Origin of the sequence: Pseudonocardia sp. D17, assembly GCF_036984265.1 — a bacterium.
Classification (GTDB): Bacteria; Actinomycetota; Actinomycetes; order Mycobacteriales; family Pseudonocardiaceae; genus Pseudonocardia; species Pseudonocardia benzenivorans.
The window spans coordinates 1-56,396 of record NZ_BPRG01000027.1 but is presented as its reverse complement, the minus strand read 5'-3'; the positions used below and the strand labels follow the sequence as shown (position 1 = coordinate 56,396).

Sequence of the window (56,396 nt, the reverse complement as noted above, 5' to 3'; positions counted from 1 at the left end):
CGATCGCCGACCTCGACGGGGTCAGCGAGGTGTACTCGTGCGCCGGCGACGTCGACCTGATCGCGATCGTGAAGGTCGCCGCGCACGACGAGCTCGCCGACGTCATCGCGGGACGGCTCAGCAAGATCCCGGGTGTGGTCCGCACCGACACCCACATCGCGTTCCGCTCCTACTCGAGCGCGGACACCGACGCGATCTTCTCCGCCGGGCTCGACTGAGCCCGCCGCGCCGCGGCCCCGGGACGGGGCACCCGTCCCGGACCGCGCCGTCGTCAGGCCGGGCGGGGCGCCAGCCGGGTCGAGAACTCCGCCCACCGGGCCAGCAGGTCCGCGGCCGCGCCGGAGTCGATCGCCGCGGCCGCGCGCTCCAGTGCCACCGCCATCGGTGCGTGCAGGTCGGGTCCGTCGGCCGCGACCGCACCCGCGGCGACCAGCGCCCCCGCCGCGTTGAGCAGCACCGCGTCGCGGTGCGGGCCGTGCTTGCCCGCGAGCAGCGCGTGGCAGGCCGCGGCGTTGAACGCGGCGTCGCCACCTCGCAGGTCCTCGCGCGTCGCGGGCGCGACACCCAGCGCGGCCGGGTCGACCGACGTGGCCCGCACCCCGTCGGGTCCGGCCGCCCACACCGTCGACGTGGTGGCCGTGGTCAGCTCGTCGAGGCCGTCGTCGCCGCGCACCACGAACACCGACATCCCCCGCGAGGCGAACACCTCGGCCAGCACGGGCGCGAGCCGCGCGTCGGCGCAGCCCACCAGGCCCGACGGCGGCTGCGCCGGGTTGGTCAGCGGCCCCAGGACGTTCATCGCCGTCGGCACCCCGAGCTCGGCGCGCGGACCCGCGGTGTGCCGCATGGCGGGATGGAAGACCGGCGCGAAGCAGAACCCGATGCCGACCTCGGCGACGCACGCCTCGACCTGCGCGGCCGGCAGCGCGATCGCCACGCCGACCTCCTGCAGCAGGTCGGCCGCGCCGCACTTCGACGTCGCCGCCCGGTTGCCGTGCTTGACGACGGGGATGCCCGCCGCCGCGACCACCACCGCCGCCATCGTGGAGATGTTGACGGTGTGCGCCTGGTCCCCGCCGGTTCCGACGATGTCGACCGCGGGCCCGCTGACGGTGACGCGCGACGCCCTGGCCAGCATCGCCTCGGCGAGCCCGGCGATCTCGGCCGCCGTCTCCCCCTTGGCCCGCAGGCCGACGAGGAAGCCGGCGAGCTGTGCCGCCGTCGCCTCCTCCGACAGCACCCGGTCCATGATCCAGGCCGTGTCGGCGGTCTCCAGGTCGCGGCCCGCGATGAGGCTGGCCAGCAGCCGCGGCCAGCTGCGGGCCTCGCCGGTGCCGGAGCCGGACGCGGAGCCGGAGCCGGGGGCGGCGGCCACGTCAGCCACGCACGGCGACGTCCGCGGTGCGCCGCAGGACGTCGGCGACGGTCTCGGCCGCGGTCAGCGGGTCGAGGGGGTGCACGAGCACCGCGTCGGCCTGCGACCAGGTGGCCAGCCACCGGTCGTCGCGGCGGCGGACGGTCACCACGATCGGCGGGCAGTCGGTGATCTCGTTCTTGAGCTGGCGGGACAGACCCATGCCCCCGGTCGGCTGGGCCTCGCCGTCGAGGACGACGAGGTCGAGCCCGCCGGCGTCGCACGCCGCGAGCACGTCCGCGACCCCACCCACCTCGATGAAGGTGACCCGGCCGAGATCGGGGGCCGGGCGGCGGCCCACGGCCGTCACGATTCCCTCCCGTACCTCCGGGCGGTGGCTGAAGACGAGGACGTTCAGCTGGCTGAGGGGCTCGGACGCCGATCCGGCGTCGCGGGGCGCGGGGCTGGTCACGGGCGACATCGTAATGGGCGCGGTCACACCCCCTCGTGCGCGCGCGGTGGCCGGCTGCGCCGAGGCCCCGATCAGCGCCTCCACCGGCCCGGGAACCACGCCGGGCCGTTCCGCGTTGCCACCCCGGAGGACGCCGCCCGGGAAGTGACGCAGCTCCCTGGTCCCCCGACAGGCTGTAGAAGTTCGGGTGGGGTCATAATGCCCCGGTGACGACAGCCGCCCCCAACATCAGCGCGCGGATCCACTCGCTGAACCGCCCGAACCTGGTCAGCATCGGCACCATCGTCTGGCTGTCCAGCGAGCTGATGTTCTTCGCCGGGCTGTTCTCGATCTACTTCACCGCGCGGGCCCAGAACGTCGGCGAGTGGCCGCCGCCGCCCACCGAGCTGGACGTGCCGTACGCGCTCGTCGTGACCATCGTGCTGGTCGCGTCGTCGTTCACGTGCCAGTTCGGTGTCTTCGCGGCCGAGCGCGGCGACGTGTTCGGGCTGCGCCGCTGGTACCTGCTCACGTTGATCATGGGCGCGCTGTTCGTCCTCGGGCAGGCCAACGAGTACCGCACGCTGATCTTCGAGCACCACACGACGATCGCGTCCAGCGCCTACGGCACGGTCTTCTACCTCGCGACGGGCTTCCACGCCCTGCACGTCACCGGCGGGCTGGTGGCGTTCGTCTACCTGCTCATCCGCACCAAGCTCAGCAAGTTCACACCGGCCCAGGCCACCGCGGCGATCGTCGTGTCGTACTACTGGCACTTCGTCGACGTCGTCTGGGTGGGCCTGTTCGCCGTCATCTACTTCATCCGCTAGGCCTGCAGCGCAAGCGCCCCGAAAACGACGCGAGGGTTGGACGACGCCGACGATGGAACCCACGACCACCACACCACCTGAGCCGCGGTCCCGCCGCGGCCGACGACCGCACGGCAAGGTGCGGCGCCGGCTCGCCGGAGCACTCGCGCTGGGTATCGGGCTGCTGTCGGTCGGCGCCCTGTACTCGGTCGTCGAGCCGGCCCCGCAGACCGCGGTCGCGCAGGCGGCGGACGCCGCGACGATCGCGAAGGGCCAGGACCTCTACAACAACGCCTGCATCACGTGCCACGGCGCGAACCTGCAGGGCGTGCAGGACCGCGGCCCGAGCCTGGTCGGCGTGGGCGACGCCGCGGTCTACTTCCAGGTCTCCTCCGGCCGCATGCCGCTCGCCCGCCAGGAGGCGCAGGCGATGCGCAAGCCTCCGACGCAGACGTTCGACCCGCACACGCAGGAGGGCGCCGACAACCTGGCGGCCCTGGGCGCGTTCGTGCAGGCCAACGGTGGCGGTCCGCAGCTCCCCGCGGCCACCGGCGAGGCGCTGCGCGGCGACGACCCGGCCCGTGGCGGCGAGCTGTTCCGGCTCAACTGCGCCTCGTGCCACAACTTCACCGGCCGCGGTGGCGCCCTGTCCTCCGGCAAGTTCGCGCCGTCGCTCGACCCGGCCAACGAGGACCAGATCTACGCGGCCATGCTCACGGGGCCGCAGAACATGCCCAAGTTCTCCGACGCGCAGCTCTCGCCGCAGGAGAAGAAGGACATCATCGCCTACATCAAGTCCGTCAGTGACGGCAACAACGACGTGGGTGGTTCCGGGCTCGGCGGCATCGGCCCGACCTCGGAGGGCGTGATCGCCTTCGTCGTCGGCCTGGCCGCGATCGTCGGTTTCGCAATGTGGTTGGGAGCCAAGCAATGAGTGGCGCTACGACGGGTGAGGGCGGCGTCACGTCCGCCCCCACGGCGGCGGAGCTCGAGGAGATGACGCCCGAGCAGCTCGCGCGGCTCGCCGGTGACCTCGACGACGTCGACGTCCAGCACAACGCGCCCAAGTTCCCCGTTCCGGGGACGCGGGCGGAGAAGCGCGCGGAGCGCGCCGTCGCCGGCTGGTTCACGCTGTCGGCGCTCTCGGCACTGGCGTTCGTGATCGCGTTCATCTGGTGGCCGCACGAGTACGTCGCGCCAGACCAGCCCGGCTACCGGATGTACTCGCTCTACACCCCGGTCGTCGGCGTCACGTTCGGCCTCGCCGTGCTGGCGCTGGGTATCGGCGTGATCTCCTACGTCAAGAAGTTCTTCCCGAGCGAGGTCTCGGTCCAGCAGCGCCACGACGGCCCGTCCGACGAGGTCGCCCGCAGGACCGTGATGGCCCAGCTCGCGGCGGCCGGCAAGGACACCACGATCGCCCGGCGGACCGTCATCAAGCGGTCGGCCGGCGCGGCGGCGGGCCTGTTCGGCATCGGGCTTGGGATCGCGGCCATCGGCCCGCTGATCCGCAACCCGTGGAAGGACGGCCCGAACTCGCCGCTGTGGATCACGGGCTGGAAGTCGACCAACGGCGAGACGGTCTACATGCGCGCCGACACCGGCGACCTCGAGGACATCCGGCGTGTCCGGCCCGAGGACATGGAGCCGGGCTCGATGCAGACGGTGTTCCCGTACCGGCTCTCCGAGCAGCACGACGAGGAGGCGCTGCTCAAGGCGCAGAAGGCCGGCGACGCGCCCGTCATGCTGATCCGCCTGCGGCCGGGCACGAAGGTCGTCAAGCGCGCGGGCCAGGAGAACTTCAACTACGGCGACTACTACGCCTTCTCGAAGATCTGCACGCACCTGGGCTGCCCGACCTCGCTGTACGAGGCGCAGGACAACCGCATCCTCTGCCCTTGTCACCAGTCGCAGTTCCTGGCCACGGAGTACGCTCGCCCTGTGTTCGGGCCGGCCACCCGGGCGCTGCCGCAGCTGCCGATCACGGTGGACGACGAGGGCTACTTCATCGCCACGAGTGACTTCCACGAAGCCGTCGGCCCCGCATTCTGGGAGCGCAGATCATGAGTTCGATCACGACGCCCACCACCTCCTCCGGCGGACTGCAGGCCAGGGCCGGGGTGGCACTCGACGAGCTGGACCAGCGGTTCCACCCGGCGGCGGGGCTGCGCAAGCAGTTCAACAAGGTCTTCCCGACGCACTGGTCGTTCATGCTCGGTGAGATCGCGCTGTACAGCTTCATCGTGCTCCTGCTGTCGGGCACGTATCTGGCGCTGTTCTTCGACCCGTCGATGACCGAGGTCACCTACAACGGCGCGTTCGACAACCTGCGCGGCGTGCACATGTCGAAGGCGTTCGAGAGCACCGTCACGATCTCCATGGACGTGCGCGGCGGGCTGTTCGTGCGGCAGGTGCACCACTGGGCCGCGCTGCTGTTCATGGCCGCGATGCTCGTGCACATGTTCCGCACGTTCTTCACCGGTGCCTTCCGCAAGCCGCGGGAGACGAACTGGCTGATCGGCGTGCTGCTGATCCTGCTGGGCTTCTTCGAGGGCCTGACCGGCTACTCGCTCCCCGACGACCTGCTGTCGGGTACCGGCCTGCGGATCATGTCCGGCATCACGATGACGGCGCCGATCATCGGCACGTGGCTGCAGTGGCTGCTCTTCGGCGGCGAGTTCCCGGGCACCGAGATCATCCCGCGCTTCTACATCCTGCACGTGCTGCTGATCCCGGGGATCCTGCTCGCGCTCATCGCCGTGCACGTCGGCCTGGTCTGGTACCAGAAGCACACGCAGTTCCCCGGCCCCGGCCGCACCGAGCACAACGTCGTCGGCGTCCGCATCCTGCCGACGTTCGCCGCGAAGGGTGGCGCGTTCTTCGCCGTCACCGTCGGCGTCATCGGGCTGATGGCGGGCCTGTTCCAGATCAACCCGATCTGGAACTTCGGCCCCTACGACCCGTCGCACATCTCGGCGGGCTCGCAGCCCGACTGGTACGTGCTGTTCACCGAGGGCATGGCGCGCATCTTCCCGCCGTGGGAGCTGTACCTGGGGAACTACACGGTGCCCGCGGCGTTCTGGGGCACGGCGGCGTTCCTGCCGCTGCCCTTCGTCGTCGCGGCGATCTACCCCGCGATCGAGCGGCGGTTCACCAAGGACAACGCCCTGCACAACCTGCTGCAGCGCCCGCGCGACGCGCCGGTCCGCACCTCGCTGGGCGTCATGGCCATCGCCTTCTACGGCTGGCTGGTGCTCTCGGGCGTCAACGACTGGATCGCCTACTTCTTCCACGTCTCGCTCAACGCGACGACCTGGGCCGGGCGCCTCGGCCTGCTGGTGGTCCCGCCGATCGCCTACTGGGTCACCTACCGGATCTGCATCGGCCTGCAGCGGTCCGACCGCGCGGTCCTCGAGCACGGCATCGAGACCGGCATCATCAAGCGGCTGCCGCACGGCGAGTTCATCGAGGTGCACCAGCCGCTGGCCGGTGTCGACTCGCACGGGCACGCCATCCCGCTGGCCTACCAGGGCGCGGCGGTGCCCAAGCGGATGAACCAGCTGGGGTCGGCGGGTGAGGCGGTCCCCGGGTCGCTGCTCACCCCGGACCCGGTCGAGGAGACCGTCGCGCTGGCCAGGGCCCGCGCGGAGGCCCACCACGCCGAGCTCGAGGCCATCGAGCAGCGGTCGGAGGCGCCGGCACTGGCCGGTCGTCCCGACGCCGGTCGGCCGAAGGACACGACCGACTAGCTCCGGTCACCGGACAGACGACGAGGCCCCGCCCGAACGGACACGTTCGGACGGGGCCTTCGTCGTGAGCGGGCTCGGCGGCCGGGCAGGCCCCGGCGGGCCGGGCGGGGGCGGGGGCGCCCCGGCCGGGTCAGCCGAGCAGGTCCAGGACCGTCCGGACGTCCGCGCGCAACAGGTAGTCGCGCGCCTCCTCCAGGTGCTTGCGCCACAACGCCTCCGCGGCGACCGCGTCGCGTGCCTCGATGTAGTCCACGACGAGGTGGTGGGCCCGCAGGCCGCGGCGGATGGCCCGCAGGTGGGCCGGGGTCCCGGCGTCGCTGGACACGTGCGACCAGTTCGCCAGCGCGATGATGTGGTCGATCATCCCGATCAGGACCTGCAGCGTCTGGTTGCGGGTGAGTTCGGTCAGGAGCGTGTGGAACGCCATGTGGGTCCGGATGGTGCGGTCGTGGTCGTCGCGGACCGCGTCGTGCGCCGTAAGGGCCTCGCGCAGCCGCGCCACGTCCTGCTCGGTGCGGCGCTCGGCCAGCAGGGCCACGCAGGGCGGCTCGAGGACGAGCCGGGCGTCGTAGACGTCCTCCAGCGTGGTGCCGCGGTACTCGAGGATGAACCCCGCGTAGCGCGCGGCGACGTCGGCGTCGGGCACCTGGACGCGCGCGCCCCCGTGGGCGCCGCGGCGCACGCTGATGAGCGACTCCGACTCCAGGACGCGGAACGCCTCCCGCAGCGTCGGGCGCGAGACCTGGAACTGCTCCATGAGCGCGGCCTCCGACGGCAGCGCGTCGCCCGCGGCCAGCTCACCACGGATGATCTGCCGGCGCAGGTGTCCGGCGACGAGCTCGGCCATCTTGGGGACCCGCAGCTGCCGGCCGACAGGCGACCCGGCGCCGTTCCCGGCGCTGTCCTCCGCCGTCACCGAGTGACCTCCCGCAGCTCGATCCGTGGCGACCGCTCGCCGTCCCGCGGCCGTCCTCCGGCCAACCCGGAAACAGGACGACAAATAAACCTGTTGAACCGGATCGTAGACCATCGATCCGACGCCGCCGGACACGCGAAGGGCCGCCGAGGTTGATCGCGGCGGGATGCGTTGCTACGGTCAGGTCCGTGCGCCTCGACGAGTTCATCGCTCCGCGCGCTGAGGTAGTAGCCTCGCGCGTCGGCTAGCCAGGTCGCCTGCGCGCTCGTTCCGCCGCCCACCCGCGCGGCGTCCCTCGTTCCGAGACCTGGCTCGGGTTCCCGCTTCCGCGAACCCCGTCCGGAGTCCCCGATGACCCTACTCGACGACCGCCGCCCGTCCCCCGGTTTCCGCATGCACCGCCGCTACGAGATCGTCGTCTCCGGCGGTCTCACCGGCGCCCTCGCCGCAGCCGAGACGTTGCGCGACTGCGGGTTGCCCGTCCGCGACTTCTCCGTCGAGGTCCGGGAGGGGATCCCCTACAGCTCCGTGTTCGCGACGGTCTCGATGACCGACACGGAGGCCCCGGCGTTCGCCGACCGGCTGCGCGCGCACCCGTCGGTGCTGGCCGTCGACCCCTCCTGACCCCCCGGGACCGTAACGCGGTGCCGGCCACTCGACGGGCCGGACCGCGTGCGCGAGCCGAGGTCCCCGCCGGAACGTCTCGGCGGGGGCCTCGAGCACCGGACCGGGCACGCGTACCCGACCGGTCGGAGATCGGACCGCTCCGGCCGCCCGCCGCACCGGCACGCGGTGCGGGGGCGGGCGGGTCAGGCGCCCCGGCAGGCCTCGATCATGGCCGCGAGCTCTGCGACCTTGACCCGGTCGGCGCCGCCGCGGACGCCGCCGAGGCGAACCTCCTCGGCGTCGAGCCGCAGCCACGCGGTCCAGTCGACGGGCTCGATGCCGTGGGCCGCCAGGGAGGCCAGGAGGTCCTCCCGGTCGGGCGCCTTCGGGTCGGGCAGGTCGGGCAGGTCCTCCAGGAGCTTCTCGACCGTCTCGACCGCATCGCCCTTGTTGGTGCCGATGACCCCGCTGGGACCGCGCTTGATCCAGCCGGTGACATAGGCACCCGGGACGGGATGCCCGTCCTGCACGACGCGGCCGGCCTCGTTGGGCACGGTGCCGGAACGCTCGTCGAACGGCAGGCCGGGGATCGGCTCGGCCGAGTACCCGATGGCCCGCACGACGAGACCGACGTCGAGCGTCTCCTCCTCGCCGGTCCCGACGACGCGGCCGTCGACGATCTCGTTGCGCTCCACGACCAGCCCGCTCACCCGGCCCGCGGTACCCAGGATGCGGACCGGGCTGCGCAGGAACCGCAGGTGGATGCGACGCGGCCGGCCCTCCTCGATGTCGGCGGCCGCCCACTCGGTGAGCATGTCGAGGTTCTGGTGCTGGCGCCGGTCGTCGATGCCGGTGCGGTCGGGCCCCTCCCCCGCGAGCAGGTCGTCGTCGTGCACGACCACGTCGGCGTGGGCGAGCTCGCCGATCTGGCGCAGCTCGGCCGGGGTGAACTTGACGTGCTGCGGCCCGCGCCGGATCAGGATGTGCACGTCGCGCACGGCGCTCTCGCGCAGGGCGGCGAGCACGTTGTCGGGGATGTCGGTGGCGGCCATCTCGTCGGCGCTCTTGGCGAGCACCCGGGCCACGTCGAGCGCGACGTTGCCGGCCCCGACCACGGCGACCCCGGGATGGTCGAGCGGCGGCGCCGACCCGAGGTGGTCGGGGTGCCCGGAGTACCAGCTCACGACCTGCCCGGAGCCGACGCTGCCGGCCAGTTCCTCCCCGGGGATGCCGAGGCCGCGGTCGATGGAGCTGCCCGTGGCCCACACGATCGCGTGGTAGTGCTCGCGCAGCACGTCGAGCGGGAGCCCACCGTCGTCACGGCCGACGGGGACGTTGCCGAGGAAATGGACCTCTGCGGGGTCGAACGGGCGCTGCAGCACCCGGATGACCGACTTCATCTTCACGTGGTCGGGAGCGACGCCGTAGCGGACCAGCCCGTACGGCGCGGGCAGACGGTCGAGCACGTCGACGACGACGCCCGTCTCCGATGCGGAGGCGAGCAGGGCGGCCGCGGCGTAGAGGCCGGACGGGCCTGCCCCGATCACGGCGACCCTCGGCTGGGCGGATGTCATTCGATCTCCTCGCAGGCCGGGGGGACGGCCCGGCCACCGCGCTATTTCTACATGACGGGTGCCGCCGCGAACATCGATCGCGCCACTCTGCTGGGCTTCTCCGCAGGTCACGACCCTGCCGAGGCCAACCCGGCGGCGACCTCCGCGGGCCCGCACGCCCGGAAGGAACGCCGGTAGTCCGCGGGCGCCACGCCGAGGCGGCGGCGGAAGTGGTGCCGCAGCAGCGCGGCGCCGCCGAAGCCGGTGTCGCGGGCGATCTCCTCGACCGACAGGTCGGTGTCCTCGAGCAACCGCTGCGCCCGCAGGACGCGCTGCAACGTCAGCCAGCGGACGGGCGTCGTCCCGGTCTCGGCGGCGAACCGCCGGGCGAAGGTGCGCCCCGACATGCCCGCCCGGGCGGCGAGCGCGCCGACGGTGTGGTCCTGGTCGATGTTCTCCAGCATCCACTCCAGGACGGGTGCCAGGGTGTCGATGGTGCACTCCGGGACCGGCTGGTCGACGTACTGACGCTGACCGCCGTCGCGCTGCGGGGGGACGACCATCCGGCGCGCGATGCCGTTGACGACGGCGCTGCCCAGCTCGCGCCGGACCAGGTGCAGGCACGCGTCGATGCCCGCGGCGGTGCCTGCGCTGGTGACGAGGTCGCCGTCGTCGACGAACAGGACGTCCGGGTCGACCTGCGCGAGCGGGTGGCGGGCGCGCAGCTCGTCGACGGCGTTCCAGTGCACCGAGCAGCGCCGCCCGTCGAGCAGGCCCGCGGCCCCGAGGACGAAGACGCCCGAGCACACCGACAGGATCGTCGCGCCGTCGGCGTGGGCCGCGCGCAGCGCGTCGAGGACCTCGTCGGGGAACTCCCGCAGCCGGGTGGCGCCGACGGCGACGAGATCGGCGCCGCGCAGCCCGTCGAGCCCGTGGTCGGGGATGAGCCGGCCCCCCGACGTCGTCCGTAGCGCGACGCCGGCCTCGGGACCGCAGATCCGGAAGTCGAGCACGGGCAGCCCGTCGTCGGAGCGGTCGAGGCCGAAGACCTCGCAGATCACGCCGAACTCGAAGACCGCCATCTCGGGGAGGACGAGGGCGGCGACGCTGCGCAACATGACCACAGTCTATGGCCGAATCTTGTCGAAGGATGACTTCCCGCCATCTGTTGGCAGAAACTCGCTCCGCACACAATTCCTGCCATGATGCTCTCGCTGATCGTCCTGGCCCTGATCGCCCTCGTCGTCGTCGCGTCCGTGCGGGCGCACCGCGACGGCCGCCGTCGTTTCCGGCTCTACCAGTTCCGGCCCGCGGCCCCGTTCTCCGGGATCCTGCCGTCGGGCGGGCACGACCGCGACGTCGAACGGCTCGTCGCCGAGCTGCGCGCCCACGGCGACGCCCCCGCCGACATCCACCTGCGGGTGCGCTGAGCCCACCGGCGACCGGACACGACCCGACACCGCCGATGACCCGACACCGCCGATGACGGCGAACCCGCCCACCCGCCCGCGCCGGCTCGTACCGGTGCGGGCATCCGACGTCGCGCTGCAGCGAGAGCCCGTCGGACACGGTGGCCGGGATCAGCGGGCGTGGAACGCGGTGAGGCGCTCGGCCTCGTCCGCGACGTCGCGGGCGGCGGCGGACGACAGCGGGACGAACGGCTCGGTCCGCACCCGTCCGTCGTCGAACCGCCAGGCCCCCGCGACCCGGCCGTCGACGAGGAACGTCGGCGTCGAGCGGGGCATCCGGACGTGGAACACGCGGTCGCGGAACTCGGCGGGCAGGATGCCCGCGCGCGTCGCGTGGCCGAGCAGCAGCACGGCGTCGTACGTCGACAGAAAACGGACGGGCGCCTCGACGTCGGCCGCCGGGAGCGGGGCACGCGGCAGGTCGACGAGCTCCTCGCCGTTCTCGGCGCGCAGCCGGCGCAGGTCGAGCCGCGCCAGTACCGCTCGCGTGGCCCCGACGGTGAGTCCGGCGTAGCGGGCGACGTCGCTCGCCGACCCGGGGCCGAACGCCCGCAGGTAGCGCCGGACCAGCAGCTCCTCCCCCGCCGCGACGACCTCCGGCGGCTCGGGTACGGCCGCGGGAGCCGCCGTACCCAGGTGCGCCGCCGCCGGCGCGTAGACGTGCGCCCGCGGCCGCTCCCATGTCCCGGCGGGCGGGACGCGGACCAGGTCCGTCCACAGCTGGGTGCCGGGAAAGACCGCCGGGTCGATCCCCGCGTCGCGCAGCGCGGCGACCAGCGTGGGCTGTGCCGCGGGCCCGGCGGCCAGCACGTCGCGCACGACGGCCGTGGCGGCCACGAGCTGCTCCTCGCGCTGGCCCTTGTGGGTCCGCAGCCAGTCGGCGCGACGCGGCAGCCGGACCGCCGCCGTCAGCGGTGCGTAGTCGGCGCGCGAGACCATGTGGATCGTGCACCGCATCATCCAGCCCTGCACGACCCGGCCGGTCGTCAGCGCCGCGGTGAGGTCCTCGCGGGCGAAGCCCTCGACCCGTGACCACAGCCCGACGTAGGCCGACGGCGCGTGCTGGGTCTGCAGGCCGCCGAAGCGCTCGACCGCCTTCGCGGGGGTGATCAGAGCCCGTTCCAGCAGCCCCTGCCGGGCGAGCAGCGCCCGGTTGAGCTCGCCCCGGGTCAGCATGCGCTCCGCCACCCGCGCAGTCTGCCCTGCGGCGGGGGCGGCGTGCGACGGCGCAGTCAGGCGTGGGCGAGATCGGCCTCGATCGCGGCGGCGCAGGCGCGCAGCGCGGGCAGGACGTCGGCCACCACCTGCTCGGCGGTGCGGCGCGAGGCGTGCGTGCTGACGTTGACCGCCGCGACCACCGAGCCGGTCCGGTCGCGCACCGGGACCGCGATCGAGCGCAGGCCCAGGTCCAGCTCCTGGTCGACGAAGCAGAACCCGGACACCGCCGCCTCGGCGACAGCGGCCTCGACCGCCGCGGGGTCGGCGAGCGTGTGCGGGGTGAGCGACTCCGGCGGCCGGGCCGCGAGCAGGCCGGCGCGCTCGTCGGCGGGCAGTGCGGCGAGCAGCACCCGGCCCATCGACGTCGCGAAGGCGGGGAACCGGGTGCCGATCGTGATCGCCACGGTCATGATCCGCGAGGCGGCGACCCGGGCGACGTAGACGATGTCGGGCCCGTCGAGCACCGAGAGCGACGCGGACTCGTCCACCTTGCGCGACAACGCTTCCAGGTGCGGTCCCGCGACCTCGGGCAGGGTCAGCGCCGAGAGGTAGGAGTAGCCGAGCTCCAGCACGCGCGGGGTCAGCGAGAACAGCCTGCCGTCGGTGCGGACGTAGCCGAGGTCGGCCAGCGTCAGCAGGAACCGGCGGGCGGCGGCGCGGGTCAGCCCGGTGGCACGGGCGACGTCGGCCAGGGTCCGGCGCGGATGCGTGGCGTCGAACGCCCGGATCACCGCGAGGCCCCTGGCCAGCGACTGGACGTGGTCGGGCGAGAGCGCCCGATCCGGGGCGCTCACGGCCGGCGCCCCAGTACCCGGTCGACGAGGTCCCCCGCGTGGCTCGGCGTCGGGTCCGGCGAGGTCAGCGCGAGGTTGCGCGCCATGGCCCCGGGGTGGACGCCCAGCCCGACGAGCGACACCCGCAGCCGGGCGGCGGCCCCGCCGGTGGCGAGCAGCAGGTCGGTCAGCGCGGGCCACTCCGCGTGCCAGGGACCGGCTGCGCGCTGGTGCTCGTGGTCGGACGCGGCGAGCAGCGTCGCGACGAGCCCCGGGGCGCGGCGCGCCGAGGCCCGCGCGGTGATCGCCGCGATCGGGTTGCGCTTGTGCGGCATGGACGACGAGTCCCCCGGCGCGGCCTCGGCCACCTCGCCGACCTCGGTCGCCGACAGCAGCACGACGTCGGTCGCCACCTTTGCGCAGGCCCCGGCGGCCACGCCGAGCGCGGCCGCGAGCTCGCCGATCCGCGTCCGCTCGGTGTGCCACGGGACGTCCTGGCGGGGCAGGCCGAGCCGGTCGGCGAGCGCGTCGGCCACCGCCGGGCCGTGCGGGTACGACGCCGCGAGCGTCCCCGCCGACCCGCCGAACTGCACGGGCAGCGCGGCGACCACGCTCCCGAGCTGCACCCGGGCCCGGTCGAGCCCGGCGCACCACCCCGCCGCGACGAGGCCGAACGTCGTCGGCAGGGCCTGCTGGCCCAGGGTCCGCGCGATCGCCGGGGTGTCGCGATGGGCGGCGGCGAGCGCGGCGGCGGCGTCCGCGCACGCGGCGAGGTCGTCGCCGATCACGTCCGCCGCCGTCCTGACGAGCAGCACGAGCGCCGTGTCCATGACGTCCTGGCTGGTCGCCCCCGGGTGCACGGCCGGCGCGCCCGGGCCTGCCGCCGCGCGCAGCCGCCGGGCCAGCGGGATCACCGGGTTGCCGCCCTCGACGGCCTCGCCGGCGAGCACCGCGGGATCGAGGTCGGCGCGCAGCGCGGCGGCGGCCCGCTCGACGTGCGCGACGGCGGCGGCGTCGACGAGCCCGTGGGCCGCCGCGGCGTGCGAGAGTGCGACCTCGACGTCGATCAGCGCGGTGAGCCACGCGACCGCGTCGACGGTCCGCGCGACGCGGTCGGACCCGAGCAGCGGCGCCAACATCCCGATCCCGGTGTCCGGCATGCGAACGAGCGTACGCGATGCGCCCACCCGTCCCCCGCGCCGCGCCGGGTACCCACCGAGGTCAGGCCGGGACCTTGTCCAGGAAGCCCAGGACCCGCTCGATGCGGCCCTGCTCGTCGGTGACGACGACGTCGAACCCGACGACGAGCGGTTCCTCCCCCGCCGGACCCAGGCCCCAGCAGAAGCGCGCCTGCCGGTGGTGGGCGTCGACGGGTCCGACGGGGGTGAACACGAACCCGGGGAACTGGTCCTGCACCGCCGCGATCGTGGCGGCGACGGCGTCGTGGCCGGTGACGTCGACGAGCGGGTCGGTGTAGGCGGCGTCGGCGGTCCAGTGCCGCTCGAGCAGCGCGCGGCGGGCCTGCGGGTCGGTCTCGTTCCAGCAGGCGAGGTAGTCCCCGACGAGGGTGCCGGTCGTCGTGGTCGTGGCGGTCATCTCGGTCTCCTTCGTTGCGCCGCACCGGACGTCCCGGCGCCGGCATCGATCCTGCGGCGCCCGGCGGCGGCGGGTCGATGACCTCCGAGGTCATCGTCGCGGCGACCTGCGCGCACTACCGTCGGCGCCCGTGACGACCTCGACCGCGCCCGTCGGCGCGCTGCTGCGGGAGTGGCGCGAGCGCCGCCGGCTCAGCCAGCTGGAGCTGTCGAACCGGACCGCGGTCTCGACGCGGCACCTGAGCTGGATCGAGACCGGCCGCAGCCGTCCGACGGCGCAGATGATCCTGCGCCTGGCCGACGACCTCGAGGTCCCGTTGCGCGAGCGCAACGCGATGCTGCTCGCCGCCGGGTTCGCCCCCGCCTACCCCCAGCACGGGCTCGACGACCCCGAGCTCGCCGATGTCCGCGACGCCCTGCGCGCCGTCCTCGCCGCACACCTGCCGCACCCGGCGCTGCTGCTCGACCGGCACTGGGACCTCGTCGAGGCCAACGCCGCGGCCACCGCGCTGCTCGACGGCTGCGCCCCGCACCTGCTCGTCGCGCCCGTGAACGTGCTGCGCGTGAGCCTGCACCCCGACGGGCTGGCCCCGCGGATCGCGAACCTCCCGCAGTGGCGCGCGCACCTGCTGGGCCAGGTCCGGCGCCGTGCCGAGCGGACGGGCGACCCGGCGCTCGGTGCGCTGCTCGACGAGCTGACCGGCTACGGCGGCGGGACGGCCGAGGAGCCGGGGCCGGGCGCGGTCGTCGTTCCGCTGCGGCTGCGGACGGCCGACGGCGAGCTCGCCCTGTTCTCCCTCGCCGCGCACGTCACGACGGCCGCGGACGTCACCGTCGAGGAGCTGGTCGTCGAGACCTTCCACCCGGCCGACGCCGCCACCGCCGCGGCTCTGCGCCGGCTGGGCACGGGGTAGGGCGAGGACCCGCGCCCGACCGGGCGGCCGGGCGGGGCGACGATGGAGGGTGTGACCACGCGCCACGGCTCCGCACCCGAGATCGTCCTGCTCGACCTCGACGGCACCCTCGTCGACTCCGCGCCCGGCATCCTCGGGTCCCTGCACGCCGCGTTCGCCGAGCTGGGCGTCGACCCGGCCCCGGGCGCGGTGGGCCGTCACCTGCTCGGGCCGCCGCTCTACACGACGCTGCCGGCGATCGTCGGCGACGAGGAGACGGCAGCGCAGGCGCTGGTCACCTACCGCCGGCACTACGCCGACGCGGGCCTCTACGACTGCACCCCCTATCCGGGCATCGACGCGCTGCTGCGGGAGCTGTCCGCCGGCGGGGTGCGGCTGGCGCTCGCGACGAGCAAGGCCGAGGTCTTCGCCGAGGAGGTGCTGGCCCACCACGGCTGGACCGACCTGTTCGCCACGATCACCGGCGACAGCCTCGACGCGCGCCGCCCGACCAAGGCCGACGTCGTCGCCGAGGCGCTGCGCCGCCTGGGCGCCGAACCGGGGAACCACGTGATCATGGTCGGCGACCGCAGCACCGACGTCGTGGGCTCGGCGGCACACGGGATCGCCTGTCTGGGCGTCGCGTGGGGCTACGCCGAGCCCGGCGAGCTGGAGGAGGCGGGCGCCCTGGCCGTCGTCGGGGACACCACCGAGCTGGGCCACGCCCTGCGCTGAGTGTGCGCTATCCGAACAACTGCACGTCTGCCGAACGTCTGACTAGGCTGGGCGCCATGCCCCGACCCGTTGCCCGCGACCTGGTACCCGGTCCGGTGATCGCGTGATCGACAAGGTGGTCGCCACCGCGGCCGAGGCCGTCGCCGACATCCCCGACGGCGCGTCCCTGGCCGTCGGCGGCTTCGGCATGTCCGGCGTGCCGGTGACGCTCGTCGCCGCGCTGCTCGAGCAGGGCGCCACCGACCTGGAGACGGTGAGCAACAACCTGGGCGTCGACGGGTTCGGCCTGGGCACGCTGCTCGCCGCCGGCCGCATCCGGCGCACCATCGGCTCCTACGTCGGCAACAACAAGGAGTTCGCCCGGCAGTACCTGGCGGGCGAGGTCGAGGTGGAACTGACGCCGCAGGGCACGCTGGCCGAGCGGCTGCGCGCGGGAGGCGCCGGGATCCCCGCCTTCTACACCCCGGCCGGCGTCGGCACGCTCGTGGCCGACGGCGGGCTGCCGTGGCGCTACGCCCCCGACGGCAGTGTCGCGGTGCGCTCACCCGCCAAGGAGACCCGCGAGTTCGACGGGACGACCTACGTGCTCGAGCACGCGATCGTCACCGACTTCGCGCTGGTCCACGCCTGGAAGGGCGACCGGCACGGCAACCTCGTGTACCGGCGGAGCTCGCGGAACTTCAACCCGGACTGCGCCACCGCGGGGCGCATCACGATCGCCGAGGTCGAGCACCTCGTCGAGCCCGGCGAGCTCGACCCCGACGAGATCCACACGCCCGGAATCTTCGTCCAGCGCGTCGTGGACGCCGCGGGCGTGGAGAAGCAGATCGAGTTCCGGACGATGCGCCCCACCGCTCCCGACGAGGAGTCCTGATGGCCCTGACCCGCGACGAGCTGGCCGCCCGGGTGGCCCGCGAGCTGCCCGACGGCGCCTACGTCAACCTCGGCATCGGGATGCCGACGCTCGTGCCCGGGCACATCCCGGCGGGCCGCGAGGTCGTCCTGCACTCGGAGAACGGCATCCTCGGCGTGGGCCCGTACCCCACCGAGGCCGAGCTCGACGCCGACCTGATCAACGCGGGCAAGGAGACCGTGACCGTCCTGCCGGGGGCGAGCTTCTTCGGCTCGTCGACGAGCTTCGGGATGATCCGCGGCGGCCACGTCGACGTCGCGGTCCTCGGCGCGATGCAGGTCAGCGCGCGTGGCGACCTCGCGAACTGGGCCGTGCCCGGCAAGCTGGTCAAGGGCATGGGCGGCGCGATGGATCTCGTCCACGGGGCGGCGAAGGTCGTCGTGATGATGGAGCACACCGCGCGCGACGGCGCACCCAAGATCGTCGAGGAGTGCTCGCTGCCGGTCACGGGGCTGGCCTGCGTCACGCGTATCGTCACCGACCTCGCGGTCGTCGACGTCACCGACGAGGGCCTGGTGCTGGTCGAGACCTCCCCCGGCGTCACCGAGGACGAGGTCCGCGCCGCGACGGGCGCCGAGCTCCGGTGAGCGGCCCTCACCCCAGGTCGACCGGCAGCGTGCTGAGCCCGCGGATGAGCGTGCTGCGCCGGTACACGAGATCGTCGACGTCGGCCGCGAGGGTGAGGCTCGGGTAGCGGTCGAGCAGGGTCCGCAGCGCGACCTCGCCCTCGATCCGCGCGAGCTGTGCGCCCAGGCAGAAGTGCAGGCCGTGGCCGAACGCGACGTGGCCGGTGGCGTCGCGGGCGACGTCGAGCCGGTCGGCGTCGGGGAAGCGGTCCGGGTCGCGGTTGGCGGCCCCGATCCCGAGCATGACGACGGAGCCGCCCGGGATCGTCGTGCCCGCGACCTCGACGTCCTCGGTGGTGAACCGCACGGGCGCGGTCCCGACGGGCGAGTCCCAGCGCAGGAACTCCTCGACCGCGCCCTTGGTCAGCTCCGGGCGCTCGCGCAGCAGCGCGAGCTGGTCGTCGTGGGTGAGCAGGCCCAGCAGGGCGTTGCCGATGAGGTTGACGGTGGTCTCGTGGCCCGCGATGAGCAGCAGCATGCCCATCGCGACGAGCTCCTCGCCGGAGAGCCGGTCGTCGTCGTCCGCGGAGACGGCGACCAGCGCCGAGAGCAGGTCGTCACCGGGCTCGGCGGCCTTGCGTGCGGCGAGTTCACCCAGGTAGGCGCCCATCATCGCCGAGGCCTCGCCCTTGGCCTCCTGCGGGGCGTCGTCGACCATGGTGGCCGACCAGGCGCTGAACTCGTCGCGGTCCTGCGCGGGGACGCCGAGCAGCTCGCAGATGACCCGGACGGGCAGCAGGAACGCGTAGCGCGCGATGAGGTCGACGGTCCCCTCGGCGGGCAGGTCCGCGACGAGCTCGGCGGCGATCTCCTCGACCCGCGGGCGCAGCCCGGCCATCCGGCGCGCGGTGAACGACCGGCTGACCAGCTTGCGCAGCCGGGTGTGGTCCGGCGGGTCCATGAGGATCATCATCGGCGTCGACGGCGCGTCGGCCCGCTGCTCGGGCGGCAGCGTCCACCGCCAGTCCTTGGCGAACCGGGGATCGGTGAACGCGGTGCGCACGTCGTCGTAACGGGTGACGAGCCAGACCGGGCCACCGGGCAGGTCGAGCCGGCGCACGGGTGCCCTCTCGCGCAGCGCCGCGTAGGCCGGGTAGGGGTCCGACCAGAACTCGCCGTCGAACACGGCGGGCAGATCCTGGGCACCGGCGGTGGTGGTCGCGGTCATGGTCCCCATGGTGCCAGCTCTTGTGAGCATCCGCTTACAACGGTCGGGACCGCACGTCAACCGAGCCGCGTCGGGCTGAACACCCGCGGGTCCACCTCGATGTCCGCAGGGACGGGCGCGCCCGTGACGACGGCCGCGGCCAGTGCCCCGAGCGCCGGCGCCGACTCGATGCCCGACCCGCCCTGACCGGCCAGGAAGTGGAACCCCGGGTGCTCGGGGCGGGCACCGACGACCGGCAGCCGGTCGCCGACGAACGAGCGCAGCCCCGCCCAGGCCGTGCGCACCGAGCGCACCGGCACCGTCACCACCGGGGCGACGCGTTCCAGGGCGAGCGCGACGTCGACCTCGTCGGGGCGGGCGTCGCACGGCGGCGACGGCGTCTCGTCGCCGGGAGAGACGAGCAGCCCGCCGGGCTCGCTCTTGAAGTAGAAGCTCTCGCCCACCTCGATGACCATCGACCGCCGTCCGCCGGCGGGTACGGCCTCGTCGGCGACCGGGACGATCGCGGCGGTGCGGCGCAACGGGACCAGCCCGATCGGGTCGACGCCCGCGGCCTGCGCGACGACGTCGGCCCACGCCCCCGCGGCGTCGACGACGTCGGGCGCCTCGACGTGACCGTCCGGGACGTCCACCCGCCAGGTCGTCCCCCGGCGCTCGAGCGATCCCACCCGCGCCCCGGAGCGGACCTCCCCGCCCCGGCGGCGCAGCCCGCGCACGTACGCGGCGTGCAACCCCGCCGCGTCGACGTCGGCCGACGCGCTCGTCACCGCCGCCGCGCGCACCACGCCGGGCCGCAGCAGCGGACAGATGCTCTGTGCCGCATCGGGATCCACACGTTCCGGGGCGAGCGGCTCCCCTTCCCGCTCGGCCAGCAGCGCGGTGACGCCGCGTTCGCCCGCCCCGTCGAAGCCCGCCCAGACCACCGTGTTCGGGGTGAGCAGCGGCGAGGTGTCGAGCTCGGCGGCGAGCGCGGCGAACCGCGGACCGCTCGCGGCGACCAGGGCCCGGACGGGCGCCGGGCCGTGGCCGGGGATGTAGGTCGCGGCCGACCGGGCCGTCGAGTGCGTGGCCAGCGCGGACTCGCCCTCCAGCAACAGGACCCGGCGGTCCGCGGCCAGCTCGAAGGCGACGGACGCCCCCGCGATCCCGCCCCCGATCACGACGACGTCAGGTGAGCCCACGGGTCCGACGGTAATTCGGTGGCAGCCCGGTCCGCACGATGGCACCCTTCCGGTCATGCGCTTCTTCCTGTGAGCCGACCGCGGGCGACCGCCCGCCGTCGCCCTCGCCCGGGTCGGTCCCGGCGAGGCCGCCCGTCCCAGCCCGCCCGGCCGGCCGTGAGCCGTCCGTCGCTGCGTCGGCCGCTGCTCTCCAGGAGGTCCGTGTGCCTGCCCGTATCCCGTCATCCCGTTCCCTCGCGGCCACCCCCGCGGGACCCGACCACGACCAGCCCGCCCCCAACCGGGCCGCCCGCAGGGCGCGCCGCAAGGGCGGAACAGAGCCGCAGCGCGCGACACCGGATGTGCAGCACGCACATCGGGGAGCGGTGTCGACGAAGCCGGTGCATCCGCGCGCCGACTTCGCCGCGCGACGCAGCGGCTGACACCGCGGCCCGTCGCTGGTGACGGCGGGCCGCGTCGGGGGGCGTGCGCGGGACGCGGTGTGTCGCACCGCGTCCCGCGCGCGGTGCCCCGCTCCTCCCGGTGGCCGCGCCGTCCGCCGCCGCGTGGATCGACGACGCCGGACGCCGGGGCCGAGGCCGGGCCGGGACGTCGCGCCCGTCACGCGCGCTTCGCGCCGGCCCACCGCCGTGCGACGCTGGCGTCGTGCGCGACGCCGTCCCGGGAACCGGCCCGACCACGGGCGAGTGCACCGTGTGGTGGGCGGGCCCGGTCGACCCGGCGCTCCGCCACGACCTCGTCGCGCTCCTCGACGAGCACGAACGCACCCGGCTGCGCGCGTTCCGGCGCCCCGACGACGCGGGCCGCTACCTCGCCGCCCATGCGCTGACCCGGATCGTGCTCGGGGAACGCATCGCCACCCACCCCGCCGGGGTCCGCTTCGACCGCACCTGCCGCTGCGGCGCGCCCCACGGCAAGCCCCGGCTCGCGCCGGTCGGGGACGGCGGCCCCGAGTTCTCCTTCACCCACTCCGGCGACCTCGTGGGGCTCGCCGTCGCCGACGTCCCGGTCGGGCTCGACGTCGAGCACCACCGCGCGCTCTCCGACGTCGCGGGCATGGCCGAGCACGTCAGCTCCCCCGCCGAGAAGGCCCGCCCCGCGCCCGCGACGACGGGCGAGTTCCTGCGCGTCTGGACCCGCAAGGAGGCGCTGCTCAAGGCCACGGGCGACGGGCTGTCGCGGCCGATGGACTCGATCACCCTCAGTCCGCCGGGACACCCGCCCGCGGTGCTGGAGTGGACCGGCGAGGGCGCGCCTGTCGAGCCGTTCTGGCTGGTCGACCTCGCACCGCGGCTGCACCATCCGGCCGCCGTCGCGGGCGCCGGCGCCGCCGCGCCACGGATCGTCGAGCACGACGGCGACGCCGTCCTGCACGCCCGCGCGGCCCGCGCCTGACGGCCCGGCCGCGCCCCGGCCGCGTCAGACCGACAGGCGCGCCCGGCCGGCCGCGCCGGAACCGACCCGCGGGCCGAACCAGTGGCCGAGCGCGTCGTCGAGCCCGGGGCCGCCGTCCCACACGAGGTGGCCGTCGGGCCGCACCAGCCGCGGTGCAGGACCCGGACGGGCCTCGACCCGGTCGGCCCACGCCGCCGGCAGGTCGGCACCGACCAGCACCCCGCGCCCGTCGGTCGAGACGGGTTCCTCGGCCCGCCCGAGCACGCCGGGGTACGCGACGGCGAGCCCCGACAGCTCGAGCGCAACGGCCCGTCGGGCCTGCGGGACCGCGAGCAGCCCGGTCACGATCTCCCGGACGGCGATCGCGTCCGGGTCGGGGATGCCCAGCACCCCCTGGGCCCGCGTGCTCACCAGCACCCGGGCGGCGACGGGATGGCGCTCGTCGTGGTAGCTGTCGAGCAACCCGCCGGGTGCGTGCCCGCGCACCTCGGCGGCGAGCTTCCAGCCGAGGTTCACCGCGTCCTGCAGACCGAGGTTGAGTCCCTGCCCGCCGACCGGGAGGTGGATGTGCGCGGCGTCGCCCGCGAACAGCACCCGCCCGTGCCGGTACCGCTCCAGCTGCCGGGCCGCGTCGCCGAACCGTGAGGCCCACAGCAGCTCACCGATCTCGATGCCGGGCCCGTGCGCGGCGACCAGCCCGCGCCCGACCTCGGCGGCGGTGACCGGCGCGTCGCGGTCGAGGCGCTGCTGCTCCTCGCCCCCGACGACGACGCGGTAGCGCCCGCCCGTCAGCGGCAGCAGGAACCCGGACCCGGTCGACGGCAGCTGCCAGTCCTCGGCCAGGCCGGCCGGTTTCGCGGCCAGCGTGACGTCGGCGACGAGCAGCGAGAACCGCGCGGACGACCCGGGGAAGGCCGCCCCGAGGAGCCTGCGGACCGCGCTGTGCCCGCCGTCGGCGGCGACGAGCCACCCCGCCCGGTGCGACCGCCCGCCCGCGGTGACGACGACCCCGCCGTCGTCCTGCGCCACCTCGGTGACCGCCGCGTCGCGCACCACCGGGGCACGCAACCGGGCCTCGACCGCCGCCGCGACGTGGGCCTGCTCGACGCCGAGCTGGAACGGGAACCGCGTCGGCAGATCGGTGTAGTCGATCGGAATCCCGGAGAAGTGCCCGGCCGGGAGGCGGGCCAGGACGTACGGCTCGATCGCGGCGAGCAGCCCCCGGTCGGCGAGCAGCTCCACCGATCTGGGCTGCAGGGCCAGCGCCTTGGACTGGGTGGTCGGCTGCGGGTCCCGCTCCAGGACGAGCACCTCGACACCGGCCCGCTCGAGCTCGAACGCCGTCATCAGACCGGTGGGTCCGGCGCCGGCGACGATCACGTCAGGCATCGATGTCCTCCTTGCGGATGTACCAGACGTGCCACGCGATCAGGCAGCCCAGCACGACGAACCAGACAACCGTCGTGACCAGGGCGATCAGGTCGATCGGGAGCAGGTAGACGAGGACCACGTGAATCACCGCGTTGACCAGCAGGACCGCACCCCAGACGGCGGTGTTCACCCGCAGCCCGCGCCGGAACCGCTCGTCGGTGTCCCAGCGGCCCGCCCATGCGGCCGCGCCCTCGGCGCCGCGCTTGATCTCGGCGATGGTGCGGCCGAGGGTCAGCTGCGCGGGCTTGCCGACGACGACCGTCACCCGCATCCACGCCCCGAACAGACCGCCGAGCGCGGCGGTCCAGCCCTCGCGGATCGCGAGGGTGCGCGGGTCGTCGGACAGCAGTCCGAGCACGACGGAGAGCACCAGAACGCTCAGCGTGACCAGGGCGACGAGGTCGACCCGGCGGTTGCGCACGACCGTCCATACGACGAACGGCGCGGCCACCAGCACCCCGGCCATCAGCGCCCACCACTGGCTCACCCCTGCGGCGCGCAGCCCGTAGAACAGGCCCATCGGCACGAGGACCTCGAACACGACGGCGAGCAGGTTGGCGCGCACGACCCGGCGCAGCCCGGCGTCGCCCCCTGACGACGGCGCGGCGACGGGCTTCTGGTCGATCATCATGATGTTCCCCCCTCGGGACCGGGCGCGGTGGCCCGGGTGTACAGGTCGGCGAGCTCGCGCCCGATCCGGGCGAGCTCCGCGGGCTCCGGGACGTCGGCCGCCATGGTGGCGACGACGGCGTCGAGTCCCGTGGTCAGTGCGAGCGCCGTGATCCGGGGGTCGAACGAGCCGAACTCGCCCGCCGCCTGCCCGGCGCGGAAGTGCTCCTCGAACAGGGCGAGCCGGCCGTTGACGCCCGGGCTGACCGCGCCGACCTTGCGGACCACGTCGATCAGGGCGCGGACCTCGACCGGATGCTCGCCCACCAGCGCGACGTTGGCCTCGACGTAGGCACGCAGCTGCGCCACGTAGCCCTGGGCGGCGTCGATCCACGGCTGCATGAATGCGCCGGTGACCTGTTCGATTTCGGCGACACACGCCGCCAGCAGGTCGTCCTTGCCCGCGAAGTGGTAGCTGATCATGCCGGTGCTGGAGAGGCCGGCGTGCTTGGCGATCCGGCTGAACGAGGCGTTGTCGAACCCGGCCTCGGCGATGACCTCGATCGCAGCGGCCACGATCTGGGCGCGCCGGGTCGTGGTCGTCGCCGTCTTTGCTCGCATGAGCAAAAATTAGCTCGCTCAAGCAAAACCGGCAAGCAGATTCGGCGTGGTCCCCCGTCCGAGTGGTCGGCGACACCGCGGCGACCCGCGGAACGAGCCCTACGCGTCGGCGGTGGCCACCGCGTCGTAGCCCGGGTCGCTGAAGATCTCCTGCAACCGGCGGCGCCGGAAGCCGATGTTGCCGCCGCTGAACAGCGGGTAGGCCAGCGCGTCGGCCATCAGGCCGGCGAGCGGTGACTCGTGCGAGTACGACTGCACACCGACCACGCGCATCAGCTCGGTCAGCGACTGCACCGCCGCCTCCGAGCCGAACACCTTGGCGTGGATGCCGAGCTCCTCGGCGTAGGGCTCCCGACGGTCCGCGGCGTGACAGGCCCGCCAGGTCAGGGCGCGGGTCGCCTCGATGCGCGTCTTCACGTCGGCGAGCACGAACGCGACCCCCTGGTGGTCGATCACCGGGACCGGGCCCCCGCGGCGGTCGCTGCGCGCGAAGTCGAGCGCGTGGGCGAACGCGGCCCGCATGACACCTACCGCGCACGCGCCGACCGCAGCCCCGCCGAACGCCGACGCCAGCAGCGCGGGCCCCTCCCCCGGGCCGCCCAGCACGTTCTCCCGCGGGACGGTCACGCCCACCAGGTCGAACCGCGGCAGCAGGTGCGCGCGGTGGCCGAGCGGGTCGAGCTCGCCCGTGACCCGCAGGCCCTCGACCGGCCCCGGCACCGCGACGACGGCGACGCCGCGGTCGGCCGCCCTGCGCGCCGTGAGCCGGCAGGCGACCGACATCAGGTCGGGGCCGGTGCCGTCCCAGCCCGTCGCGCCGGAGACCCACTGCTTCGTGCCGTCGATGACGAGCGACCCGCCGCGCGCCCGCGCCGTCGTCCGCAGGCCGGTGCCGGGCGCCGTCGAGAGGTAGTTCGCGCTGCCCCCGGGCTCGCTGAACGCCAGCGACGCGACGGGCGCGCCCTCGGTGCGCAGGAACGGTCCGAGGAACCGTTCGTGCTGCTCGGGGGAGCCACCGCGCAGCAGCGGCGCCAGCCCGAGGGACGTCGAGAACAGCGACAGCGCCACGCTCGGATCCCCGCCGATGAGCTCCTCGGCCAGGATCGCGACGGTCACCGCGCCGGTGCCGTCGCCGCCGAGCGCCTGCGGCACGAGCAACCGCAGGAACCCGGCCCGCACCATCTCCTCGTAGAACGGCCGGGTCGCGACGTAGCGCTCGCGCGCGGTCGGCAGCCCGTGGGTCTCCTTCGCGACGCGCGACAGGACGTCGCGGGCGAACTCGCGGGCGCGGGCCCGCACCGCACGCTGCTCGTCGCTCGGGGTGAAGTCGATCGGCACGGGACCCTCCACGATGCGGCTCGGGGGCCCACCCGGCCCGGTGACGCGCGGTCGGCACCCGTTGTACCGAGCCGGCGGCACGATCGGGCCCGGAGTGCGCGGATCGGCGAGAGCCCGTGCACGGATCGGCGAGCCCCGGAGGGGCCCGGCGCGGCGGGCGCGGGCGGCCCGTGGCTCAGGCCGGGGGACGCCAGGGGCGCGGGGGCAGCACCGGCAGCCCGCTCGGCGAGCATTGGCCGCCGCGTTCGCCCAGCAGCCGGAAGATCAGCCAGCCGAGCAGCGCCGCGAGGATCGACCCGGCGAGGATGCCGATCGTCGCCTGGCTCTTGAGGTTCTCGTCGTCGAACGCGAGATCGGTGACGAACAGGGCGACGGTGAACCCGATGCCCGACAGCGCCGCGCCACCGACGAGCTGGCCCCAGCGCAGGGTGTCGGGGACCCGCCCGATGCCGGTGCGCAGCGCGATCCAGGTGCCCGTGGAGACACCGATCAGCTTGCCGACGACGAGCCCCACGACGATGCCCCACGTGATCGGCGAGGACGCCGCAGCGCGCAGCGTCGCCCCGTCGAGCACCACACCCGCGTTGGCCAGTACGAACAGCGGCACGATCACGTAGCTCGCCCACGGCTGGATGCGCAGCTGCAGGCGTTCGTTGGGCGAGACCGTCTCCACCGCGGCGGCCTGCGCGGCGAGCGCGCGTTCGGGGGTGGGGTCGACGAGCAGGCTGCGACCGACGATCTGCAGGCGGATCAGGTCGCGGCGCTGCGGCGCGTAGGCGTTGACGAGCAGGCCCATCGCGACGCCGACGACGCTCGGGTGCACGCCCGACTCCAGCACCGCCACCCACATCACGACGCCGATCAGCACGTAGATCGGCGTGCGCCAGAAGTGGACGAAGCGCAGCCCGACGATCGCGGCGAACAGCCCGATGGCGATCAGCAGGGCCGTGACGTTCACGTGGTCGGTGTAGAAGATCGCGATCGCGGCGATCGCGCCCACGTCGTCGACGACGGCGAGCGCCAGCAGGAAGATGCGCAGCTGGTCGGGACAGCGGGGCCCGACCAGCGCGAGCACGCCGAGCAGCACGGCGGTGTCGGTGGAGATCGCGATGCCCCACGCGCTCGCGCCCGGGCCGCCCGCGTTGAACGCGAGGTAGAGCGCAGCGGGGATGGTGAGCCCCCCGAGCGCGGCCAGCGCGGGTGCGGCGATCGCCCGGGCGCCGCGCAGCTCACCGAGGGTCATCTCCCGCGAGATCTCCAGGCCGATGCTGAAGAAGAAGATCACCATGAGGCCGTCGTTGACCCAGTGCCGCAGGTCCTCGGTGAGCTCGACGCCGCCGAAGCGCAGCGACAGCTCGGTGTGCCAGAACGTCTCGTACTGGCCCGACACGTTGGCCCAGACCACGGCGATCAGCGCGGCCGAGAGCAGCATCACCGCCGATCCCGACTCCGTGCGCAGGAACTGGCGCGCGGCGCGGCTGAGGTCCCCGCGCTCGGCTAATGTCGTGACGGCCACCCCGGAATCCTGCCCGGCCACGGGTGGACCGCGGTGAGGAGGGCGACCATCAGCACATTTCGGCTCGACCCGCCGATCGGGTCGTACGACCATCTGCGGGGCGTCCTGAGTGCGCCGTACTCGCTCGTGGAGTACGGCGACTTCGAGTGCCCGTACTGCCGGGCGGCCTACCCCGTCGTCGAGGAGGTCATCCACCGGCTGGGCGACCAGCTCGTGTTCGCGTTCCGGCACTTCCCGCTCTACGAACTGCACCCCTTCTCCCTCGCCGCCGCCACCGCCGCCGAGGGCGCCGCGGTCAAGGGCCAGTTCTGGGCGATGCACGCGAAGCTCTACGCGGGCGACGAGCCGCACCTCACCCAGCCCGACCTGCGCCGCTACGCCGAGGAGATCGGCATCCCGCCGGAGAAGGTGCTGTGGCCGAACACGCGGTTCGTCGAGGACCGGGTGGAGTCCGACTTCAACTCCGGCGTTCGCAGCGGGGTCCGCGGGACGCCGTCGTTCTTCGTCAACGGCGTGCTGCACGGCGGACCGGTCTCGGTCCGCGGCTTCCTCGAGGCGCTGCAGCGCGACCCGGTCCCCGCCGACAGCTGAGGCACGCCCGGGACCGTCCGTGCGCGGGGTGAGAATGGAGGGGTGACGGGTCCGGGACGGCGCTGGGTGCTGCACCTGGACATGGACGCGTTCTACGCCTCGGTCGAGCAGCTCACCCGCCCGACGCTGGCCGACCGGCCGGTGCTGGTCGGGGGCGCGGGGCCGCGCGGCGTCGTCGCCGGGGCGAGCTACCAGGCACGGGTGTTCGGCGCGCGCTCGGCGATGCCGATGTCGCAGGCCCGCCGTGCCTGCCCGCACGCCACGGTGCTCCCGCCGCGGTTCCCGCTCTACAAGGCGGTGAGCGCCGTCGTCATGGAGGTGCTGGGCGAGGCCGCGCCCGTCCTGGAGCCCGTCTCGCTCGACGAGGCGTTCCTGGAGCCGCCGTCGCTGGCCGGGGCCACGGCCGCGGAGGTCACCGCCTTCGGCGCGGCACTGCGGGCAGAGGTGCGCGCGCGGTCGGGGCTGCCGGCATCGGTCGGAGCGGGGTCCGGGAAGCAGCTGGCCAAGATCGCCTCCGAGCTCGCCAAACCCGACGGGTTGCGCGTCGTCGCCCCCGACGACGAGCGCTCCGTGCTCGATCCGTTGCCGGTGCGCGCCCTGTGGGGCGTCGGCCCGGTCTCCGAGGCCGCGCTGCGCCGCCTCGGTGTGACGACGATCGGCCAGCTCGCCGCCATGGACGGCCGCGAGGTCGCCGGCGTGCTCGGCAGCGCGGTCGGCACCGAGCTGCACCGGCTCGCCCGCGGGATCGACGACCGGCCGGTCGCGCCGCGTGGTGCGGCGAAGCAGGTCAGCGCGGAGACGACGTTCGACACCGACCTGACGACGATGTCCGACGTGCACGCCGCCGTCGCGCGGATGGCGGAGGCCGCGCACCGGCGCCTGCTGGCCTCGGGCCGGGCGGCGCGGACGGTCACGGTCAAGGCGCGCACCGCCGACTTCGCGACGTCGAGCCGCTCGGAGACGACGGCCGTCGCGAGCACCGACCTGGGCACGCTCACCGCGGTGGCGCAGCGGCTGGCGCGCACGGCCGTCGGCGAGGGCGGGATCCGGCTGATCGGGGTGTCGCTCTCGGGCCTCGACGAGAGCCCGCCGCCCGCCCTGTTCGAGGCGGTGGCCTCGGCCGACGGCTGGACCGCGGTCGCGGCGGGCCCGGCCGATCCGGCAGCGGAACCCGTCCCGGGCGCGCCGGAGACGCCGCACCGCGCCCCCGCGCCGGAGGCGCCGTGGCGGGCGGGCGACGACGTCGCCCATCCCGCCCACGGGCACGGCTGGGTGCAGGGGGCCGGGCACGGGCGGGTGACCGTCCGGTTCGAGACCCGGGCCACGGGCCCGGGACCGGCCCGCACCCTGGCCGCCGACGACCCCGACCTGACCCGGGCCGATCCACTGGAGTCCTGGCGCCTGTGAGCGGCGATGGTCGCCATGGCGACCATCGCCGCTCACGACCCGCCGGCGGGCCGGGCCGTCGGCGGCCGGTCAGGGCGGCCGGTCAGGCGTGCGGCCGCGCCCCGTCACGCGTCCTTGTCGACGACCCCGGCGGAGTCGAACGTCGCGACGTCGTGCAGGGCGCGGACGGCGCTCTGCGCGACGGGGAGGGCGAGCAGCGCGCCGGTCCCTTCCCCCAGCCGCATGCCCATGTCCAGCAGCGGGACGAGCCCCAGGTGGTCGAGCGCGATGGTGTGCCCGGGCTCGACGGAACGGTGCCCGGCGAGGCAGTAGTCGACCGCCGCGGGCGCGAAGGCGGCCGCGACGAGGGCGGCGGCCCCGCCGGAGACGCCGTCGAGCAGCACGGGAACCCGCAGCGCGGCGGCGCCGAGGACGAGCCCCGCGAGCCCGGCGTGCTCGAGCCCGCCGAACGCGGCCAGGACGCCGAGCGGATCGGCCGGGTCGGGGCGGTGGCGCTCCAGCGCCGCGCGCACGACGCCGGTCTTGCGGGCCAGGGTGTCGTCGTCGACCCCGGTGCCGCGGCCCGTCGCGACAGCCGGGTCGGCGCCGGTGAAGGTACAGATCAGCGCCGCGGCGGCCGTCGTGTTCGCGATGCCCATGTCGCCGGTGAGCAGGCAGCGGTTCCCGGCCGCGACGAGGTCACGAGCGGTCTCGATACCCGCCTCCACCGCCGCGCGGGCCTGCTCGCGGGTCAGCGCCGGACCGGCGGTCATGTCGGCGGACCCGGCCGCGACCTTGCGCGGCACCAGCCCCGGGACCGGGTCGAGGTCGGCGGCGACCCCGACGTCGACGACGCACACCTCCGCACCGAGCTGGCGGGCGAACGCGTTCACCACGGCCCCGCCGGCGAGGAAGTTGCCGACCATCTGGGCCGTGACCTCCTGCGGCCACGGGCTCACACCCTGGGCGTGCACGCCGTGGTCGGCGGCGAAGACCGCGACGACGGCAGGCTCGGGCAGCGGCGGCGGGCACACGCCGGCGATCCCGGACAGCGTGACGGCCACGTCCTCGACCCGGCCGAGCGAGCCGCGCGGCTTGGTCATCCGGTCGAGGTGGTCGCGCGCCGCGGTCCGGGCCTGCGCTGACGCCGGCACGATCGCGTCGACGGTCTCGTTGATGAGGTCCATGGGTTCCTCCCCGGGCAGCCCGCGGCGGCCCCAGGTCTCGTGGTGCACCGCCCAGCCGAGCGGACGTCGTCGTGACCAGCCCGCGGTCTCCAGCTCGGGGGCGTCGGCGAACCCGTCGACGTGCCCGACGCACAGATAGGCGACCACCTCGACGTGCGCGGGCAGCCCGAGCAGCCCGGCCAGCTCGTGCTCGCCCGTGCCGTCGAAGAAGCTCACCCACCCCACACCCAGGCCCTCGGCGCGGGCGGCGAGCCACAGGTTCTGCACGGCCGAGACCGCCGAGTACGGGCCCATCCGGGGCTGGGCGTAGCGGCCGAGCGTGTGCCGGCCGCCGCGGGTGGGATCACACGTGACGACGACGTTGACCGGCGTCTCGAGGATCGCCTCGACCCGCAGCGACGCGAACGCCGCCGCCCGGGCCCTGGGCAGCGACGCGGCGTAGGCGTCGCGGTGGCGGTGGACGAGGTCGCGGACGCGCGCGCGGACCGCGCGGTCGCGCAGCACGACGAAGTCCCACGGCTGCGAGTGCCCCACGCTGGGCGCGGTGTGCGCCGAGGCCAGCACGCGGCGCAGGGTCGCGTCGTCGACGTCGCGGTCGGGCAGGAAGCCGGTGCGCACGTCGCGGCGGGCACGGGCGAGGCGGTGGAAGCCGTCGGGGTCGAGCGCCGACGGTCCGGGGCTCACGCGCCCCGGCCCAGCGGACGGCTGCGCGGCGGCACGAGTGCGGGGCCGCAGCGTTCGACGAGCACCCCCGGCAACCGGGCGGGCAGGGAGTCGACCAGTGCCGCGTCCGCGGCGCAGTCCCCGGTCACCAGGACGACCGTGCCCGTGGTCAGTCCCGCGGCCAGCGGCGCGAGGTCGGTACCGAGCCGTTCGACACGCCAGGCCTCGGCGTAGAACAGGACGGTCGGCTCAGCGGCGGCGGTCGTGAAGACGACGTCGGCGCCGTCGAGCCGGTCGATGAGCTCGGAGGCCGCGGCGGGCGGGGGCTCGTCGGGCGGGGCACCGGCCCCGGTCGGGCCGCACGTCAGCACGAGCAGCCGGGCAGGTGCCCCGTCGCCCTGCGTCGTGCGCGGGCACCGGAGCCGGCGCAGGGGTGTGTGCGGGTTCGTCCGGTCGCGCGCAGGGTCGGCCGGGCTTCGACCGTCGCCGGTCATGGTCGCCTCCTCGAGGGTCCTCGCCCTGGAAGTCGGGGTGTCGACGACGGCAGGAAGTCTCCTGGCTCCCGGATCGCCCGCGACGTCGCCCGGCCTTCCCACCCCGGCGTCGGGACAGTGGCCACGCGTGGGGACGCGCTCCCCGGTGACAGTGGCGGGACCGCGCCGGATTCGCACCGGACTTCCTCCACTGCCGTCGGTGACGACTGCACCACAGCGCGGCGACCAGGGTCAAGCGGCGGCGGCGTCCGCCACCCCGCGGCGTCGCCCGCGACGAGCGTCGTCACGGAGCCGTTGGGCGGGACCGGCCCCGCGGCGGTGCCGGTGAGCAGCGCGATCGCGGCGCGCAGCGTCTCGCCGTGGGACACGACGACGATCTCGGCGTGTCCGCCGGCGCGAGCCGACGCCAGTACCGCCGCCAGGGCGCCGGCGACCCGCTCGCGCAGTGCGCGGGTGCTCTCGCCGCCGGGCGGCGGGCGGTCGGGGTCGACGGCGCGCACCGCGCTCCCCTCCCAGGCGCCGTGGCACTGCTCGCGCAGGCCCGGCGTCGCCACGACCGGCAGGCCGTGCGGGGCGGCGACGACCGCTGCGGTGTCGAGGGCGCGGCGCTGGTCGCTGGACACGACGGCGCCGACGCGACGGCCGGCGAGCAGCGCGGACACGGCCCGGGCCTGCTCCCGCCCGCGCGGGGTCAGCGGGACGTGCGACGTGCAGCCCTGCAGCAGCCCCGCCACGTTCCAGGTGCTCTCGCCGTGCCGGACCAGGTGCAGGAGCGTGCCGACCACCGGCTCAGGAGCCGTCGGGCGAGAGCCCCGCGACCGGCCCGACGACGACGATCGCGGGCGGGCTGATCTCCTGCTCGCGGATGTCGGCGGCGACGTCGCGCAGCGTGGTGCGCAGCGACCGTTGGATGCGCGTCGTGCCGTCCTGGATCACGGCGACCGGGGTGTCGGCGGGCCTGCCGTGCGTGACGAGCGCGTCGGCGAACAGGGCGATCCGCTCGACGGCCATCATCAGCACGACGGTGCCGCGCATCCGGCCCAACGCCGCCCAGTCGGTGAGGCTGCGCGGGTCGTCCGGGGCGACGTGCCCGGACACCACGACGATCTCGTGCGCGACCCCGCGGTGGCTGACCGGCACCCCCGCGACGGCGGGCGCGGCGAACGCGCTGGTGATGCCGGGGACGACCGTGACGGGGACGCCCGCGGCCGTGCAGGCCTGGACCTCCTCGTAGCCGCGGCCGTAGACGAACGGGTCGCCGCCCTTGAGCCGCACCACGAACCGGCCCGCCTTCGCGTGCTCGACCAGCAGCTCGTTGATCTTCTGCTGGGCCATCGCGCGGCCGTACGGAATCTTGGAGGCGTCGACGACCTCGACGTGTGGAGCCAGGTCGTCGAGCAGGTCGCGCGGCCCGAGCCGGTCGGCGACGACGACGTCCGCGCGCGCCAGCAACCGGCGGCCGCGGACGGTGATCAGCTCGGGATCGCCGGGGCCGCCGCCGACGAGGGCGACGCCGGGCAGGACGGGCCCGGCCGCGTCGTCGACGACACCGGCCTGCAACGCCTCGACCAGCGCCGTGCGCACGGCCGCCGACCGCCGGTGCCGTCCGCCCGCCAGCACGCCGACGGTGAGGCCGTCGTGATCGCCGGTGGCGGGCGTGACGGCCGTACCGGCGCTGCCGTCGTCGGCGCGGACGCAGAAGACCCGCCGCCGCTGCGCCTCGGACCCCACGGCCCGGTTGACGGCCGGGTCGTCGGTGCAGGCGACGGCGTACCAGGCGCCGTCGAGGTCGCCGTCGGCGTAGCCGCGTTCGGTCCAGCTGATCTCACCGGCCGACACCATGCCCTCGACCGCCGGGGTGACCTGCGGGGACACCACCTCGATCGCCGCGCCCGAGGCGATCAGCCGCGGCAGCCTCCGCTGTGCGACCTGCCCGCCCCCGACCACCACGACCCGCCGCCCGGCGAGGTCGAGGCCGACCAGGTAGTGCTCCTCACCCACGCGAGACCCTCCGCCGTGCCGTCGATGGTGGCCACCGGGGAGCGCCGCGGCGACACGCGACGCGGGCGGCGTCCCGTCGTCGGGGTGCTCCGCCGCCGTTCGGTGGACGGCCGAGCATAACCGCCGGTGGGCCCACCTCCGGCCGCCTCCGCTCGGCGTCACACCGGGGACCCGGGTGCCCAGCCGGGGCCGCGGCGCGCGCCGGGCGGGGGGCGATCGGGCGCGGCGGCCGCCCTCGCCGATCGCACGAACGGCCCTGTGCCGCCGTCCAGTTGCGGGAAAGTGCCGTTCGTGCAACCACGAGGGTCAGTCCGCGGCGGGGCCGGGCAGGACCTCGGCGACGGCCGCGGTGCACCGCTGTCCCACGGTCTTGGCGACCCGCAGTGCCACCTCGTCGCCCGGTCCGGCCAGCTCGGCGGCGGCGAGCAGAGCCGCGGCCTCGGCGACGCTGCCCGCACCGGTCGCCTCCCGGGCGCGGTCGCCCGGGTGCGGCACCGCGACCGCGTCGAGCGCCGCCGCGGGAAAGGTCCGCAGCGTCGCGGGGGCGATCGCGGCGAGCAGGCCGGGCTCGTCGGCACGGCGGTCGATGCTCGCGTAGGCGACGACCCCACCGACCCCGGGGAGCACCCGCGCGAGCAGCTGCGCGACGGCCGCAGCCGTGACGCCACGGGACGCCCCGAGCCCCACGACCAGCATCAGCGTGCGGCAGCCGCGGCGACGAACGCGGCGACGGCGTCGGGGTCGCCGGCGGGGTGGGTGTGCAGGAACGAGGCCTGCACCCCGCCGGCGACGAACCCTTCCGGCTCGCCACCGCGCCAGGCCCAGGCGGGTGTCGCCCCGGCGCGCGGGGTGACCGCGCAGTGGTGGAACTCGTGCCCGGCGACCCGGGCCCCGGCCCGACGCCACGGCGTCGCCGACAGCGCGACCGCGGCCCGGTAACCCAGGGTCAGCCGCCCGGTCATCGACGCCGACCCGGCCAGCACCCCACACATCGGCGCCCCGTCCAGGTCCGCGCACAGATACAGCAACCCGCCGCACTCGGCCAGCACCGGCGCCCCCGACCCGGCCAGCGCCGCCACCGCCGCCCGCAACGACGCGTTCGCCGACAGCTCCCCGAGGTGTTCCTCCGGGAACCCACCCCCCAGCACCAGCCCGGCACAGCCGTCGGGAAGCTCCTCGTCGCGCAACGGGTCCACGACCACGACCTGCGCGCCGGCCGCGGTGAGCAGCTCGATGTGCTCGGCGTAGCCGAAGGTGAACGCCGCCCCGCCCGCGACGGCGACCACCGGCTCCCCGGCCACCGGCGCGGCCACGACCGGGTCCCACACCGGCCCCGGCGCGACGGGCCGGGCGAGTGCCGCGACCGCGTCCAGGTCCACGTGCGCGGCCACCAGGGCGGCCATCGCGTCCACCGCCGCGCGCGCGGCCGCGCCGTGCTCGGCCGCGGGCACCAGGCCCAGATGCCGCGACGGGACCACCAACCCGTCGTGGCGGGGCAACGCGCCGAGCACGGCCAGCCCCACCTCCTCGGCGGCCGCCCGCAGCACCGCCTCGTGCCGGGCGCTGCCCACCCGGTTGAGCACCACCCCGGCGATCTCGACCGGCCCACCCCCCGGATCGAAACACCGGAACCCGTGCAACACCGCGGCCAGGCTGCGCGACTGCCCCCTGGCGTCGACCACCAGCAGCACCGGCGCCCCGAGCAGCCGCGCGACGTGCGCGGTCGAGCCGTGCCCGTCACCGACCCGCCCGTCGAACAACCCCATCACCCCCTCCACCACCGCGACCTGCGCACCGACCGCGCCGTGGCGCAGCAACGGCGCGATCCGGTCCTCCCCGACCAGCACCGGGTCGAGGTTGCGGCCGGCCCGGCCCGCCGCGAGCGTGTGATAGCCGGGGTCGATGTAGTCCGGGCCGACCTTGAACGGCGCCACCGCGGTCCCCCGCCGGGCCAACGCAGCCATGATCCCCGTCGCGACCGTGGTCTTCCCACTCCCCGACGCCGGCGCGGCGACGACCAGGGCGGCTACCACGCGACCCTCACCATTCGATGCCCCGCTGCCCCTTCTGCCCGGCATCCATCGGATGCTTGATCTTCGTCGTGGCCATCACCAGGTCCGCGGCCTCGATCAGCTCCGGCGCCGCGTCCCGACCGGTGATGATCACGTGCTGGTGGCCCTCCCGGGCGGCGAGGACCTCCACGACCTCGCCGACCTCGACCCACCCCCATTTCATCGGATAGGTGAACTCGTCGAGCACGTAGAGGTCGTGGGCCTGCCGCTGCAGACGCCGCCGGATCTCCGCCCACCCCTCCCGGGCCGCCGCGGCGTGATCGTCCTCGGTGCCGGGCCTACGGGTCCAGCTCCACCCCGCGCCCATCTTGTGCCACTGCACCGGCCCACCCTGCCCGGTCTGCTCGTGCACCCGCCCCAACGCGCGGAACGCCTCCTCCTCCCCGACCTTCCACTTCGCCGACTTCACGAACTGGAACACCCCGATCGACCAACCCTGGTTCCAGCCCCGCAACGCCAACCCGAACGCCGCGGTCGACTTCCCCTTCATCTCCCCGGTGTGCACCACCAGCAACGGCCGATTGCGACGCTGACGGGTCGAGAGCCCGTCATCGGGGACGGTGACGACCTTGCCCTGCGGCACGGAGTTCCTCCAGTTCGTGGTGATCAGGCGGCGCGGGTGACGACGTTCGCGACCGACTCGGCGCTCAGCTCGTCGAGCCGGACCAGCTCGGCGCCGGCGTGGCCCGCGACGGTCCCCGCGAGGCCGAGGCGCACGGGCCCGCTCTCGCAGTCGACGACGACGGTGTGCACCCCGTCGGCCGCGAGCAGGCCGGCGGCGCGGCAGGCGTCGGCCACCGGGTCGCCACCGGGCCGGGCGGCGACGGTCGCGCGGCCGTCGGTCAGCAGCACGACCAGGGCGCGGCGACGGGGGTCGCGGCGGCGTTCGGCGTCGAGGACCCGGCGGGCGCGCAGCAGGCCCTCGGCGAGCGGGGTGCGCCCGCCCGTGCGCAGCGTCGCGAGCCGGGTCTGCGCGGTGGGGACGCTCGACGTCGGCGGCAGCGCGACCTCGGCCGCGCCGCCCCGGAAGGTCACGAGGCCGACCTTGTCGCGGCGCCGGTAGGCGTCGCGCAGCAGCGCGAGCACCGCACCCGACACCGCGCTCATCCGCCTGCGGGCGGCCATCGACCCGGACGCGTCGACGACGAACAGCACCAGGTTTCCCTCGCGGCCCTCGCGCTCGGCACCCCGCAGGTCCGACGACCGCACGACGACCCCGCGCCCGCGGCGGCCGCGCGCGACCTGCAGGGGCGCCGCCGCGGCGAGGGTGGCGGGAAGGTGCAGATCAGCGGCGCGGCGCGGCGCGGCGGCCGTCGCGCGGACGACCCGGCCGGAGTCGGTACGGGCCCGTGAACGACGGCCCGGGGCGCCGTCGCCGACGCCGGGGACCCGGAACCGGCGGGCAGCCGAGGCGGCGAGCCGCACCGGGGTCGGAACGGGAACGGCCCGGCCCGCGGGGCCGGACGAGCCCGATCCGGGCGAGCCCGCACCGTCGGTCGGCGAACCATCGGCCCGCGCCCCGTCCGCCGCCGAACCGTCAGGCCACGAACCGTCTGCCTGCGCACAGTCCGGCCGCGAACCGGCTCGCCCGGAGTCGTCGGGGCGCGAGCCGCGGGCCCGGGCGCCGTCGGCTCGCGACGCCTCCGTCCCCGAACCGTCGGCCCCCGCACCAGCTGGCGCCGAACCGGGTGGGCCCGAACCATCCCCGGCCGAACCCTCCGGGCCCGAACCGTCTCGGGCCGAACCGTCCCGGGCCGAACCGTCTCGGGCCGAACCGTCTGGGGCCGAACCGTTCGAGCCCGGACCACCCGGTGACGGCGGATCGGGCTCGTCGTCCAGGTTCTCCGCGGCCGAGCGCAGGGCGTCGTCGAGGGTCTGCTCGTCGATCCCCGGCTCGTCGAACGGATCCCGACGCCGCCGGTGCGGCAACGCCAACCGCGCCGCCACCCGAACATCCAGCTCGGCCACCGACCCGGCCCCCCGCCACGCCGCATGCGCCACCGCCGCCCGCGCGATCACCAGATCCGCGCGCATCCCGTCGACCTCCACCGCCGCACACACCCCCGCGATCCGCCGCAGCTCCCGATCCGCCAACACCACCGCGCCCACCCGCGCCCGCGCCGCCACGATCCGCGCCGCCACCTCCCGCTCCGCCTCGGCCCAGCCCGCCGCGAACCCCACCGGATCCGCCTCGAACGCCAGCCCCCGCCGCACCACCTCCGCCCGCGTCGCGACCTCCCGCGACGCGGCCACCTCCACGGTCAACCCGAACCGGTCCAACAACTGCGGACGCAGCTCCCCCTCCTCCGGGTTCATCGTCCCGACCAGCAGGAACCGCGCCGCATGCGACACCGACACCCCATCCCGCTCCACGTGCGCCCGCCCCATCGCCGCCGCGTCGAGCAACACATCCACGAGATGGTCGTGCAGCAGGTTCACCTCGTCGACATAGAGCACCCCGCGGTGCGCCGCGGCCAACAACCCCGGCTGATAGGCCCGCACCCCCTCGGCCAGCGCCCGCTCCAGATCCAGCGCCCCGACCAGCCGGTCCTCACTCGCCCCGACCGGCAACTCGACCAACCGCGCCGGACGCCGGCCCACCACCGCACCCGGGCCGTGCGGGCCGTCCGGACAGCCCGGGTCGGGCGCGGCCGGGTCACAGCCGAACCGGCAGCCCTCGACCACCTCCACCACCGGCAGCAGCGCCGCCAGCGCCCGCACCGCCGTCGACTTCGCGGTGCCCTTCTCCCCCCGCACCAACACCCCGCCCACACCCGGATGGACCGCGTTGAGCAGCAGCGCCAACCGCAGGTCGTCGTGCCCGACGACGGCCGAGAACGGGAAACGCGCGTGCATGAGGCCCGGGGTGGTCACGGCACGGAGCCTGCCAGACCGGTCGTCAGGGTCGGGAGGTCCGCGGGCGCTCCGTGATTGATGACATGTTCAATCGCGGCGGTGTCGAGGTGGTCGGCGACGAGGTCACCGAGCACGTCCAGCTGCGCGGCCCGCTCAGCAGCGAAATCCGTCCCCGGCGCCACCACGAACCCGTCCCGCCCCGCCAACCCCGCCAGCCGGGTCAACAACACCCGACGGAACCCGTCGTTCTCCAACAACCCGTGCCAGTGCGTGCCCAGCACCACCCCGGCATCCGAGCCCTCCCCCGGCTCCTCGACCAGCACCGGATCCCCCGACACCACAACCCGCCCATGATGAATCTCATACCCGCGCACCCGCTGCCCCCACGCCGTCCCCACCGGCGTCCCCAGATGCTTGCCCGCCTCGAACCGCACCTCCAGATCCAGCAACCCCAGCCCCGCCACGTCCGCGCCCCCGACCACCTCCACCCCGCCCGGATCCACGATCCGCCGGCCCAACATCTGATACCCCCCACAGATCCCCAACACCGGCTTGCCCGCCCCGGCATGCGCCACCACCGCCGCGGCCAACCCCGAGCGCCGCAACCACCCCAGATCCGCCACCGTCGCCTTCGACCCCGGCACCACCACCACGTCCACGTCCACCAGCCGCGACGGCTCACTCACATACCGCACCGCCACCCCCGGCTCACACGCCAACGCCTCCACATCCGTGGCATTCGACATCCGCGGCAGCCGCACCACCCCCACCCGCAACCACTCCGCCCCCCACGGCGGCCCCGGCCGACCCACCACCGCATCGGCCACCGCCGACAACGAGTCCTCCGCATCCAGCCACAACCGCTCCGACCACGGCAACACCCCGAACGTCGGCCGCCCGGTCAACGCCCGCAACCGATCCAACCCCGGCGCCAACAGCGCCGGGTCCCCCCGGAACTTGTTCACCACGAACCCCGCCACCCGCGCCTGATCGGCCCGGTCGAGCACCGCCAACGTCCCGAACAGATGCGCCAACACCCCACCCCGGTCGATGTCACCCACCACCACCACCGGCAACCCCGCCGCCTGCGCCAGCCCCATGTTCGTGATGTCACCCGCCCGCAGGTTGATCTCCGCCGGCGACCCCGCCCCCTCACAGACCACCACGTCGAACCGCGCCCGCAACCCCGCCAACGACTCCGCCACCACCGCACCCAACGCCGCCGTCCGCGCCCGATACGACACCGCGCTCACCTGCCCCGCCACCCGGCCCCGGACCACCACCTGCGACGACCGGTCACTACCCGGCTTGAGCAACACCGGGTTGAACTCCACACTCGGCGCCAACCCACACGCATGCGCCTGCATCGCCTGCGCCCGCCCGATCTCCCCACCATCCACCGTGACCACCGAGTTGTTGCTCATGTTCTGCGCCTTGAACGGCGCCACCGACACCCCCCGCCGCCACAACCACCGACACAACCCCGCCACCACCGCGCTCTTGCCCGCATCCGACGACGTCCCCGCCACCAGCAACGCACCCCGCAACCCGGGTTCGGACGGAGCGGGGACGGACGGAGCGGGCGTGAGGTGATCGGACACGGACGTCAGTATCGGCGTCGCAGGTCACGGGCAGTGGTGTCGGGTGGGGCACCCCACGGGGTCCGGCGTCGGGTGCCGGCCGGGCGGGGCCTACCGTGAGGCCATGCGCTTCCTGCTGCGACCGGGATGGATCGCCCTCGTCGTGGCGGTCGTCGCCTTCGCGGTGGCCTGCTACGTCTACCTCGCGCCGTGGCAGTTCGGCCGCGAGGCCGAGCGCGACTCGCAGCAGAAGGACATCGACATCGCCGCGACCATCGCGCCACAGCCGTTCTCGACGCTGGTCCCCCAGGACGCCGTCGACCCGTCGTTGCAGTGGCGGCAGGTCACGGTGACGGGCACGTTCGTGCCCGAGGCGGAGGCGGTCGTGCGGCTGCGGGTCGTCGACGGGAAGCCCGCGTTCGAGGTCATGACGCCGCTGCGCACCACCGACGGCCGGGTCGTCGTGATCGACCGTGGCTCGGTCGAGGCGGCCGACGGGCAGGTCGTGCCGTCGTTCCCCGCCGCGCCGGGCGGCGAGGTCACCGTCGTCGGACGGCTGCGCACCGACGAGATCGACCCCAAGGACCGGCCCGCGTTCACCCAGGACGGGCACCTGCAGGTCTACAGCGCGAACTCGCAGACCGTCGCCCGCGCGAGCGGGCTGGCCGCAGTCGCGGGCTACGTCGCCGAGCAGAGCGGCCCGGGCACACTGCGCCCGCTCGCGATCGAGCCGGACACCGGCGCCGCGCCGTTCTCCAACTTCTCCTACGCCCTGCAGTGGCTCACCTTCGGGGCGATCGCGCTCATCGCGCTCGGCTACTTCATCCGGCTGGAGCTGTTGCAGCGCCGGACCCGTCGCGACCGCAGGACCGAGCGGGCCGCCCTGCGCGACGCCCTCGCCGGCCGCGACGAGCCGCCCGTCACCCAGGAGCCGGGTGTGGGCCGGGAGCCCTCCGCCGGTCAGGAGCGCGGCGGGGGCGAGCAGGCGGTCGTGCGCGACGCGCCGTCCGGGCGCGCCCGCGACGAGACCGGCGACCGCGCCTGAGCCGGGACCCTCACCGGGCCCGGGAGCACGGGCCGGGCCGGCTCGTCCACATCGCCGTGGCCGCGGCGAGGACCGCCGACGCCGCACCGACCGCCGTCGAGAGCACCGCGGCGCGGGCGAGGTCGGGCACCTCGGGTGGGCGGCCCTCACCCAGCACCGGCCGCTCCTGCACCCCGTAGGGGTAGACGGTCGTGCCGCCCAGCCGCACCCCGAGGGCCCCCGCGGCCGCCGCCTCGACCGGGCCGGCGTTCGGGCTGGGATGGGCGCCCGCGTCACGTCGCCAGGCCCGCAACGCAGCCCTCGGCGACCCGCCGACCAGCGGCGCGAGCCCCGCGACGAGACAGGCGGCGACGCGGGCGGGGACGAGGTTGGCGAGGTCGTCGAGCCGGGCCGCGGCCCAGCCGAAGCGCGCGTACCGCGGCGAACGATGCCCGATCATCGCGTCGAGGGTGTTGACGGCGCGGTAGCCCAGCAGCCCCGGGACCCCGGCGACGGCACCCCACAGCAGCGGCGCGACGACCGCGTCGGAGGTGTTCTCCGCCAACGACTCCACCCCCGCCCTGGCCATCCCGGCGGCGTCGAGCGTGTCGGGGTCGCGCCCGCACAGGTGGGGCAGCCTGCGTCGCGCGGCGGCCTCGTCGCCCGCGGCGAGCTCGCGGCCCAGCGCCGTCCCCTCCCCCACGAGCGACCGGCCGCCGAGCACCGCCCAGGTGGCCACACCCGTCGTCACCACGACCGCCGCCGGCGCCCGGGACGCCCGTTCGACCGCGAGGCCCGCCGCGACCACGCCCCCGACCAGCGCGACGACGTGCGCGGCTCCGCGCGCCCTGCTGTCGGCCCGGTCCCGGCGTTCGAGTGCGCCGGCGAGCCGGCCGAACCCGGCGACGGGGTGGCCGCGGCGCGGGTCTCCGACGACCCGGTCGGCGAGGACACCGGCGAGGAGACCGAGGGCGCGGGCGGTGCCGCGGGACGATCGCACGGCCGCGACGCTACGGAGCACCCGGTGTGGCCGCGCCCACCGGGGTTCGCCGCAGCCGCGACGACGAGGGAGGATCCGTCGCATGCGCACCGACATGAGTCCTGACGAGATGGGCGCTCGCGCGTTCTACAAGCTGCTGACCTCGTCCGTGCTGCCGCGGCCGATCGCGTGGGTCTCGACGCGGTCGGCGGCGGGCGTCGACAACCTCGCGCCGCACTCGTTCTTCACCGTCGCGTGTGTGGACCCGCCGATGCTGCAGTTCACCTCGTACGGGGTGAAGGACTCGCTGCGCAACGTGCGCGAGACCGGCGAGTTCGTGATCTCGATCGCGACGGAGCCGATGTTCGAGCGGATCAACGCCACGGCGACCGACTTCCCCGCCGAGATCAGCGAGTTCACCGCCGTCGGGCTGACGCCCGAGCCGAGCAAGCTCGTCGCCCCGCCGCGGGTGGCGGAGTCGCCGATCGCGTTCGAGTGCCGGCTGGAGCGCGACCTGACCCTGGGCGACTCGACGGTCGTGATCGGCCGCGTCGTGCACGCCGTCGTCGACCCGGACGTGCTGGAGACCGACGAGCGCGGCAACACGCTGCCGTCGGTGGAGCGGCTGCGGCCGCTGGCCCGGCTGGGCCGCAACGAGTGGGGCCGGCTGGGCGAGGTCGTCTCGATCTCCCGCATCAGCTACCGCGACTGGCCCGGACACTTCGGCGGCACGGACTGACCGCACACGTCGCGTCGATTTCGACATGTCGAACTTGACACGTCAGGGGTGACGCGAGCAGGCTGGGTCACGTCGCACGAACGGACGGAGGACCCCGATGCCCGACCACGACGCACACCCCGGCCTGCGGATCGGCGACGCCGAACGCGAGCACACCGAGGCGCTGCTGCGGACGCACGTCGGCGACGGACGGCTCGACCTCACCGAGTTCGAGTCCCGGCTCGACGCCGTCCACGCCGCCCGCACCCAGGCCGACCTCGACGCGGTCACCCGCGATCTGCCCGTCCTCACGGCCCGCGAGCCCGTCGCGACCGCGGCGCCCACGACGGCCCGGCCGCGGATCGCCGCCGGGCGCGCCGCGGCCTGGGCACCGTGGGCGCTCGTCGGCACGATCTGCCTGGTCATGTGGCTCGCGACCTCGGTGGGGACGGGCAGCGTGCAGCCGTTCTGGCCGGCCTGGGTGATCGGCCCGTGGGGCGCGCTGCTCCTGCTCGGCACCCTCACGGGCCGCCGCTCACCCTGCCCGGCAGGCCGGACCGGCTCCTGACCATCTCAGGCGGTCGTGAGTGGCGTCAGCCGCTGTGACGACTGCTGTGACGACGAACGCCGCTCACAGGGTGTACTCGCCCTGCGCGGTCGCCGCCTCGGAGCCGTGGATGTCCTGCTCGCGCCCGCGCAGCTCGACGCGACGGATCTTGCCGGAGATCGTCTTGGGCAGGTCGGCGAACTCGAGGCGCCGGATCCGCTTGTAGGGCGCCAGGTTGTCGCGCGCGAACTCGAGGATCGAGCGGGCCGTCGCCTCGTCGGGCGTGTGCCCGGCCGCCAGGACGACGTAGGCCTTCGGCACCGCGAGCCGCACCGGATCGGGCGAGGGCACGACGGCCGCCTCCGCGACCGCCGGGTGCTCGATCAGCACGCTCTCCAGCTCGAACGGGCTGATCCGGTAGTCGCTGGCCTTGAAGACGTCGTCGGAGCGGCCGACGTAGGTGATGTAGCCGTCCGCGTCGCGGGAGCCGACGTCGCCGGTGTGGTAGTAGCCGCCGGCCATGGCCTCGGCGTTGCGCTCGTCGTCGCCGTAGTAGCCGACCATCAGCCCCGTCGGGCGGCGCGACAGGTCGATGCAGATCTCGCCCTCGTCGCTCTTCTCGCCCGTCGCGGGGTCGATCAGCTCGATCGGGAAGCCCGGGATGGGCCGGCCCATCGAGCCGGGCTTGACGGTCTGCCCGGGCGGGTTGCCGATCTGCACGCTCGACTCGGTCTGGCCGAAGCCGTCGCGGATCCGCACGCCCCAGGCCTTCTCGACCTGCTCGATGACCTCGGGGTTGAGCGGCTCCCCCGCCCCGACGACCTTCTGCGGCGGGGTGCGCAGCGTCGACAGGTCGGCCTGGATGAGCATGCGCCACACCGTCGGCGGGGCGCAGAAGCTGTCGACGCCGCAGCGCTCCAGCACGCCCAGCACGCTCTCCGCGTCGAACCGTGCGTAGTTCATGACGAGCACGGTGGCCTCGGCGATCCACGGCGCGAAGACGTTGGACCAGGCGTGCTTGGCCCAGCCCGGCGAGGAGATGTTGAGGTGCACGTCGCCGGGCTCCAGCCCGATCCAGTACATCGTCGACAGGTGGCCGACCGGGTAGGACTGGTGGGTGTGCTCGACCAGCTTCGGCTTGGCCGTCGTGCCGGAGGTGAAGTAGAGCAGCAGCGTGTCGTCGGCCCGGGTGACGCCGTCGGGCACGAACGTGTCGGCGACGTCGTAGGCCTCGGTGTAGTCGAGCCAGCCGGACGGCGCGCCCCGCACGGCGATGCGCGTGTAGTCGCCCGCGACGTCGTCGAACTTGCCGGCGTCGGCACCGCCGACGACGACGTGCCGGGCGTTGCCGCGCTCGACGCGGTCGCGCAGGTCCTCGGCGGTGAGCAGCGTCGTCGCCGGGATGACGACCGCGCCGAGCTTCATCGCCGCGAGCAGCGTCTCCCACAGCTCGAGCTGGTTGCCCAGCATGAGGATGATCCGGTCACCGCGCGCGACACCCTGGGCACGCAGCCAGTTCGCCACGCGGTTGGAGCGCGACGACATCTCCGCGAACGTCCAGTACGCCTCGGAGCCGTCGCTCTCGACGATCCACAGCGCCCGGCGGGCGCCGCGCTCGGGATCGGCGGCGACGTTGTCGAAGTGGTCGAGGGCCCAGTTGAACTCGGTGAGCTGCGGCCAGCGGAAGTCGCGGACGGCCGTGTCGTAGTCGGTGCGGTGGGTCAGCAGGAAGTCGCGCGCCGCGTAGAAGGCATCCGCCTCGGTCATCTCGCACTCCGTCGTGTTCCTGAGCTCATGTGCCGATGTCCGGTCTCGTGCCGATCATCTGGCGACACCCTAGCCACGACCGGCCCTGCGCGGCGGCGTCGCGGCGGACCGGGCTGACCGTCCGGCGGGGGCCGTCCGGCGCACCGCGGGGCGCACCCGCACGTCAGCCGGACGCGCCGGAAGCGGACGGCCGCCGCGCAGCCGGTGCGGGGCTAGCGTCCGCCCCCGTGACGACGCACCCCACCGCCGCCGGACCCGTCGACACCGACCACGGTTCCCGCGCCGCAGGTCCCCGCCCCGTCCGCAGGCTGCTGGCGGCCACGGCCACGGCCGCGCTGGCCGTCGCCGTCCTCGCCGGTTGCGCAGGGGGCGCGGCGGGGCCCGACGCCGCCGGCGGCACACCCTCGTCCACGACCCCGACACCGTCCGCGACCCCACCGTCGTCGGGCACGGCCGCCGGCCCGACGGCGCCGGCCGGCGGCCTGCTCTGGCCCGTCACCGACGCCGCCGCCGCGAAGGCGCTGCAGGCCCAGGTCGACAACGGCGCCCAGCCGTGGCTGCTCGACCCGGCCGAGGTGGCGACCAGCTACGCGACGACGGTCCTCGGCTGGCGGGCACCGACCGCGGGCGCGCCCGACTCCGGATCGGTCGTCGTGACCGACCCGGACGCGGGGTCGACGACCGTGACGATGGTCCAGCCGGCCACCACGGGTGCGGCCGGAATCTGGGTCGTGACCGCCGCACGTCGCAACTGAGACTGCGTCGTCCGGCCGATCGACGTCCGTCATCTGATCGAGTGAACCCCGGCGAGAAGTGCAGCGTCCGGGCGGCCGCGGGCGATTCCCTGTGCGAGGCCGGAACACACGGGGACCGGCAACCAGCGCCAGGGAGCACGACGATGACGACCGACTCGGTCCAGCAGGACATGTTCACCGTGCTGCACGGGCAGCCCGCGCCGGTCGTGACGCGCTGGAGCTACGACGCCCGCGACCCGTTCGCCGTCACGTTCGCCGTCCGGACCAGGGGCGATCGGTGGGTCGAGTGGCTCGTGGCCCGCGACCTGGTCGTCGAGTCGCTCGAGGGCCCGGCGGGCCACGGCCACATCCGGATGAGCCCGCAGATCGTCCAGGGCTACGACATCGTCGAGATCGAGATCAGCTCGTTCGACGGCCGCGCGATCCTCGAGGTCGACCGCGACCTGCTCCGCAGCTTCGTCGACGCCACCACCGAGCTCGTCGCTCTGGGTGACGAGCCGACCCGGATGGACCTCGACTCGGAGATCGCGAAGCTCACGCAGGGTTGCCTCTGAGCGACGCGGCACCGCCGCACGACCGGGCCCGGCCGTCCCCGCGCGGGGATCGGCCGGGCCCGTTGCGGTGTGGGGCTCAGGCGAGGTCGAACCGGTCGAGCTCCATCACCTTGGTCCACGCCGAGACGAACGCGTTCAGGAAGCGCTCCCGTCCGGCCTCACCCGCGTAGACCTCCGCGAGGGCCCGCAGCTGGGAGTTGGAGCCGAAGACGAGGTCGACGGCCGTGGCCGTCCACCGCACCTCGTCGGTCGCGACGTCGCGGATCTCGTACACGTTCTCCTCGGACCTCGACGTCGTCCACCGGGTACCGGGCGCGAGCAGGTTGGTGAAGAAGTCGTTGGTGAGCACACCCGGCCGGTCGGTGAGAACGCCGTGCGGGCTCCCGCCGACGTTGGCACCGAGCGCGCGCAGGCCACCGACGAGCACCGTCATCTCCGGCGCGGTCAGGTCGAGCATGTAGGCGCGGTCGACCATGAGCACCTCGGGCTGGAGCTTCTCCCCGGCGCGCAGGTAGTTGCGGAAGCCGTCCGCGCGCGGCTCGAGGACCCGGAACGAGTCGACGTCGGTCTGCTCCTGGGTGGCGTCGGTGCGGCCGGGACGGAACGGCACGGTCAGCTCGACACCGGCGTCGCGCGCGGCCTTCTCGACGCCGGCCGACCCGGCCAGCACGATCAGGTCGGCGAGCGAGATCGACGCGCCGCCGCCGGCGTTGAACTCGTCGCGGATGCCCTCGAGCGTCTCCAGCACCGACGTGAGCTGCTCCGGCTGGTTGACCTCCCAGCTGCGCTGGGGCTCCAGGCGCAGCCGCGCACCGTTGGCCCCGCCGCGCTTGTCCGTGGCCCGGAAGCTGGCCGCGGACGCCCACGCCGTGCCGACGAGCTGGGCCGTGGTGAGTCCGGACCCCAGGATCGTCTCCTTGAGCGCGGCGACGTCGGCCTCGCCCACGAGCTCGTGGTCGACCGCGGGCACCGGGTCCTGCCACAGCTGCGGCTCGGCCACCCACGGGCCCAGGAAGCGGCTGACCGGACCCATGTCGCGGTGCAGCAGCTTGTACCAGGCCTTCGCGAACGCGAGGGCGAACTCGTCGGGATTCTCCATGAAGCGCCGCGAGATCGGCCCGTAGGTCGGGTCGAAGCGCAGCGCCAGGTCGGTCGTCAGCATCGTCGGCCGGTGCTTGACGTTCGGGTCGTACGGGTCGGGGATGATCTCGGGCGCGTCCTTGGCGACGTACTGCTTGCCCCCGCCGGGGCTGGTCGTCAGCTCCCACTCGTAGCCGAAGAGGATCTCGAAGAAGCGGTTGCTCCACTCGGTCGGACGGTCGGTCCACGTCACCTCCAGCCCGCTGGTGATCGTGTCGGGCCCCTTGCCCGTCCCGTAGGTGCTCAGCCAGCCCAGACCCTGCGTCTCCAGCGGCGCGGCCTCGGGCTCGGGGCCGACGTGGTCGTCGGCCACCCCGGCGCCGTGGGTCTTGCCGAAGGTGTGCCCGCCCGCGATCAGCGCGACGGTCTCCTCGTCGTCCATCGCCATCCGCGCGAACGTCTCGCGGATGAAGTGCGCCGCCGCCATGAAGTCGGCACTGCCGCGAGGGCCCTCGGGGTTGACGTAGATCAGGCCCATCTCCGTCGCGCCGAGCTCGGGGACCATGTCGCTGTCGGTGACGTAGCGTTCGTCGCCCAGCCAGTCGTCCTCCGGGCCCCAGAAGATCTCCTCCGGTTCCCACGTGTCCTCGCGGCCGAAGCCGAAGCCGAACGTCTGGAAGCCCATCGACTCCAGCGCGACGTTGCCGGCGAGGACGAGCAGGTCGGCCCAGGAGATCTGCTGCCCGTACTTCTCCTTGACCGGCCACAGCAGCCGACGTGCCTTGTCCAGGTTGGCGTTGTCGGGCCAGCTGTTGAGCGGGGCGAACCGCTGGGCCCCGTCGCCCGCGCCGCCGCGTCCGTCGTAGATCCGGTAGGTGCCCGCGGCGTGCCAGCTCATCCGGATCATCAGTCCGCCGTAGTGGCCGAAGTCGGCGGGCCACCAGTCCTGCGGGGTCGTCAGCACCTCGACGATGTCGCGCTTGAGGGCGTCGACGTCGAGGTTCGCGAACTCGTCGGCGTACCGGAAGTCCGCGCCCAGTGGGTTGCTCCTGGGCGAGTGCGCGCGCAGCACCGAGAGGTCGAGCTGGTTGGGCCACCAGTCGCGGACCGTGTGCGGCCTGCCCGACGACTTCGCGGTCGGCGAGTCGATCGCCGGGTTCTCGCTCTCGCTGCCGTGGGAGGTCACCGAGTCGGGCGCGACGGGACAGCCCGCCTCGGCCTTCCTGTCCACCCCCTGTGCGCTCGACGGGCCGGTGCCGCTCGTCTCGGGTCCTGTGTTCGCCGTGCCGGCGTTCTCGGGGTTGCGGTTCTCGGGGTCGCTCATCGGTGTGCCTTCCGGACTCGCTGTTCTTCACGGCTGCGCTGGGCCGCGCAGGCGGGGCAGATGCCCCAGAAGACGACCTCGGCCTCGTCGATCAGGAAGCCGCGGTCGTCGGAGGCGTCGAGGCAGGGGGCCGGGCCGACGGCGCAGTCGACGTCGGCGATCGCGTCGCAGACCCGGCACACGACGTGGTGGTGGTTGTCCCCGACGCGCGCCTCGTACCGGGCGGTCGTGCCCGCCGGCTGGATGCGGCGCACCAGGCCGGCGTCGGTCAGCGCCCGCAGCACGTCGTAGACGGCCTGGTGCGACACCGTGGGCAGGCTCGCCCGGACCAGCCCGATGACCGTCTCGGTGTCGACGTGCGGGTGGTCGTGCAGGGCGGCGAGCACGGCGAGCCGCGGCCGGGTCACGCGCAACGACACGGCGCGCAGCCGCGCCACGTGGTCCCCGCCGTGCGGGAGTGAACCGGCGGGCGCGGTCAGGACAACCTGCCGTCGGGTCCGGCGTCGTCACGGCCCGAGGCCGCGGCCGCCGCCCCCGCCGCGTCGGGCACCGCGTCGATACCGGCCGCGCGATCCAGGACGCCGCCCGGGTCGCGGTGCTCCTCGTCGCGGCCCGCGATCGGGTCGCCCTCGGCGTCGCGGTGGGCGTCGCGTTCGGCCTGCTCGGCGCGCGGTCCGTCGTCCAGCTGGGCGGCGACCTCGGGGTCGCCGACCGGGCTGTCGTCGACGACCGGTTCGAGCGGGTCGCCGCCGGTGCGGTGCACCGCCGCCTCCTCCGCCGACGCGGCGCCGCCGTCGACCCCGACCTCGACGGCATCGTTGTCGTCGGCGGCCCCGCCGCCCGCGTCGGTGTGTTCGGCGACGAGCCGTCCCGCCCGCTCGGCATCCGTCGGCCCGGCGTCGTCGGACAGCTCGCGGGCCAGCCTGTCGTCGTGGCTCTCGCCCGCGCGGGCCCCGGCCGGGGTGACGGTGTCGCCGTCGAGCTCGATCGGCCGGTCGGGCGGCACCCAGCCGGCGTCCAACGGGTCGCCCTCGCCGGTCAGCGTGTAGTCGGCGTTCTCGTGCACCAGCTCCCCGATGTCGGGGGCCTGGGGCTGGGGATCGTCACGGCGGGCCATGTCGCCGGTTCCTCCTCGGTCGTACGGGCTGTCGTGCGGGCGGCTGTCGTGCAGGTGGCTGTCGTGCAGGCGGCTGTCGTGCAGGCGGGCCGGTCGGCGTCGCGGCCGGCCGCGGGAGCGGGCGACCTCGCGACCGCGGGCACGAGCCCACCCGGCCGCTGCGCACGGTCCGAAGGCGCATACCCGCGCCGTCCCCGGCTCACACGGGTCACGCTCGGAAAGTCTGCGGGACGGCCCTCGGCCGCCGGACCTGCCGCGTCGTGCTGCTGTGCCGATACCTCGTCCCGGCACCACGTCCCGGCGCGACGCCCCACGGCGACATGCCGAGGAGGCGGGCCCGGTACGGGCGGTCCGTGCATGCGGCGTCACACGGCCGGGGCAGGTCCGGGCCCGCACGGGCGCGTCGCGCCGCGGCCGCACCCGCCGCGGGGGCCCGATGTGTTGTGATGACCTCGACTCCGCCCGGCACGGTCGTTTCCGACGAACCAGACAGGCCCGGCGGGGCGGGCGGGCCCAGGAGGAGAGCAGATGGCGACGCAGGACACCGGCGAGGCGAGCGCGCGGCGGGCACGGCCCCGTGACGCCGCGGCCACGCGCCGGGCGCTGCTCGTCGCCGCTCGCGAGCTGTTCGCGGCCGTCGGGTACGACGCCACGACGGTCCGCGCCGTCGCCGAGCGCGCCGGCGTCAACCAGGCCCTGCTGTTCCGGCACTTCGGCAACAAGGAGGGACTCTTCGCCGAGGCGCTCTCCGGTGAGGCGATGGCGCTGCTCGAGGACGGGCCGCCGGAGGAGCTGCTCGACCGCGCGCTGGCCGCCATCACCGCCGACGACCCGAGCGGCACCGAGCTGTTCTTCGCGGTCCTGCGCTCGACGGGCAGCACCGAGGCCGGCGCGGCGATGCGCGCGGAGCTGGAGACGCGCTGGGGCGGGACGTTCGCCGGGCTCGTCGACACCGACGACGAGGCCGACGCCGCCCTGCGTGCCGGGTTGATGCTCGCGTGGCTGCTCGGGATCGGGCTGCTGCGCACCGTCATCCCGACGCGGCCGATGTCGGATGCCGATCCGGCCGCGATCCGAGAGCACGTGCTGCGCGGCGCCCGGGCGCTGCTCGGGACGCCGCGCACGTCCGGCGGCGGGGATCAGGCGCCCTCGCCCGCGCGGTGACGCCCCGCCGGCTGGTCCGCGGCGGGCAGCGGATGGCGCAGGTGCACCTTGCTGCCGGCGTCGTCGACGTGGATCAGCACGGCGCCGACCATGCGCTGCATCAGCCCGATGCCGCGGCCGGGGGTGTCGGTCGGGTGCCAGTTGCCGTGGTCGGTGACCTCGATGCACAGGGCGCCGGGCTCGGTCCAGAGCGTCAGCTCGACGTCGCCGTGCTCGTCGGGGCCGTAGGCGTGCTGCACGGCGTTGGCGGTGGCCTCGTCGACGGCGAGCACGACGTCGTCGACCTCATCGGGGCTCAGCCCGAGCGGGGTGATCCAGTCGACGAGCTCGCGGCGGATGGCGCCGAGCTGTGCGGGCTCGGCGCGCCAGCTGCGGTGGACGAACTCGACGGCGTCGGGCCGGGAGCCGGCGGGGACGGGGTCGGGGTGACGGTCGGGATGGGACATCGGCACCCTCCGGGTGCTCGGGGCGGTCACGAGTCCCTCCCGGGGTTGCACGGGCGCCGCCGGCGCAACCACCATTGAGCGCACGGAGCCCCACGCTCGTCGGGTCGCGGGTCCACCCCGGCCGCCGACGTGAGCGCGAGCAGATGCGCCGACGTCCCGCGAACGCCGATCACCCCGGGCTGCGTCCGCAGGCCCAGAGGTCCCTAGCCCTGCCCGGTCGCCGTCAGGTAGATCAGCACGACGTTGAGCGCGACGATCGCCGTGCACACCACGATGCCGGCCACGACGGTGCCGCGCCGGTTGACGTCCTCGCCCATGACCGAACGGCGCGAGGTGAGGACGACCAGCGGGATCAGCGCGAACGGGATGCCGAACGACAGCACCACCTGCGAGACGATGAGTGCCCACGTCGGGTCGATGCCGATGCCCAGGACGATGAGCGCGGGGATGGCCGTGACGATCCGGCGGGCCACGAGCGGCACCCGGATCTTCAGCAGCCCCGACATCACGACGGAGCCGGAGTAGCAGCCGACCGCCGTCGACGCCAGGCCGGAGAACAGAAGGGCGACCGCGAACCCGATCGCGAACAGCGGCCCGAGCTTGTCGCCGATCGCGGCGTGGACGCCCTCGAGCGTCGCGGTGCGCTGGTCGCCGGTCAGCACCGCGGCGCCGACGAGCAGCAGGCCCAGGTTCACCGCACCGGCGACGGTGAGCGCGACGGCGACGTCCGCGCGGGTCGCGGACAGCAGCCGGCGACGGGCGGGGCCGGGCGCGGGCGAGCCGTGCCGGTCGCGCGAGAGCGACGAGTGCACGTAGATCGCGTGCGGCATGACCGTCGCGCCCAGCATGCCGGCGGCCAGCAGGACGCTGCCGGTGCCCGCGAAGCCCGGGACGATGCCGCCGACGACACCCGCGGCCGACGGCGGCGCGACGAACAGGCTCGCGACGAAGCCCACCCCGACGACGGCCAGCATCGTCGCGACGACCCGCTCGAACCGCTTCTGGCCGTTGCGGTCGGCCACCTTGAGGATCGCCATGGACACGACCGAGGTGATGACGCCGCCCCAGATCAGCGGGAGGTCGAACAGCAGCGCGAGGGCGATCGCCCCGCCGAGCACCTCGGCGAGGTCGGTCGCCATCGTCACCAGCTCGGCCTGCACCCAGTAGGCGACGCGCGTCCCGCGGGGCAGGTGCTCGCGCAGCGACTCCGGCAGGGACCTCCCGGTGACCAGCCCGAGCTTGGCCGACAGGTACTGCACGAGGCCCGCCATCAGGTTGGCGACGAGCACGACCCACACGAGCAGGTAGCCGTAGGAGGCGCCCGCGGCGGTGTTCGTCGCGACGTTGCCGGGGTCGACGTACGCGGCGGCCGCGACGAGCGCGGGTCCCAGGAGCAGCGCCCCCGACCGGGCCCGCGCGACACGCACCTTGACGGCTGCGGTCATCGCGTTCACGTGCTCGGGCCTCCGGGGGTGGGTCCTTCAGGACATGATCGGGCCATCCTGCGTGACGGCCACGGTGATCGCCGTCTCAATCGGAGACGGTCGCCGACCCCGGCCTCAGCGTCGGCCGGGATCGCGGCGCAGCAGGTAGGTGTCCATGATCCAGCCCTTGCGCTCGCGGGCCGTCGCGCGGCGACGGACGATGTCGTCCTTGACCTTCTGCAGGTTGCCCGCGACGAGGATCTCGTCGGGGGTGCCGAGGTAGGCGCCCCAGTAGATGTCGACGTCGTCGTCGGGCAGGGCGGCGAACGCCGTCGAGCCGTCGAGCATGACGACGACGTCGTCCACGTCGCGCGGCATCCCGGCGGCCAGCCGCCGGCCCGTCGTCACCAGCACGGACCCGCCGACGCGGTTGAGGATGAGCCGGTGCGCGGCCGCGAGCGCGGCGACGCTGCTGATGCCGGGGACCGACTCGATCGTGAAGCCCTGGCCACCGGAGGCGACGTCGGCGTCGTGGATGCCGGCGAGCAGCCGCAGCGTGCCGTCGTAGAGCGCCGGGTCGCCCCAGACGAGGAACGCGCCGACGCCGTCGGGACCGAGCTCGTCGTCGATCATCCCGGCGTAGACGGCGGCGCGGCGGTCCTGCCAGTCGAGGACGGCCTCGCGGTAGCCCGGGCCGGTGGCGTCGCGGTCGCGCTCGGGGTCGGCCGCCTCGACGACGCGGTACGCGCCGGGCCCGACGTGCCGGTCGAGCAGCAGCGTGCGCAGCGCGAGCAGGTCGTCCTTCGCCGACCCCTTGTCGATGGCGAAGAACACGTCGGCACGGCGCAGGGCCGCGACGGCCTGCAGGGTCAGATGGTCCGGGTCGCCCGCGCCGATCCCGATGACGAGCACCGTCCGCATGACGTGACCGTAGTCGACGGCCCGGGCGGGCCGGCGGGCCCGTGACGACACTCCGGTACCGGAACGGCGGGCCGCTCAGCCCAGCGGTCGGAGCCCCCAGCGGGCGCTCCACCGCTCCCCCGGCGCCAGCACCACCAGGCCCTCGCCGGAGTTCAGTGCGTCGGGCGGGCACGTCATCGGCTCGACGGCCACCGCGGGCCCGTGTCCGCCCAGGTCGTCGGGGGTGAAGACCTGCACCCAGCCGAACGCCGGGTCGGCCCACAGCTCGACGCCGCCGTCCGCGGACGTCAGCCGGTGGCGGACGAGGTCGTCGCCGTCGACGGGCCGGGCACCGCCGAAGCAGTCGTCGAGCCGCGCGTCGCGCAGCGAGATCGTGCGCTCCTCGGCCGCGAGCGGGCGCGGTTCGCCCGCGGGCAGCTGGTCGACGAGCGGGACCGCGGTCGTCGCGCCGAGCTCGAGGGTGCACTCGCGTACCGGGGTCGACCCGACGCGCAGGTACGGGTGCGACCCGACGCCGAAGGGCACGTCGGCCGTGCCGAGGTTCTCGGCCGAGATCGCGACGGTGAGCCCGCCCGCGCCCACGCCGTAGCGCACCGACACCCGGACCGGCTGCGGCCACCCCGGCTGCGGCATCACGGACGCGGTCAGCGTGACGGCGTCGTCGTCGTGCTGGTCGACGACCCAGCAGACGTGGCGCAGCAGGCCGTGGATCGCGTTGCCCGCCGCGGGCTCGGTGAGCGCGAGCTGCTGTTCGGCACCCTGCCAGGCCCAGCGCCCGGCGCGGACCCGGTTGGGCCACGGCGCCAGCAGCGCGCCGCAGCCGCGTGGGGGCCGCTCGGTCTCCGGCCAGGTCTCCGTGTAGGCGACGCCGTTCGCCTCGAAGGCCCGCAGCCCGGCGCCCACCTCCGTGACGACGGCCGTCGTCCCGGCGTCGTCGGAGACGATCAGCTGTCGTCCGGTGGGTGGCACGCTCACCTGTGTTCTCCTGACCTCACGACGTCCGGGACCCGCACGACGTCCGGGACGCTGATCCTTCCCGACCCGCGACCACCGCCGCCAGCGCCCCGCGGTGTGTCCGCGCGGCGGCCCGTCAGCCTCGGCCGTCGCCGCGCAGCAACCTCGGCAGGAGCGCCGCCACCGCGAGGGCCGCGACGACGACCGGCCACACGCCACCCAAGGCCCAGGCCGCGAACACCCCGATGCCGACGACCTCCGTCGCGAGCCCCGCGACCGACGTCACCGTCGCCCGCGCGGGGCCGCCGATCCGGTCCTGCAACCGTGCCTGCAGGACGACCAGCACCATCCGGTACGCGCCGTAGAACGCGGCGACCAGCACCATCCCCGCGGGCACGGCCAGGGCGGCGGCGACGGCGAGCGCCGCGCCCGCCCCCGCGACCACCGCGGCGAGCCGCCACCGGCTCCAGCCCGCGACCCGGCCGGCGAGGGCTGCACCAGCGGCGCCGGTGACCGAGGTCGCGACGACGGCGAGCGGCACGAACCCCGTCGGAACGGACCAGTCCGCCGCGAGCAGCGGGAAGTACTCCTCGACGGCGTCGACCCCGGCGAGCACCGCCACCGGGACGAGCAGCGCGCGCACCGCCGGCCGGGCCGCCGCCTCGGCGATCCCGGCCCGCAGCGCGGCGCGGTAGCCGGGCTCGTCATCGTCGGTCCTGCCGTCGGTGCTTCGGTCGGTGCTGCGGTCGGTGCTGCGGTCGGTGCTGCGGTCGGTGCTGCCGTCCGGCCCGCTCCCCGGGTCCGGCCGGGTCTCCGGCAGCCGCGTCGCGACCACGGCGGCGAGCAGGCAGGTCCCCACGCTCGCCCACGCCACGGCCGTGAACCCGCCGACCGACCAGAGCAGCGTCGCCAGCCCGGCCGCGGGCACCTCGGCCAGCAGGCCCGCGGCGGTCGTGGCGCCGATCAGCCGGGCATAGCGGGCCTGCGCCCCCGCCGCTGCCAGCGCGTCGTACAGCAGCGCCTCGCGGGCCCCGGAGTCCAGCGACCCGCCGATCGCCCACAGCGCGAACCCGAGCGCGAACCCGGCGAACGTCGGCCACAGTGCCCACACCGCATAGCCGACGGCCTGGCCGAGGCCGGCGGCGACGACGGCGCCGCGCCGGGAGAACCGGTCGGCCAACGCGCCCGAGGGGACCTCGACGACCAGGCCCACGACCGACCAGATCACGAACAGCGCCGAGATCTGTGCCTCCGAGAGCCCGCTCGCGACGAACCAGACCGCGTACAGCGCGTACACCGGCACGAGGTCGGTGAGGGTGGCGAGCCCGACCGCCGGCCGGGTCAGCCGGCGCGGATCGGGCGCAGGGGGCGGCGAAGGGCGTCAATCGGGCGGCATGCGGCGATCGTATCCGCGGTGCCCGGCGATGCCACGCGGTTTCCGACCCACCGCGGTGCGCCGGACGCGGCCGGCATGCACGTGGCCCGTCCGTCGGCCACGACACGCGTGGACGCGGTCGAGGCCACCGGCGCGAGGGACCGCGAGCGGCGGGCGCGGCTCAGCTCGTGGCCGGGACCGTCGTCGAGGTCGCCGAGGCCGAGGCCGAGGTCGAGGTCGTGGAGGTCGGCGATGTCGTGGGTGAGGCGGGGGCCGTGGGTGAGGTCGTCGGCGCCGGCGGACGCGGATGGTGGTGCCCGTGGCCGGGGCGCGACGGGTTCGTCGGCGGCGGTGTCGTCGGCGGCGGGGTGCTCGGCGGCGGGGTGGTCGGCGGCGGAGGCGGCGCGGTCGTGCCCTCGGCGCCGCCTGCGGGCGGCACGGCCGGCGGCGGCACGGCCGCGGGCGGCGGCACGGCCGCGGGCGGCGGGACGGCCGCGG

The 56,396-nt window shown here is 74.8% G+C and carries 55 protein-coding genes, 1 pseudogene and 1 riboswitch (1 of these 57 running past the window's edge); of the genes and pseudogenes, 21 read left to right on the top strand and 35 right to left on the bottom strand.

The features are described 5' to 3' along the window. Positions 1-218, top strand: the 3' portion of a protein-coding gene (locus tag PSD17_RS03990) for an Lrp/AsnC family transcriptional regulator (RefSeq protein ID WP_013674884.1). The gene continues 61 nt to the left of window position 1, outside the view; only the last 218 of its 279 coding nucleotides appear in the window; its start codon lies off the left edge, out of view; the stop codon is at positions 216-218. Between the two features lie 53 nt (positions 219-271). On the opposite strand, the gene trpD is transcribed toward PSD17_RS03990, so the two are convergent. Further along, positions 272-1,375 carry an anthranilate phosphoribosyltransferase gene (trpD, locus tag PSD17_RS03985; protein WP_339121615.1) on the bottom strand — a complete coding sequence of 368 codons (1,104 nt, stop codon included), beginning with the start codon at positions 1,373-1,375 and terminating at the stop codon, positions 272-274. 1 nt (position 1,376) lies between these two features. Beyond that, positions 1,377-1,826, bottom strand: coding sequence for a DNA-binding response regulator (locus PSD17_RS03980; protein WP_234027845.1), 450 nt, complete (start codon positions 1,824-1,826; stop codon positions 1,377-1,379). Positions 1,827-2,032: 206 nt separating this feature from the next. Between PSD17_RS03980 and ctaE the strand changes: the two genes are divergently transcribed. Genes ctaE through qcrB form a run of 4 tightly spaced genes read left to right on the top strand, consistent with a single transcriptional unit; the run spans position 2,033 to position 6,363 of the window. Beyond that, on the top strand, positions 2,033-2,635 hold the full coding sequence (ctaE, locus tag PSD17_RS03975; protein WP_013674881.1) for an aa3-type cytochrome oxidase subunit III: 603 nt from the start codon (positions 2,033-2,035) through the stop codon (positions 2,633-2,635). Positions 2,636-2,687: 52 nt separating this feature from the next. Continuing rightward, positions 2,688-3,548 carry a cytochrome bc1 complex diheme cytochrome c subunit gene (qcrC, locus tag PSD17_RS03970; RefSeq protein WP_013674880.1) on the top strand — a complete coding sequence of 287 codons (861 nt, stop codon included), beginning with the start codon at positions 2,688-2,690 and terminating at the stop codon, positions 3,546-3,548. Continuing rightward, positions 3,545-4,681, top strand: a complete 1,137-nt coding sequence (gene qcrA, locus PSD17_RS03965; protein ID WP_013674879.1) for a cytochrome bc1 complex Rieske iron-sulfur subunit — start codon at positions 3,545-3,547, stop codon at positions 4,679-4,681. Before qcrC ends, qcrA begins: the two co-directional genes overlap by 4 nt. Continuing rightward, positions 4,678-6,363, top strand: coding sequence for a cytochrome bc1 complex cytochrome b subunit (gene qcrB / locus PSD17_RS03960; RefSeq protein ID WP_013674878.1), 1,686 nt, complete (start codon positions 4,678-4,680; stop codon positions 6,361-6,363). Before qcrA ends, qcrB begins: the two co-directional genes overlap by 4 nt. Before the next feature lie 130 nt (positions 6,364-6,493). On the opposite strand, the gene PSD17_RS03955 is transcribed toward qcrB, so the two are convergent. Beyond that, a complete protein-coding gene (locus PSD17_RS03955) occupies positions 6,494-7,279 on the bottom strand; it encodes a FadR/GntR family transcriptional regulator (protein ID WP_013674877.1) in 786 nt (261 codons plus the stop codon). 351 nt (positions 7,280-7,630) lie between these two features. Here PSD17_RS03955 and PSD17_RS03950 point away from each other — a divergent pair, with 351 nt between their 5' ends. After that, positions 7,631-7,903 (top strand): hypothetical protein, encoded by a 273-nt coding sequence (locus tag PSD17_RS03950; protein WP_103381551.1) that lies wholly within the window; start codon positions 7,631-7,633, stop codon positions 7,901-7,903. A 185-nt stretch (positions 7,904-8,088) separates the two neighbouring features. Here PSD17_RS03950 and PSD17_RS03945 read toward each other — a convergent pair whose 3' ends face one another. After that, entirely contained in the window at positions 8,089-9,459 is a 1,371-nt protein-coding gene (locus PSD17_RS03945) for an FAD-dependent oxidoreductase (RefSeq protein WP_013674875.1), read from the bottom strand. A 107-nt stretch (positions 9,460-9,566) separates the two neighbouring features. Further along, positions 9,567-10,556 carry a helix-turn-helix domain-containing protein gene (locus tag PSD17_RS03940; protein ID WP_013674874.1) on the bottom strand — a complete coding sequence of 330 codons (990 nt, stop codon included), beginning with the start codon at positions 10,554-10,556 and terminating at the stop codon, positions 9,567-9,569. A gap of 84 nt (positions 10,557-10,640) precedes the next feature. Here PSD17_RS03940 and PSD17_RS03935 point away from each other — a divergent pair, with 84 nt between their 5' ends. Next, positions 10,641-10,868 carry a hypothetical protein gene (locus tag PSD17_RS03935; protein WP_339121598.1) on the top strand — a complete coding sequence of 76 codons (228 nt, stop codon included), beginning with the start codon at positions 10,641-10,643 and terminating at the stop codon, positions 10,866-10,868. A gap of 150 nt (positions 10,869-11,018) precedes the next feature. Here the strand turns inward: PSD17_RS03935 and PSD17_RS03930 are convergent, their stop codons facing one another. From PSD17_RS03930 to PSD17_RS03915, 4 genes are all read right to left on the bottom strand, one after another. Beyond that, positions 11,019-12,095: a winged helix DNA-binding domain-containing protein gene (locus PSD17_RS03930; protein WP_339121596.1), complete on the bottom strand. Its 1,077-nt coding sequence runs from the start codon at positions 12,093-12,095 to the stop codon at positions 11,019-11,021. Positions 12,096-12,139: 44 nt separating this feature from the next. Next, entirely contained in the window at positions 12,140-12,919 is a 780-nt protein-coding gene (locus tag PSD17_RS03925; RefSeq protein WP_339121594.1) for an IclR family transcriptional regulator domain-containing protein, read from the bottom strand. Then, positions 12,916-14,058 (bottom strand): lyase family protein, encoded by a 1,143-nt coding sequence (locus PSD17_RS03920; protein ID WP_339121592.1) that lies wholly within the window; start codon positions 14,056-14,058, stop codon positions 12,916-12,918. The genes PSD17_RS03925 and PSD17_RS03920 overlap by 4 nt, the downstream gene beginning before the upstream one ends. A gap of 61 nt (positions 14,059-14,119) precedes the next feature. Next, a complete protein-coding gene (locus PSD17_RS03915; RefSeq protein WP_103381548.1) occupies positions 14,120-14,494 on the bottom strand; it encodes a nuclear transport factor 2 family protein in 375 nt (124 codons plus the stop codon). Positions 14,495-14,624: 130 nt separating this feature from the next. On the opposite strand from PSD17_RS03915, the gene PSD17_RS03910 reads away from it, so the two are divergent. The 4 genes from PSD17_RS03910 to PSD17_RS03895 all read left to right on the top strand — a co-directional run bounded on the left by PSD17_RS03910 (position 14,625) and on the right by PSD17_RS03895 (position 17,621). Beyond that, positions 14,625-15,407, top strand: coding sequence for a helix-turn-helix domain-containing protein (locus PSD17_RS03910; RefSeq protein ID WP_013674868.1), 783 nt, complete (start codon positions 14,625-14,627; stop codon positions 15,405-15,407). Positions 15,408-15,449: 42 nt separating this feature from the next. Continuing rightward, entirely contained in the window at positions 15,450-16,121 is a 672-nt protein-coding gene (locus tag PSD17_RS03905; RefSeq protein ID WP_103381547.1) for an HAD hydrolase-like protein, read from the top strand. 103 nt (positions 16,122-16,224) lie between these two features. Further along, complete coding sequence (locus PSD17_RS03900) at positions 16,225-16,995, top strand: CoA transferase subunit A (protein ID WP_013674866.1); 771 nt, start codon at positions 16,225-16,227, stop codon at positions 16,993-16,995. Further along, positions 16,995-17,621 carry a CoA transferase subunit B gene (locus PSD17_RS03895; protein ID WP_013674865.1) on the top strand — a complete coding sequence of 209 codons (627 nt, stop codon included), beginning with the start codon at positions 16,995-16,997 and terminating at the stop codon, positions 17,619-17,621. The genes PSD17_RS03900 and PSD17_RS03895 overlap by 1 nt, the downstream gene beginning before the upstream one ends. Positions 17,622-17,628: 7 nt before the next feature. Here the strand turns inward: PSD17_RS03895 and PSD17_RS03890 are convergent, their stop codons facing one another. Together PSD17_RS03890 and PSD17_RS03885 are read right to left on the bottom strand one after the other, a co-directional pair. Beyond that, complete coding sequence (locus tag PSD17_RS03890; RefSeq protein ID WP_445260989.1) at positions 17,629-18,837, bottom strand: cytochrome P450 family protein; 1,209 nt, start codon at positions 18,835-18,837, stop codon at positions 17,629-17,631. Positions 18,838-18,884: 47 nt separating this feature from the next. After that, positions 18,885-20,009: an NAD(P)/FAD-dependent oxidoreductase gene (locus PSD17_RS03885; protein ID WP_339121586.1), complete on the bottom strand. Its 1,125-nt coding sequence runs from the start codon at positions 20,007-20,009 to the stop codon at positions 18,885-18,887. 645 nt (positions 20,010-20,654) lie between these two features. On the opposite strand from PSD17_RS03885, the gene PSD17_RS03880 reads away from it, so the two are divergent. Further along, entirely contained in the window at positions 20,655-21,404 is a 750-nt protein-coding gene (locus tag PSD17_RS03880; RefSeq protein WP_103381563.1) for a 4'-phosphopantetheinyl transferase family protein, read from the top strand. Positions 21,405-21,428: 24 nt separating this feature from the next. Here PSD17_RS03880 and PSD17_RS03875 read toward each other — a convergent pair whose 3' ends face one another. From PSD17_RS03875 to nhaA, 5 genes are all read right to left on the bottom strand, one after another. Next, on the bottom strand, positions 21,429-22,793 hold the full coding sequence (locus tag PSD17_RS03875) for an FAD-dependent oxidoreductase (protein ID WP_339121583.1): 1,365 nt from the start codon (positions 22,791-22,793) through the stop codon (positions 21,429-21,431). After that, entirely contained in the window at positions 22,786-23,466 is a 681-nt protein-coding gene (locus PSD17_RS03870) for a VC0807 family protein (RefSeq protein ID WP_339121582.1), read from the bottom strand. Before PSD17_RS03870 ends, PSD17_RS03875 begins: the two co-directional genes overlap by 8 nt. After that, positions 23,463-24,065: a TetR/AcrR family transcriptional regulator gene (locus tag PSD17_RS03865; protein WP_339121580.1), complete on the bottom strand. Its 603-nt coding sequence runs from the start codon at positions 24,063-24,065 to the stop codon at positions 23,463-23,465. The genes PSD17_RS03870 and PSD17_RS03865 overlap by 4 nt, the downstream gene beginning before the upstream one ends. 99 nt (positions 24,066-24,164) lie before the next feature. Beyond that, positions 24,165-25,403, bottom strand: a complete 1,239-nt coding sequence (locus tag PSD17_RS03860; RefSeq protein ID WP_339121578.1) for an acyl-CoA dehydrogenase family protein — start codon at positions 25,401-25,403, stop codon at positions 24,165-24,167. A 175-nt stretch (positions 25,404-25,578) separates the two neighbouring features. Beyond that, entirely contained in the window at positions 25,579-26,940 is a 1,362-nt protein-coding gene (gene nhaA / locus PSD17_RS03855; RefSeq protein WP_233899401.1) for a Na+/H+ antiporter NhaA, read from the bottom strand. A gap of 12 nt (positions 26,941-26,952) precedes the next feature. Here nhaA and PSD17_RS03850 point away from each other — a divergent pair, with 12 nt between their 5' ends. Continuing rightward, positions 26,953-27,510 carry a DsbA family protein gene (locus PSD17_RS03850; protein ID WP_339121576.1) on the top strand — a complete coding sequence of 186 codons (558 nt, stop codon included), beginning with the start codon at positions 26,953-26,955 and terminating at the stop codon, positions 27,508-27,510. Positions 27,511-27,591: 81 nt separating this feature from the next. Beyond that, positions 27,592-28,917, top strand: coding sequence for a DNA polymerase IV (locus tag PSD17_RS03845; protein ID WP_013674855.1), 1,326 nt, complete (start codon positions 27,592-27,594; stop codon positions 28,915-28,917). Between the two features lie 104 nt (positions 28,918-29,021). Here PSD17_RS03845 and cobT read toward each other — a convergent pair whose 3' ends face one another. From cobT to PSD17_RS03805, 9 genes and pseudogenes are all read right to left on the bottom strand, one after another. Next, positions 29,022-30,767 carry a nicotinate-nucleotide--dimethylbenzimidazole phosphoribosyltransferase gene (gene cobT / locus PSD17_RS03840; RefSeq protein WP_339121574.1) on the bottom strand — a complete coding sequence of 582 codons (1,746 nt, stop codon included), beginning with the start codon at positions 30,765-30,767 and terminating at the stop codon, positions 29,022-29,024. Next, on the bottom strand, positions 30,764-31,240 hold the full coding sequence (locus PSD17_RS03835; protein ID WP_339121573.1) for a hypothetical protein: 477 nt from the start codon (positions 31,238-31,240) through the stop codon (positions 30,764-30,766). Before PSD17_RS03835 ends, cobT begins: the two co-directional genes overlap by 4 nt. Positions 31,241-31,274: 34 nt before the next feature. Then, positions 31,275-31,450: riboswitch (cobalamin riboswitch) on the bottom strand. Positions 31,451-31,560: 110 nt separating this feature from the next. Next, a pseudogene (locus tag PSD17_RS35290) lies at positions 31,561-32,025 on the bottom strand (histidine phosphatase family protein); the annotation flags it as partial. 4 nt (positions 32,026-32,029) lie between these two features. Then, positions 32,030-33,241, bottom strand: coding sequence for a uroporphyrinogen-III C-methyltransferase (gene cobA / locus PSD17_RS03830; RefSeq protein ID WP_013674852.1), 1,212 nt, complete (start codon positions 33,239-33,241; stop codon positions 32,030-32,032). 306 nt (positions 33,242-33,547) lie between these two features. Continuing rightward, the gene (locus tag PSD17_RS03825) at positions 33,548-33,937 is read right to left on the bottom strand and encodes a cobalamin biosynthesis protein (RefSeq protein WP_013674851.1); all 390 of its coding nucleotides are present in this window, start codon (positions 33,935-33,937) and stop codon (positions 33,548-33,550) included. Beyond that, positions 33,937-35,274 carry a cobyrinate a,c-diamide synthase gene (locus PSD17_RS03820; RefSeq protein ID WP_339121571.1) on the bottom strand — a complete coding sequence of 446 codons (1,338 nt, stop codon included), beginning with the start codon at positions 35,272-35,274 and terminating at the stop codon, positions 33,937-33,939. Before PSD17_RS03820 ends, PSD17_RS03825 begins: the two co-directional genes overlap by 1 nt. Positions 35,275-35,281: 7 nt before the next feature. Then, positions 35,282-35,896, bottom strand: a complete 615-nt coding sequence (gene cobO, locus PSD17_RS03815) for a cob(I)yrinic acid a,c-diamide adenosyltransferase (protein ID WP_013674849.1) — start codon at positions 35,894-35,896, stop codon at positions 35,282-35,284. Positions 35,897-35,919: 23 nt separating this feature from the next. Further along, positions 35,920-38,169 (bottom strand): VWA domain-containing protein, encoded by a 2,250-nt coding sequence (locus PSD17_RS03810; RefSeq protein WP_339121612.1) that lies wholly within the window; start codon positions 38,167-38,169, stop codon positions 35,920-35,922. A gap of 14 nt (positions 38,170-38,183) precedes the next feature. Then, complete coding sequence (locus PSD17_RS03805; protein WP_041761172.1) at positions 38,184-39,716, bottom strand: cobyric acid synthase; 1,533 nt, start codon at positions 39,714-39,716, stop codon at positions 38,184-38,186. Positions 39,717-39,873: 157 nt separating this feature from the next. Here PSD17_RS03805 and PSD17_RS03800 point away from each other — a divergent pair, with 157 nt between their 5' ends. Continuing rightward, positions 39,874-40,794 (top strand): SURF1 family cytochrome oxidase biogenesis protein, encoded by a 921-nt coding sequence (locus PSD17_RS03800; protein ID WP_339121568.1) that lies wholly within the window; start codon positions 39,874-39,876, stop codon positions 40,792-40,794. A 10-nt stretch (positions 40,795-40,804) separates the two neighbouring features. Here PSD17_RS03800 and PSD17_RS03795 read toward each other — a convergent pair whose 3' ends face one another. Next, a complete protein-coding gene (locus PSD17_RS03795) occupies positions 40,805-41,773 on the bottom strand; it encodes a cobalamin biosynthesis protein (RefSeq protein WP_233899400.1) in 969 nt (322 codons plus the stop codon). An 82-nt stretch (positions 41,774-41,855) separates the two neighbouring features. Between PSD17_RS03795 and PSD17_RS03790 the strand changes: the two genes are divergently transcribed. Both PSD17_RS03790 and PSD17_RS03785 read left to right on the top strand, forming a co-directional pair. Next, positions 41,856-42,491 (top strand): flavin reductase family protein, encoded by a 636-nt coding sequence (locus PSD17_RS03790; RefSeq protein ID WP_103383889.1) that lies wholly within the window; start codon positions 41,856-41,858, stop codon positions 42,489-42,491. Between the two features lie 97 nt (positions 42,492-42,588). Further along, complete coding sequence (locus PSD17_RS03785; protein ID WP_013674843.1) at positions 42,589-43,038, top strand: DUF1707 SHOCT-like domain-containing protein; 450 nt, start codon at positions 42,589-42,591, stop codon at positions 43,036-43,038. 63 nt (positions 43,039-43,101) lie between these two features. On the opposite strand, the gene PSD17_RS03780 is transcribed toward PSD17_RS03785, so the two are convergent. Continuing rightward, complete coding sequence (locus tag PSD17_RS03780; RefSeq protein WP_339121565.1) at positions 43,102-44,784, bottom strand: AMP-binding protein; 1,683 nt, start codon at positions 44,782-44,784, stop codon at positions 43,102-43,104. A 227-nt stretch (positions 44,785-45,011) separates the two neighbouring features. Here PSD17_RS03780 and PSD17_RS03775 point away from each other — a divergent pair, with 227 nt between their 5' ends. Next, positions 45,012-45,539, top strand: coding sequence for a hypothetical protein (locus tag PSD17_RS03775; RefSeq protein ID WP_013674841.1), 528 nt, complete (start codon positions 45,012-45,014; stop codon positions 45,537-45,539). Between the two features lie 143 nt (positions 45,540-45,682). Then, positions 45,683-46,093, top strand: a complete 411-nt coding sequence (locus tag PSD17_RS03770) for an SsgA family sporulation/cell division regulator (RefSeq protein WP_013674840.1) — start codon at positions 45,683-45,685, stop codon at positions 46,091-46,093. 76 nt (positions 46,094-46,169) lie between these two features. Here the strand turns inward: PSD17_RS03770 and katG are convergent, their stop codons facing one another. Genes katG through PSD17_RS03755 form a run of 3 tightly spaced genes read right to left on the bottom strand, consistent with a single transcriptional unit; the run spans position 46,170 to position 49,614 of the window. Continuing rightward, the gene (gene katG / locus PSD17_RS03765; protein ID WP_339121563.1) at positions 46,170-48,497 is read right to left on the bottom strand and encodes a catalase/peroxidase HPI; all 2,328 of its coding nucleotides are present in this window, start codon (positions 48,495-48,497) and stop codon (positions 46,170-46,172) included. Beyond that, positions 48,494-48,934, bottom strand: coding sequence for a Fur family transcriptional regulator (locus PSD17_RS03760; RefSeq protein ID WP_339121562.1), 441 nt, complete (start codon positions 48,932-48,934; stop codon positions 48,494-48,496). The genes katG and PSD17_RS03760 overlap by 4 nt, the downstream gene beginning before the upstream one ends. 38 nt (positions 48,935-48,972) lie before the next feature. Continuing rightward, a complete protein-coding gene (locus PSD17_RS03755) occupies positions 48,973-49,614 on the bottom strand; it encodes a DUF5709 domain-containing protein (protein WP_339121560.1) in 642 nt (213 codons plus the stop codon). A gap of 528 nt (positions 49,615-50,142) precedes the next feature. Between PSD17_RS03755 and PSD17_RS03750 the strand changes: the two genes are divergently transcribed. Next, positions 50,143-50,778 carry a TetR/AcrR family transcriptional regulator gene (locus PSD17_RS03750; RefSeq protein ID WP_013674836.1) on the top strand — a complete coding sequence of 212 codons (636 nt, stop codon included), beginning with the start codon at positions 50,143-50,145 and terminating at the stop codon, positions 50,776-50,778. On the opposite strand, the gene PSD17_RS03745 is transcribed toward PSD17_RS03750, so the two are convergent. From PSD17_RS03745 to PSD17_RS03725, 5 genes are all read right to left on the bottom strand, one after another. Then, on the bottom strand, positions 50,754-51,224 hold the full coding sequence (locus PSD17_RS03745; protein ID WP_158703399.1) for an ATP-binding protein: 471 nt from the start codon (positions 51,222-51,224) through the stop codon (positions 50,754-50,756). The genes PSD17_RS03750 and PSD17_RS03745 overlap by 25 nt on opposite strands. Before the next feature lie 203 nt (positions 51,225-51,427). Continuing rightward, positions 51,428-52,669, bottom strand: a complete 1,242-nt coding sequence (locus tag PSD17_RS03740; protein WP_041761164.1) for an Nramp family divalent metal transporter — start codon at positions 52,667-52,669, stop codon at positions 51,428-51,430. Positions 52,670-52,783: 114 nt separating this feature from the next. After that, complete coding sequence (gene cobF / locus PSD17_RS03735) at positions 52,784-53,569, bottom strand: precorrin-6A synthase (deacetylating) (RefSeq protein WP_339121556.1); 786 nt, start codon at positions 53,567-53,569, stop codon at positions 52,784-52,786. Positions 53,570-53,644: 75 nt separating this feature from the next. Continuing rightward, complete coding sequence (locus tag PSD17_RS03730; protein ID WP_339121554.1) at positions 53,645-54,544, bottom strand: aldose 1-epimerase family protein; 900 nt, start codon at positions 54,542-54,544, stop codon at positions 53,645-53,647. A gap of 115 nt (positions 54,545-54,659) precedes the next feature. Next, the gene (locus PSD17_RS03725; RefSeq protein WP_339121552.1) at positions 54,660-55,826 is read right to left on the bottom strand and encodes an MFS transporter; all 1,167 of its coding nucleotides are present in this window, start codon (positions 55,824-55,826) and stop codon (positions 54,660-54,662) included. Positions 55,827-56,086: 260 nt separating this feature from the next. Here PSD17_RS03725 and PSD17_RS03720 point away from each other — a divergent pair. Next, the coding region (locus PSD17_RS03720) for a hypothetical protein (RefSeq protein WP_339121551.1) at positions 56,087-56,396 on the top strand (310 nt) is incomplete at its 3' end.

Bases quoted from the DNA above. Each gene is read 5' to 3' on its own strand.
- qcrC (WP_013674880.1), top strand. From the start codon at position 2,688: ATGGAACCCACGACCACCACACCACCTGAGCCGCGGTCCCGCCGCGGC.
- qcrA (WP_013674879.1), top strand. From the start codon at position 3,545: ATGAGTGGCGCTACGACGGGTGAGGGCGGCGTCACGTCCGCCCCCACG.
- qcrB (WP_013674878.1), top strand. From the start codon at position 4,678: ATGAGTTCGATCACGACGCCCACCACCTCCTCCGGCGGACTGCAGGCC.
- PSD17_RS03950 (WP_103381551.1), top strand. From the start codon at position 7,631: ATGACCCTACTCGACGACCGCCGCCCGTCCCCCGGTTTCCGCATGCAC.
- PSD17_RS03945 (WP_013674875.1), bottom strand. From the start codon at position 9,459: ATGACATCCGCCCAGCCGAGGGTCGCCGTGATCGGGGCAGGCCCGTCC.
- PSD17_RS03940 (WP_013674874.1), bottom strand. From the start codon at position 10,556: ATGTTGCGCAGCGTCGCCGCCCTCGTCCTCCCCGAGATGGCGGTCTTC.
- PSD17_RS03935 (WP_339121598.1), top strand. From the start codon at position 10,641: ATGATGCTCTCGCTGATCGTCCTGGCCCTGATCGCCCTCGTCGTCGTC.
- PSD17_RS03920 (WP_339121592.1), bottom strand. From the start codon at position 14,058: ATGCCGGACACCGGGATCGGGATGTTGGCGCCGCTGCTCGGGTCCGAC.
- PSD17_RS03915 (WP_103381548.1), bottom strand. From the start codon at position 14,494: ATGACCGCCACGACCACGACGACCGGCACCCTCGTCGGGGACTACCTC.
- PSD17_RS03905 (WP_103381547.1), top strand. From the start codon at position 15,450: ATGGAGGGTGTGACCACGCGCCACGGCTCCGCACCCGAGATCGTCCTG.
- PSD17_RS03895 (WP_013674865.1), top strand. From the start codon at position 16,995: ATGGCCCTGACCCGCGACGAGCTGGCCGCCCGGGTGGCCCGCGAGCTG.
- PSD17_RS03890 (WP_445260989.1), bottom strand. From the start codon at position 18,837: ATGGGGACCATGACCGCGACCACCACCGCCGGTGCCCAGGATCTGCCC.
- PSD17_RS03875 (WP_339121583.1), bottom strand. From the start codon at position 22,793: ATGCCTGACGTGATCGTCGCCGGCGCCGGACCCACCGGTCTGATGACG.
- PSD17_RS03870 (WP_339121582.1), bottom strand. From the start codon at position 23,466: ATGATGATCGACCAGAAGCCCGTCGCCGCGCCGTCGTCAGGGGGCGAC.
- PSD17_RS03865 (WP_339121580.1), bottom strand. From the start codon at position 24,065: ATGCGAGCAAAGACGGCGACGACCACGACCCGGCGCGCCCAGATCGTG.
- PSD17_RS03845 (WP_013674855.1), top strand. From the start codon at position 27,592: ATGGACGCGTTCTACGCCTCGGTCGAGCAGCTCACCCGCCCGACGCTG.
- PSD17_RS03835 (WP_339121573.1), bottom strand. From the start codon at position 31,240: ATGACCGGCGACGGTCGAAGCCCGGCCGACCCTGCGCGCGACCGGACG.
- PSD17_RS03825 (WP_013674851.1), bottom strand. From the start codon at position 33,937: ATGCTGGTCGTGGGGCTCGGGGCGTCCCGTGGCGTCACGGCTGCGGCC.
- PSD17_RS03810 (WP_339121612.1), bottom strand. From the start codon at position 38,169: ATGCACGCGCGTTTCCCGTTCTCGGCCGTCGTCGGGCACGACGACCTG.
- PSD17_RS03800 (WP_339121568.1), top strand. From the start codon at position 39,874: ATGCGCTTCCTGCTGCGACCGGGATGGATCGCCCTCGTCGTGGCGGTC.
- PSD17_RS03790 (WP_103383889.1), top strand. From the start codon at position 41,856: ATGCGCACCGACATGAGTCCTGACGAGATGGGCGCTCGCGCGTTCTAC.
- PSD17_RS03785 (WP_013674843.1), top strand. From the start codon at position 42,589: ATGCCCGACCACGACGCACACCCCGGCCTGCGGATCGGCGACGCCGAA.
- PSD17_RS03780 (WP_339121565.1), bottom strand. From the start codon at position 44,784: ATGACCGAGGCGGATGCCTTCTACGCGGCGCGCGACTTCCTGCTGACC.
- PSD17_RS03770 (WP_013674840.1), top strand. From the start codon at position 45,683: ATGACGACCGACTCGGTCCAGCAGGACATGTTCACCGTGCTGCACGGG.
- katG (WP_339121563.1), bottom strand. From the start codon at position 48,497: ATGAGCGACCCCGAGAACCGCAACCCCGAGAACGCCGGCACGGCGAAC.
- PSD17_RS03755 (WP_339121560.1), bottom strand. From the start codon at position 49,614: ATGGCCCGCCGTGACGATCCCCAGCCCCAGGCCCCCGACATCGGGGAG.
- PSD17_RS03750 (WP_013674836.1), top strand. From the start codon at position 50,143: ATGGCGACGCAGGACACCGGCGAGGCGAGCGCGCGGCGGGCACGGCCC.
- PSD17_RS03745 (WP_158703399.1), bottom strand. From the start codon at position 51,224: ATGTCCCATCCCGACCGTCACCCCGACCCCGTCCCCGCCGGCTCCCGG.
- PSD17_RS03740 (WP_041761164.1), bottom strand. From the start codon at position 52,669: ATGACCGCAGCCGTCAAGGTGCGTGTCGCGCGGGCCCGGTCGGGGGCG.
- cobF (WP_339121556.1), bottom strand. From the start codon at position 53,569: ATGCGGACGGTGCTCGTCATCGGGATCGGCGCGGGCGACCCGGACCAT.